We start from the raw sequence: 57,671 nt of genomic DNA, 5'->3' as shown, positions 1-57,671 counted from the left end.
TTACCTATTGATAATCTAAATATATAGTCGTTCCATGACCATTTGATTTGATTTAACGGCACATCAAGGTGTTTTGCCACGATAAGCATTGCGGCATCTGGGTGACTATTTATCCAGTTTATTGATTGTTCAAGTACATTGATAAGTGAGATTACTTGGTTGTTTTTAATGTTGTTATCAGGTGATAACCCAGATCTTTTAGCAATTAAATTGAAACTGAGTTGGTAAATTCCTTGAATACCTAAATTGGTAATCTTGCGACTGGCACTCATGTTTAGTTGATATCCATAAGGCTCCCAAATAGATATTGCATCCACTTGATTTAAAATTAAAGCATCAACCAGCTGTTTAGGTGAAAGATATACTTTATCGATATGTTTCACATTACCGCCTTGTGCTACCAGCAAAGTGTCGAAATAATATTCGCTAGCACTTCCTTTGACTATGCCTACTTTTTTAATATGTTTTTTGTCTGAGTTAGTTACCAAGTGAGTTATAGGAGAATTATTTTTAGGTTCGGTGATTGCTTCTTTGGTGGATTGGTTGCTGTTGAGCAATAGGTCTTCATTTAAAGTAAGCAGCTTTAAGTCATTAGTGGATTGGACAAAACTGGTTAACAAAGCGATATCATGGGTTTGATAGCTTTTGAACATGACCACAGACTCTGAGGTTGTTGCGTAGTCAACTTGATCAGCAATTAAAGCTTCACTACAGGCCACACCGCCAAAGCACTCGATGAGTTTCACATTAAGGTTAGCTTGTTCAAACATATCCAAATGTTTTGCAATGATAAAAGGTGCGGTAAGTGGGGTCTGAGAAACACCTATTTTAATCACTTCATTATGGGGTTGAGTAGCAACTCTATTGGAAAGAGTGAATACTAATATTATAAGTGAGACACAGCTGATAAAGGTTATGGCTAATCTAATAGAGGTAGTAGGGTGTAGTTTACCTTTGCGCTTACTTTTCAAAGTCCAATCCTTAGACAAATATTTTCTTATAATTAATATTAGAATAAGTATTAGTTTTTGTAGGGTTATTTAGATCTTTTTAATGATTTTTTTGTTTGAATATAGTTGTGGCACCTCAATCTGTTAATAGTTCTACTTCAAATGCACAAAAAAGCCACTTGATTAAGTGGCTTTTTGTGGTTACACCATAATAAAAAGTTATATGACGGTTACTTAAGTTTGTCTGCTACCACTGGGTAGAAATCCCACACAGCTTTGTCTGTCATAGAGCGAACTAACTTAACGTACTCGGCATGAGTCCAAGCTAATGGTGTCGCAGAGTTCGTACCTTGTCCCATTTCGTAGTTATAGCGCGTTGGGTTACCTACACCATCCCAAGCTTGCTCTGGCAACATCATTCCTTCATTGGCAAAGGTTTCCATCCCTTGGACATAGGTATTAATGAGTTGCTGATGAACTTCAGGTGTTAGCGTATCAGTCGATTTTGCTAGTGCTAATTCGTAATGGCCGCGCTCACCAGTAAAGAAAGGCCAAACGCGTCCGCGTTGATCTGCAGTATTGCCTTGTTCAGCGTAACTTAACCCAGTAGTGATATCTTCACCGTAACCGTCGTTACCGTAGCGGCGATAACCTGGCACTTTACTGCCATCTTTAGCGGTAAATTCATATTTAACCCGTAAGTTATGCTCAAGTTTGGTGTCATCTATTAACATGACACTGTTTTGAATGACGCTATCGCTGGCATCTTTAACCCCATAACGGACTAACTCTAAAAAACCACCATCTAAAATGGTGCGTTGGTCTAAACCTGGCTTACCATTATTATCAAGTAACTTGTCATTATTGTTCGGGTTGCCGTTAGGACTAATGCGGACATAATAAGGTTTATTATCTTTAGCTAGTTCGCCGTTATTTGTCACCATGGTCGTTTCTAAACTGGCTTCAAGCTGTTTGGCGATAGCTAAGTACTCGACGCCTTGTTCATCTTTTGCAAGTTTAGCTAAATCACTGGCTGCTACAAGACCTGCTATCACGGCGGCAGTGGTAGAAGGGGAGAAACCTGCTTGCTCTTCCCAGCGCTCTTGTTGAGTATTAGGTGGAGTGATTTCAGTCTCGTTCCAATCGAGTTTTACTTTGCCGCCAGTCACTAAGAAGTCAGCTGCAGGTTTCAGCATCTCTTGATACCACTGGGTAATTTCAGCGTCAGTTAATACGTTAGCTTGCCATAATTTCCAACCTAGCATGATTGGCATTGCTGTTTGATCTAACTGCACGCCAACCCATTCGATTTCACCATCAACATGAGTCTTTTGTAAGAACCAACCGGGCGTTCCCACATACTCAGGTGTTTGTTGACTGACTTGTACCTTTTTTAAATATTCAAAGGCAACTTTAGGGGTTTCAGTATCGCCCATAGCTAAAAATGCCATAGCGCATTGATAGAAGTCACGCGGCCAAACTGCTTTATAACCAGTACTACCTACTTTGGCTGAAACTGAATCGCCCCATGGGTTTGATAAAGATGCTATTAATGCACCTGCGTGGGTTTTGTCTTCTTGGGCTTTTAATACCAATGCGCTGGTATAAAGCAGTTGTCCATCATCAGTAGTATTAGCGCTCATACCGTTGATTGCTGGCAGAGATGCTAAATAATCTTTCCAACCTATGTGCTTATCATCACCTAAATAAGCACTTAATACTTTATCGTAGCCTGCAGTAAGCGTCGCTTCAGTATTCGCCATACTGCTTTGCTTATCAGCGCCAAAACCTATTGCCACATTCATTTCAAGTGTGTTGCTTCCTTGGGCTTTATTGAGTGTTGGGTATTGAGCGGTAAGGGCAACGTTACCTGCAGACTTGTTGTCAGTGTTAGAGGTAGTTTGATAGAGGTTATCCAGTTTGCCATTGTCTTTTAAATCGACTAAACCACCTGATGTACCCACAAATCCAACACTAGCTTGAGTGAAAGCCACATCTGATTTAATCGTCATCACTGAGGAATCAGCACTGCTGGTGTGAGCCACTAATGCTTGGTCTTCAATCGATGCAATATCATTGGCACCACTGTTATCAATATGCGGATTAGCATAAAGATGTGGGGTTACGCCGTCAGCAAAGGCAGTGAAAATAACTTTCATCATCATGCTGTCACGATTAGGATCGGTGAAAAAATGTTTCTCAATTTGATATTGACCATTTTTGGCTTTGTTGGTGACTTTATAAGCTAAAGAGAGTGGGCGGCCTTGTTCATCTTGGTGTAAATATTCAATAGTACTGATTGTGTCTTCTTTTTCAGTATCAACGAAACCTTCGCCAGTGATGATAAATTGCATTTCTTTAAGCTGGGCATTGTGGATCATGCCGTACATGGTTTCAGTTAACACCCCTTGGGCAAGGGAGAACCATACTTTACTGACAGGATTTTCAGCGCTGCTTTGGTATTGGCCGTCAACATAAGGCTCATAAGAAGTTCCAATGCCTGTTTTACCCGAAAAAGCCCATGTTGGCTCGATACCTGGAGCGCCAGGTGCTACGTTAACAGGTGCCACGTTAACAGGTGCAATGGCAACGGTTGCTGAATCAGTTTGGTTTTGAGCACTTTCTTCAGTAATAGAATTAGTATCTGAACAAGCAGTTAGGGTTAAAATTGATGCACTAATGATGATGGTATTAACAGCTTGTGCGATGACCGACTTTTTAAGATTGGTTTTATTATTTAACAAGGTTTTCATTACTGACGTTCCCCAAATTGAATTCTTTTTTATTAATTTTGTTTTTTGATGAGGCAAATGCCTCATCAATATAATTTTTGTAAAATTATGGTTGGTCCTATTATGATTAGTGCTTAGACATCATGAGTGGGTTGCTCAACAAATAGCACTGCGATACCTGCAATAATCATAAATACGCCACCTGTAATAAGTGCAAAAATCGGTTCACCGTCAAACAAGGTTTTTAAAATTACACCTAATACACTCGCCGCAAGTAGCTGAGGAATGACGATAAAGAAGTTAAAAATACCCATGAATACGCCCATTTTCTTTGGCGGTAAAATTCCCGATAACATGGCGTAAGGAACTGAAAGAATAGATGCCCAAGCGATACCGACACCAATCATAGGTATCCATAATAAGGCTGGGTCTGTGATGAAGAAGAAGCTGATTAACCCTAAGCCTCCTAACGACAGGTTAATGGTATGAGCAAAGCGAATACCGACAGCTTTAGCAAGAAAGGGAATGGCAATAGCAGCTAATGCAGCGAAGCCATTGTATGAAGCGAATAGCATCCCAACCCAGTCAGCGCCGTCATTGTAGGCTTTAGTTAATACATCTGACGTGCCGTAATGATATGAAGTGACCGCTGATGTGGTGTAAATCCACATTGCAAACAAGGCAAACCATGAAAAGAATTGGACGATAGCAAGTTGATGCATTGCTTTTGGCATATGAAATAGATCATCTACTACATTAAATACCATGCCCAAAGATTCATGTTCTGAAGTTTGATTGGACTTAACGGTTTTGAGTGCCATTGAGCAATACCATTGCAGTGGACCAAAAGCGAAAATGCCAATCGTTAAAATATACAGCTGTTTATCTAAATCAAAACCAAAAACAAGCCCTGTAGTGATAGCACCGACCGCCATCCATAACATAGCGGCGAACTGGTATTGACTCGCTGTGCGTGAACGTTGCTCGTCGTTTGATTCTTTGCCACTTTCAGCTTCATCTTGAGCTTGAAAAGCGCTGATTTCTTCTGGTGAATACTCTTTTGATGTAATGATTGTCCAACCAACGGCAAGAAACAATACAGCGCCACCAAAGTAAAAGGCATAGCGCACTGAGTCTGCTATTTGTCCTTCTGGTGCGGTATTAGCGACATCAAAGTAATTGGTTAATAAATAAGGTAGGGCTGATGCGACGACTGCGCCAACGCCAATGAAGAAGCTTTGCATTGCATAGCCTTGAGTACGTTGGCTCTTAGGCAGGTTGTCACCGACAAAAGCGCGAAATGGCTCCATGGCAATGTTGATCGATGCGTCCATAATCCACAGCATGCCAGCAGCGACCCAAAGTACAGGAGAGTGAGGCATGATGAACAAGGCGAGGGTAGTACAGATTGCACCAATTAAAAAATAAGGGCGACGACGTCCAAGACCATTCCAAGTGTTATCACTTAGATAACCAATAATGGGTTGAACAATCAGTCCAGTTAAAGGCGCAGCAATCCACAGGATTGGAATTTCATCTATTTCGGCACCTAAGGTTTGAAAAATACGACTGACGTTAGCATTTTGAAGCGCGAATCCGAATTGGATCCCCAAAAATCCAAAGCACATATTGAAAATTTGCCAAAAGTTTAATTCTGGTTGTTGACGACGCTGTACCGGAGCTGAAGCCTGAGGCTGGTTATTATTCTCGGCAGACATGTATCTTCCTTTAAGTTCCATTTTAAATGGTCGTTCAGCATCATGGCTGAATTCTTATTGTTACTGTTTTTTACTGATCTATCGTACTGGTTATTCTTGTTAGTTAACTTTGCCAGGTTCCCATTTCGACTTGGTTAAATCGAAAGTTAAAAAAATGGCGAATACTCATCTCCCTTAGACGGGTATTCGCCAAAGACCTCGTATTCTTAACTTCGGTTGATAATGAAGGTAAGAAAGGTACTCAAAACCTGACGCAATCCGATGAAGGTGATGCGTCAGTAACGACCTAGCCCATTCCATCCCCACAAGCAGAGGAAGAAATTTAGCAGGTTTTATATTAGCCTTGCGGCGGAATTTGGCACAACTAATTACATACGTATTCATCATTTTTGCACAACTAAATGCGATCAAATTTGTAACAGAGCTGTGGTTGGAGTATCGAATTTTGAAGGCTCACTTTAGGTTTTATTATTTTAGCTAAGTTAGGGCCTGTTGTTCTTTGCTGGTTAAATTTTGTTCGAGATAAAAGTGTTTTAATTGAGGCGGATGGATTGATGCCTAGTCATCTAAGCAAAATTCATCCAACAAAGAGTAAAACACTTTTAGTCGACCCCTTTGGGCAGCGTTTGTTGGCTATTTTTACTGCGTTATCGATTTTTTATGTAGAAAAAACTACACCACAAAGTCTCTGCCTTGTATAAATGGCCAACAATTCGCTGCAAAAACAACCTTGAAAGATCAACAGACCCTAATGTAAATGAAGAAAAACCTGAAGGCAATGAAGACATTGCACATCAGGCTTTTGGGGGGAGAACTGAGTTTTTAAATCTAGTTTGTTACTAGATTGCTTTAAAGCGGATAGCTGTACCACCACTGGTTGCTAGGGATAAACCTAGAGTGTCTTTCGCTGTGACTGTCTTAGTTTCAATGACATAGTCATAAGGATTCGTCTCCCAGTTAGCTTTGTCACCGTCACGATATATTTGTGCTTGGTATTGTTTATCTGCAGATAAGAAATCTAATTTAATATCTAGCTTACGAGCATTTTCATCAGTCAGAGCACCTAAATACCAATCTTCTGAAGTACGGTCTTTACGGGCAAAAGCAACAAAGTCTCCAATTTCACCAGCAACGGCGATACTCTCACTCCAATCAGTTGGAACATCTTGTATAAACTGAAATGCATCTAAACGCTGAACGTAATTTCGCGGTAAGTCTGCCGCCATTTGTATAGGGCTATATAGAACAACATACAATGCTAACTGTTTAGTGAGGGTGGTTTGCACTCGATTAACCTCATCTAACCCTTTAGGTGCAAGGTCAAAAATGCCCGGAGTGAAATCCATTGGACCTGATAACATACGGGTATAAGGCAAAATAGCGGTATGTTCTGGGTTATTTGGCGGAGTGCCCCAAGCGTTGAACTCTTGTCCTCGCGCACCTTCTCTTGCAATCCAGTTAGGGTAGGTACGACGTAAACCAGTATCTTTAATAGGTTCATGAGTATTGATACTTATGCCGCGTTTAGCAGCTTCAGTGATGCTATGAAGGTATTCATTGACCATGAATTGGCCGTCGTGCCATTCATGTCGTGTAATGCCATTTTCATCGACGTGTTTAATATCACCACCGTCAGCGACGTATCCAGTTTTAATTTGTGTCACGCCATGCTTTTTATATAAATCATAAGCATCACTCATTTGGTTGCGATAATTGGTTACAGAGCCAGAAGTTTCATGATGGCCGATTAAACGAACATTTTTACTGGCGCCATGTTGGCTCACTGCATCAATATCAAAATCATCGTAAGATTCAGTAAAGCTAAATACGTCACCATTATGGAACCAGCTGCCATCCCAACCTAAGTTCCAACCTTCAACTAATACGCCATCAAATCCATATTTGGCGGCAAAATCCATATAACGTTTGGTTTCACTGGTGGTTGCGCCATGTTTCTCTCCTGAGCCCCACGTGTTCTCATTTAAATGCATTCCCCACCAAATACCCACGTATTTGCCTGGTTGCACCCAAGACACATCACCCAGCTTATTTGGCTCATTTAAATTTAAGATCAAATCTGAATTTAACAGTCCTGTGGCTTTTTGAGCGATTTGAATAGTACGCCATGGCGTTGAAAAGCCAGGTTTAGTTTTTACTAGCGTGCCGTCTGACCATGGTGTTAAATCCGCTTTTAGTGTGCCATCTCGTCGTTGATCAAGCACCATAGCGGCGTAGTCAGTTAGAGCTGCTTCATGAATGCTTAAATGAAGGCCAGATTTAAGCTTATAGGTAAACGGGGTATGGGCTCGATCCACTTTATTTACGCTGGTGGTGTTATATAAGTATTCATAACGATTCCAGCCACGACCGGGGATCCACCAAGCAGTGGCATTATGTGAGTCAGGGACAGTAAATTCTGTTAATTCATTAGTGATATTTAATGAAGTTTCAGTGGCAAGAGACTGTTGAGTTGGGACTGTATATCGAAAACCGATACCATCATCAAAAGTTTTGAATTCGACTGTGAAGGTATATTTACCGTTAGAGAATGAAGTTGTTAGCTTGTTATGCTTATCATCTATCCATTCCCGTTCGCCCCAAGGCTGCTGCCAGCGAGACTCAGATGAATTAATCTTGGATGTTGTAATATCAAAACCACTGCCAAACTCCCCCAAAGTTTCAATTACCAAGCCTAAACGCGAGTTTAATACTGCATCTTGGCCATTAAAGCTCACCTTGTATTCAGGTCTATCTCCATCGTCAGTTAAGCTGACAATAATTTGCTTATCAGGAGAACTCACAGTGACCGTTTTTGCCACGACGCTGTTATGTGTAGCAAATAACGCGAAGGCAACCCCAATCGATAGTGTTGAGAGTGTCAATATTCCTAAGGGCGGTTTTGAGTAGCGGAAGGTATTTAACGCGAGTGACATTATAGCTCCATTTTTATTATTGGTTTTCCTTAACCCATAGTAGAGCTGTTAATAATTTAGCTGCAATTTGTTGCATACGTATTCAGCTAAATAACCACAATGTAATTTAGTTTATTCTATAAATTTTAAAAAATGCATATCTAGCAATACTGCAATACTGCAAAAATGAAAAAAACTAATAGTTGTATCAAGCGTATTTTGTTAGGCGAGTGAGAGTTAATGCCAGTGATATTACACCTGTTACGAAATCTAATTTAAGTGGTTATTTATGTGTTATTGCGGCAATGGCTAGAATCGTTTCTGACAAATGTGATTTGCAAAAGCAGCAATTGTGACAACGCTTAAGTTGTAGCTAAATGTATGACAGGATTAGATTTTATTGCTTAAATTTCTACATGGTAAAAGTTTGATTTGCTATGGTTTCTCTTAAATAACAAAAGGGAAAAATCCATGGTGATGAATAGACGTAGCTTTTTAAAAGGCAGCAGCGCATTTGCATTTTCTGCGAGTATTATGGGGTGTTCAAGTAGTGATGATGACAAGACTGAACCGCCAGTAACTGAACCACCAACACCTGAACCAGACGGTGTATTTCACACAACTTGTCCTCGAAACTGCGGTGATAGATGTAGCCTGTTAGTTTCAACAAAAGACGGCGTCGCCGTTTCTATAACAGGGGACCCGTCACACCCAGTTACTGCTGGTACTCCTTGTGTTAAAGGTCATGCATATTTAGAGTCAATATATAGTCCAGAACGTATTCAGCAGCCGATGAGACGTGTTGGTCCACGTGGCCCTGGGGCGACATTTGAGCCGATTACTTGGGAAGAAGCTAACAGTGAAATTGCTGCTAAGTTAAACGCAGTGATCGAGACTTACACTGGTAACGCAATCGTGCCTTATTTCTATTCAGGTTATAGCGGTATTAGTGCAAGCTCAGGTTCAAATCGTTTTTTCAATAAAATTGGCGGTCGTAACTTACAGCGTAATATTTGTGCCAGTGCTGGCTATTCAGGCATGAGTTCAATTTTAGGTGAGTTTTCAGGCCCAAGTCCTGAAGACTATGTAAATACTAAGTGTTTTGTTTCTTGGGGTACCAATGAACAAGCAACCAATATTCATCATCTTAAGTTTATTAATGAAGCCCGTGATAAAGGCGCTAAAATTTTAGTAGTTAACCCTGCTAGAACACCGCTAGCTTCTCAAGCTGATATTTGGCTACAACCAACACCAGGTACTGATGCCACCTTGGTAGTGGGGATTGCTAAAGTATTAATCGAAGAAGGCCTTCATGACACTTCATTTATTGACGCACATACCCAAGATTATGATGCGTTATTAGCACGTTTAGAAGAATTTACCCATGAGCAAATCGAAGTAGATACCGGTGTTTCTAAATCTGAATACCAGTCGTTTGCTAGAGCGTATGCTGAGGCTGAATGTGCGATGATCCGTATTGGCTATGGCCTACAACGTACGCTGAATGGCGGCCGAATGGTTAAAGCAATTCCAACTTTAGCGGCACTGACCGGTAACATAGGTAAAGTTGGTGCTGGTGTGGTTTATCTAAACACCCAAGCTGGTGGCATGTTTGACTGGAGTTACTGTAGTGGTAATCACTTAGCACCTGAAGGCGCTGTAAGAGATACAGTGAACATCAGTGAAATTGGTAAATCATTATTGCCAGAAGACTACCAACATGAAGATGGTCAAGTAGGGCCATTGGCTTATGATGAGCCGTGTGACCCAATCAAAGCGATGATTGTATATTCAAGTAACCCAATTGCGATTGCACCTGACGCTGACTTAATTGAAATCGGCTTAATGCGTGATGATTTATTCTTAGTCGGTATCGATTTATTCCAAACCGATACAATGGATTACGTTGATTACCTATTGCCAACTTCAAGCTACATTGAGCAAGCCAACATGATTGATAGTTATCATTGTTACTATGCTAAGCACAGTACTCAAGCTATTAGTCCGCTATATCAATCAAAGCCTGATACGATTATTTTCCAAGATTTGGCTAAAGCTATGGGTTACAGCGACCCTGAGTTTAACGAAAGTATTGATGATATTTTACGTGGCACTTGGAAAGGTAACATTAGTTACGATGAGTTATGTGTCCAGAATTGGGACAGCCCAGTGGTTGATTACCCATATCGGAAAAATTATGACTTCCCAACACCAAGCGGAAAAATTGAATTTAAAGATACTAGTGGAACATACTTTGATCCTGAAAAATTCAATCCAGTCATTGATACCGGCACACCTGAGTCAGATGAATTTGCAACTAAAGGCATGACAGACGAAGAGAAAGCGCGTGAATTCCGTTTACTTTCACCTGCTCATCCCAAATTGAGTAATTCGCAATGGGCGAACGTTAAATATATCGAAGGTACTTTCCCACAGCATACCGTTTACATACATCCAGATGATGCAATGCGTAAAGGGATCAGTGATGGCGACCAAGTTAAACTCGTTGCCAGTCGCTATGGCCAACGTGATGTGACGATTCAATATACTGCAAGAGTAGAGCCGATGACGCCAGCTGGCACTATCTTCGCTTGGAAAAATGCTTGGAAGAAGCTTAATGAAAATGGGAGTGGTACAGCGATTAATCAGCTGACTAACAGTGAGTTAACCGACATGAACCATGGTTCAACTTTCCACTCAACTCGTGTTGATATCGCATTGGCGTAACCCAATTCATTAAGGAATAAACAAATGACTGAACAAAAATGTTTTGTATTTCGTCAAGAAAACTGTGTAGGTTGTGAAGCATGTACCGTTGCCTGCCAAGCGGGTAAAGATTTAAATGAATTCATTACTTTACGCGATACTAGTCAAGGCGAAAAAACCAATAGCCAAGGCAGACAGGTAGCTGTATTTTTAAGCCAATCTTGTCATCATTGTGCTGATCCGGTTTGTGTTGAGAAGTGTCCTGAAGGGGCAATGGTGCAACGTGCAGATGGTATCGTATATATTGATGATACTATGTGCATTGGCTGTGGAGCATGTAAATTTGCTTGCCCTTACGGCGCGCCTAAAGTTGACCCTAACCGCGGTATTTTATCTAAGTGTGATATGTGTAAAGACCGACTAGCAGAGGGTGAAAAACCGTATTGTGTTCAAGGGTGTCCTGTTCAAGTGCTGGATGTAATGGATCAAAGTGAAGCTCTTGCTTTACCTGGAGCCAGCTTATCGGGCGACGGTCATCAGGATTTAGGTACAGGCCCTTCAACGGTATTCATTAAACTACGTAATTAATATTATAATTTCGATTCATAAAATATTAACTTACTAAAGTTATAATTCGTTAAATTTAAGCCTGAGGAATACTTCTTCAGGCTTTATTTTTTCTTTACATAAAAAAGCCAGCTTTTGCTGGCTATTTTTATTTGTTGATATATCTGTTATCTATATAACTGTTACCAATATAACACTTGTCTAAATTAAAGTTTCATAGTGTCATTTCTATATCTAATACTTTATTACTAGAATTACACTGTGAACCGCGTATTTCTACGTTGATTTAACTCTCTAATATGTTTATCCCAGTTATTACCAACTTGAATAACTGAACTTGCATGATCTAATAAATCTTGGTTATGTGATAAATCAATATCTAAAGCAAATCCTCTCGCTAATGCAATAATTGAATAATCTGTTTTAGTAATTGATTTTTGATTGATGCTGGCATTGATTATAACGCTGAATCCAGAGAAGAAAGCTGATAATAGCTCTGCTTCAGTTAAGCGTTTAGGCAGTGTTTCGACACGTCTAAAATCAGAAATAACAAGGCTTGATAGCTTCCTACATATTGCATCAATCGATTTGGCAGGGTTTGATGATTCAAGCCAAACTGATTCATTTTGTAGGCTTTTTTCAATGGCGCTAGCGAGTTCAGCAGCACGCCATCTCTCTTTGAAACTCATTACTAACATAAATCTACCTATCATGTTCAATAGCAATAATTTAATAATACGACTTATTTATTAATGGATTAATGATCTAAGTCACTGTCTTAAATAAATCGTAAAAATTGTTTTATATTAATTGGAATGTATCACAGACATTAATAATAACCTGAAATAGTATGAAGGTAATTAATTAATAAGGAAATGACATGACTAATGCTGACAACGTTAAATCTATGGCGTTAATGTTTAATCTTTTAGCTGAAATTTTTTATAGAAATCCCGATGAGGATTTAAAGAAAACGATCTCTGAACTGGATACATCATTATTCATAACAAATGGTACTAATTTGCAAGATCCAGTTTCAAAGTTGCTAAATGACATTAAAAGTCATGCCACAGAGCACTCTTTAGCTGAATTAAAACAAGATTTTAATATGTTATTTATTCGTCCTAAAGGAAAACTGGCTTATCCGTGGGGCTCAGTATATCTGAATAAACAAAACCGTTTGTTTGATTTAACCACGTTAGCGTTTATGGAATTCTGTAAAAAATATCAGCTCAATTTCACATTAAGTCAAAATGAGCCTGTTGATCATTTTAGCTTGATGCTGGTGGCATTAATTCATTGTATGGAGCTTGATGAAGCTGAAGAGAACTCTAGCATCAACGACTTTAATGAATCTTTATGTGAACATCCTGAAACCGATAGAGCGGCAACATTACTGCAAAGGCACTTATTGCCTTGGTGCGGGCGTTTTCTGACTTTAGTCAATGAACATAGCCAAACAGGCTTGTACAGTGCAGCTGCGCAATTAAGCGAGTTATTGCTCGCGCAGTTGCAACATGATTATCAGCTGACTATTAAGCCTGTTGAATTGTATAAATAGTCAGACAGTTAATCATTTGCAGGGCATAAAATTAAAGCCAGATAACATCAAGTTATCTGGCTTTTTCATTAGTGTTTAATAAGTTATCGTGATTATAAATCAATCGCCAATATCTGAGACTCTAATGGCTTTAGTGTTACTTTTATCTCTCCAAGTCCTTGTGCAACATTGAGTTGATGAGACTGTTGCTGTTGAGGTTGGAGTAAATTACTGACGTCATGCTGACCTTGAGTTAAATTGGCCGTGTTGACCAACTCAGACGGTAAAGTCAATGTGAATGAGGTGGTATCACTTTGGCTAAAATTACTGATAACAATCAAAAATTGTTTTTCATTGTAGCGGCTAAAAGCAAATGTTTTATCGTTATAGTTATTTAAGTCTGAATTAATATCAGTAGTAGCAGTAGCCTTATCGATAGTGTTATCAGCAGTACGATTACTCGTATCAAGCTCAAAGTACTGACCGCTCAGCGCTGGTGCTGTATGGCTTAAGTTCATTAAGGTTTGATAATAATGACGTAAGGACTTTTCTTGCTCACTAGACTGGCCGCCGTCAAATTTGCCGTTGTTCATCCAACGTTGATGAGCTGGTACGCCGACATAATCGAAGATACTGGTTCTAGTTGGCTGTCCAAAGCCTGCATTTTCAGCGCCTTGCTCACCGACATCTTGGCCAAAATACAGTAAGGTTGGTGATCGACTAATAGTAGTTGAAATCACCATCGCTGGTAGCGCGGCCTCTGGACTGCCTGCAAAATCTTGTGTGTTGATACGCTGTTCATCGTGGTTTTCAAGAAAGTGCAGCATATGCTCTTCAATATCCATCACTTTTGCTTGGTCTACTGCAATTTGAGCGGTGGACTCTTCACCATGAATAATATCTTTTAAAGTGTCGTATAAATCGACTTTATCGTAGAGGTAATCCATTTTTCCTAAGTGAATGTAATCACGATAAAGACTGGGGTTATATACCTCAGCTAATAAGAAAGCATTTGTGTTGTGATGTTTAATGTTGCTGTTGAGATAACTCCAAAACTCTACTGGCACCATTTCAGCCATATCATAACGAAATCCATCAACACCTTTGGCTAGCCAGAACTCGGTGATGTCTTTAAATTTTATCCAAGAATCTGGAATGTCGGTGGCATCTGTCGATTGCCAAAAAGCATAATGCTCAGCTGATGACTTTTCCGCATAATTAGCAGGTAGAGTAGGGAAGTCATGGCTGCCATCTGGCTTTACTCCATAATTTACTTTGACCGTTTCATACCAGTCATTTGCATCAGGTTTAGCTAACCGAGAACCATTTCCAGTCCATTTTGCTGGGATTTCAGTAAATTTCCCATCCGATAATGGATGTTGCTCGCCACCTAATGGTTGATAGTTATTGCTAGCATCTGGCACGCTGAAACTTTCACCAACAACATAATAAAAGTTATTATTTTTAGCGTATTCAACTTGGGTGTTATCCTGCTGGCCAAACTGACGATTGCTAGGGAGTTCACTCTGCTGCTCTAGTGAAACGTAATTGCGCGCCACGTGGTTTGGCACAATATCAATGATGACTTGCATTCCGTTTTGATGAGTTCGTGCAATTAATGCTTCAAATTCGGCTAAGCGCTGCTGTGGGTTATCGGCTAGATCTGGATTGACGTTGTAATAATCTTTAACGGCATAAGGTGAGCCCGCGCGGCCTTTAACTACATCTGGATCATCATTGCTAATTCCAATATTAGTATAGTCATTGATTAACGCATGGTGCGGGATCCCAGTGTACCAAAGGTGGGTTGTCCCTAATGATTTAATATCTTGCAGTGCAGTATCAGTAAAATCGCTAAACTTACCAACACCATTTTCATCTATTGTGCCCCAAGGTTTATTGGTGGTATTGGTATTTCCGTAAAGACGGGTGAATACTTGGTATACAACAGGTTTACCTTGTAATGGGGTTGCACTGCTTAACGTATTTGACGTGTCTTCTTTGACTATTTGGTCATTTTTAAGCGCCATCACGGTTGATGTATTGTTACTACTCTGTCCTGAACAGCCACTAAGGATGAGTGATAAGGAAAGTGTAAGACTCAATACTGGCAAACTTGAAATCGTTGTCGGTTTTAATTGCATATCTGTCTCTTTTGACTGATGTTAATTTTGTTTTTATATGCTGAATCGTATAAATAGCGTCACTACAGTTGGCTAAGTTCGATTAGTTTAAGCTTAAGATAATGACACCTTTTTCTTTTAAAGTGAGCGGCTTATCTAATGAATACGAATGTTGGTTAAAGATATTGGTACCGGTTTTGTTATCTTTAATCACAGCGTTAAAGCGAGATAGGTCTAACTCTATCGGGTTATCATTTTTGTTATATATGATCATGGCATTTTCTGATTGACCATCTTTTTGATAGCTTCTAGCTTGAACATATACCCCATCTTTTGGCACGTAGTGAGATAATTTACCTTGTTGTAGCGCAAGGGAGCTTTTACGGAAGTTCAGCAAGGTTTTGTTAAACGTTAAAGCATCGATTTGAGCGGGGCTTAAGTTTTGCTGAGTGAATACATTAACCTCATCGTTTTCCCATCCCCCAGGAAAGTCACTTCGGACAAGTCCATCGTTACGATCTTTAGTCGGGCTTTCCATTAACACTTCTGTACCATAAAACATTTGAGGTATGCGGTTACTGGTCATTACATATACCATGACCATTTTATAAAGAGCCATATCATCCTGCATCAAGCTGAATAGTCGGTTGGTATCATGGTTGCCTTCAAATAACACTAAATCCGTTGGTTTTGCATAGACCACATCGTTAGCAAGCATTTCGTACAAGTTTATAAGGCCGCTGCCCCAATCTTCATTTTCAGTTAGGCTTGAAATAATCACTTCATATAAAGGAAAGTCCATCATGCTTGGAGTATGTGATACATATCCGTCGGCATTTTGTTTACCAGCTTGCCAGTAACTGACGGTAATTGGGTTATCTGTCCACTCTTCACCAACGATATTAAAATTCGGATACTCATCCATAATGGCTTTAGACCAGCGAGTTAGAAACGTTTTATCGGCATAAGAATAGGTGTCTTCACGAATACCACTTATCCCCGCATACTCAACCCACCAAATACTATTCTGGATGAGATAGTTAGCCATGAACTCATCTTTTTGGTTCATGTCAGGCATGGTGTCAGTGAACCAGCCATTTTCAAATTCAGCTCTATCATTTTCCATCGCATAAGGGCCTTGCACTGTGGTTCTGCGATGACTGGTATACATGATGTCTTTTGGATTCTGCTGCCACTCTTTTTGACCATTTATCCAGCTTGAAGTAGGAAAATCTGCCATCCATCGATGACCAGATCCCATGTGATTAACAATCACATCTTTAATAACACCAATGCCAAATTGTTGCGCTTCTTCTACTAAGGATTTGTATTCTTCGTTACTACCAAATCGTGGATCAATTTTGTAAAAATCAGTGGTGGAATAACCATGATAGGAATACTTAGCTTGGTTATTTTCAAGCAGTGGGTTAATCCATAATTGAGTGATGCCCAGCTCTTGTAAATAAGGCAAGGCTTTACGGATCCCCATGATATCGCCGCCATGACGACCGTCTTTATCAGAACGATTAACCGTTTCTAACATGCTTGGATGATTGTCATTGTCTGCATTACCGTTTACAAATCGGTCAGGGGTAATGAGGTAAATAACATCTTTATTACTAAAACCTTGTCGCTCTCGAGAACCAGTGGCTCTTGCTTGGATGGGGTAATTAATACTTTGGACAAATTTATCATTGTCATAAAGTCCAAATTGCAGTGTTTGCGGCTCTGCATGTTTTAAATCTAGATCGATAAATAAATGGTTTTGACTGCTTGATTGATGAACTTGTGTAAGTTTTACGCCTTGAGATTGCTCAAGTTTAATTTGCAATTGACTGATATTTTCGCCATAAACCAACAATTGAAGTTGGCTATTTTCCATGTCTGCCCACCATGATTCAGGCTCAACAGTTAAATTAATAATTTGTGAAAATGCCGGTGCAGAAAACATCAAGCTAACAAGCAATGAGTAGGCAAATGTATGTGGCTGACGAGTCATGTTATAAACCTTTTCTTCAGTAAAGTTTGTTCTTAGTTTTTAGTTTTTATTTATATTTATAAGCGTTTGATGAATTCATCGTGACTAGGCATTTTATCAACAGCTCTAGCAATGATTTGTTCGACGTTAGACAAAAACTCGTTGAGATCAGGCTGACTTATACCATTGGCTAACGGGTTATAATCCAAAGGTGTAATACCTTGCCCTAACAAAACTTGTATCCATGCCGCCTCGGTAAATAACTCATCTTGATAGCGGGTGACAGTGCCTGTTGCACTGAATAAATCTATCTTCTGTTGTAATGATTCAGGAATAGGCATATCACGGCACTGCTGCCATAAATCAGCTGTGTTAGGTATGTTAGGTGAGTTAGTTCGTTGATTTACGTGATAGTGCAAAATAATAAAATCGCGGATTTGCTCAAACTCACGTTGTGACTGACGGTTATATTCATCAATATTCGTTTGTTGAATGCCATTGTGAGGAAAAAACTTTGTTAGTCGGATGATGGCTGATTGAACCAGATGTAAGCTAGTTGATTCAAGAGGCTCTAAAAATCCGCTAGATAAACCAATAGCCACACAGTTTTTATGCCACTGTTTTTCGCGGCGTCCGGTTTTAAATTTTATTTTTCGGGGTTCTGCTAACGGTTTGCCGTCTAAATTTTTAAGCAGCAGGGTTTTAGCTTCATCATCTGAGATATGTTTACTGCTATAAACTAAACCATTACCAGTACGATGTTGCAGTGGAATACGCCATTGCCAACCAGCATTGTGGGCAATAGAGCGAGTGAAGGGCACTAATGGTTCAGATCGTTCACATGGCACGGCATAAGCGCTATCGCAAGGTAGCCAGTGTTGCCAGTTTTCATAACCTACGTTAAGTTGTTTCTCGATCAATAATGCAGCAAAGCCTGAGCAATCTATGAATAAGTCGCCTTTAATCACTTGGCCGTCTTTAAGCAATACGGATTCAATATCACCTTGAGCAGTTAACTGAGCTGAAGTGATTAAGCCCTCTATCCGTTTTACTGATAAATTTTCGCTGTATTGCCTAAGCATTTGCGCATAAAGCGTGGCGTCAAAATGATACGCGTGAGTTATGCCAGCTAATGGAGAGCCTGCAACACTATTCATAATATCGAATTTATTGGTTTTAGCAGCCTGATAATTTAAAGAGTAGTTCCAAAAAGACATGGTATCCTGCGGGTTCGACTTTAACCAATAGTGATGAAATTGGGTGTATCCAATGTCTTTGCCGATATCTCCGAATGCATGCATGTAACTGTCATTTTGCTTGCCCCAATTTTCGAATTGAATTCCTAACTTGTAACTGGCTTGGGTTTGTTTGATAAAGTCAGCTTCTTTAATGCCAAGCACACTATTAAATATTTGCAGTGGAGGGATGGTAGCTTCACCGACGCCAATCGTGCCAATATCTTCTGATTCGATAAGAGTGATATTAAGTTGGTTTTTAAAAAGTCTTACTAGCATGGCTGCAGTCATCCAACCTGATGTACCACCGCCTACAATTACAATGTCTTTTATATTGTTGTTATTCATAGTAATCGCCTTTGTTTATTTTAAATCTATGAGTAAAAAAGCCCCTGTAACAGGTTACAGAGGCTTAATTTTCATTACGCGTTCTTAATCAGAGATTAGAACTTGTAGTTCGCTCCAAGCATGTAGTTACGACCATAATTTTGGTAGTCACGTACATGGCGAGCATCATCACCTGTGTAAGATGTGAATGGCTCATTGGTTAAGTTATTCACTTGGAACAATACTGATAAACCGTATAAGGCATCAATACCACTATCAGAGAAGTCATAACCTACTTGTGCATCAACAACCGTTTCAGCTTTAACGTTAACGTTTTGACGAGTCAAACTAATTGCTGTTACTTCACCTAAGAAGTCACTACGGTAGCGAGAGCTGACACGTGCTTCAAAGCCTGAGTTTTCGTAGTAAACCGTAGCGTTGAAGGTTTTTTCAGATAAACCAGGAAGGGTAGTTGGATCACTGTCTGGTGTTTCTTTAACTTCACTGTCGTTATACGAACCACTCATTACAGTACCAAAGCCAGATAGCACATCAGCAAATTGACCGAAGTCTAATGAGAATGATGCTTCAATACCTTGTACATAACCACCATCACCATTTTGTGGCTGGGTAACTAAACCAATAGGGTTATCACCTGGGTTTTGCGGCAAAATAGTACTGAAATCAAATGCTGACTGTTGGTCATATACATAGTTTTCTAGGTCTTTATAGAAAACTGCAACTGCAAAGTAACCTTGATCACTGAAGTAGTTTTCGTAGCTGATGTCATATTGACGCGCCATCCAAGGACGTAATTCAACATTACCCGCACTACCTGACCAGTTCACACCGTCATTAGGGTTTTCGTTGTAGCTAAAGTTAACGTTTGCGTTCATTTTATCCATACGTGCACGAGTTAACGTACGCGCTGCAGCAAAACGAAGCATTTGACCGTCAGCAATGGCTAAACCTAAGTTGATGCTTGGTAACCATTCAACATAATCATCACCAGCTGTTCGTGGAGTTAGAACAACTTCACCGTTTTCAACGGTTGCGACTGTACCATCTGAACTTTGATCACTATGTACTGCTTGTAAACCAACGTTACCCGTTAATGGTAAGTCAAATAATTCAGTTTCTAGATTTGCCATTACATAAGCAGTTGAGATTTCTTCGTAAACGCCCCAAGAGTTTGTTGCACGAGATAAGTCAACATTTGCTACGTCAGTTTCTGTGTAATTACCGTCGTTATAAAAAGCTAAAGAATCATAACTTAACACATCACCCATACCGAAGAAGTCCAGTGAAGTTGGGCTAAGTAGGTATTGATCCGGTACAGTCATGACGTAGTTTGGATCTGTTCCGTCATAGCCTTTAAGGGTTAAGTAATAACCTTTATCAAGCTTAGTTTTGTCACGGTCAGTGCGGTTAACACCAAACTCGATGCTACGCATTATGCCTTCGTCAAACACATATTCAGCGCTTAAACGGAAAGACTTCAATTCATCTTCAATTTCTGGCTTATTGATAAAACCATCTTGGGTGTTTGCGCCAAGAGGGCTACCCCAACCAAGTGGATCACCTAATTTAATAACGTTTGGATCTGAATAATCTAATCCGTGAGTAAAGTTGTAACCACCGTCGCCATTGTAAGCAAAACCTAAATCATCAACTGCGCCAACACCAGTTCCACGGCCTGTACCGCTGTAGCTTTCCATACCGATATCAGTACGTTCAGCTTTTGAAAGTGCGATATCAGCCTCAATGGACCAGCTGTCAGATAAGAAGAACTTGTTATTCCAACCAACAGATAAAGATTCTGCATCACGTTTGTTGACGTCATTACGAACAACAACTTCAGCACCTCGAATCACACCTTCAGTCACTAAACCATCTTCAGTATTAGTTGCTTCAATGCCGCCGTTTGCACCCCATTGAGCCGGAATCTCGATGCCTCGTAAACGTTGGTCATCGGTGAATTTTGAGTAATAAAGGTCTACTGTTGTGTGGTAAAAATCATTGGGTGCATACTCAAAAACAGCTAATACACCGTCGCGTTCAAGTTCAGATGAACGAACAAATGGTTTCGCACCACCAAGTACATCTGGGTTAGTATCGACATAATCTAATTTCGGGTAACCCCATGCTTGCCAGCGCTCTTCTTGGTTAGGTGACTGCATGCGGGCATAACCTAATGCGATACCAATAGTGTCATCCGCAAATTGGTCAATGTATGAAATGCTGCCACGATAACCCGTGTCTTCAGAACCACTGTTCAATGCGCCAAGGTCATTCATTTCGCCACGTAAGCCGATAGCAAAAGTTTGCTCACCGTGTGCTAGCGGGCTAATTGTTTGCATATCAACTGTACCACCAATGGCTTGCGCCATAACTGATGCATCAGGTGTTTTATATACAACAACTCGATTTAATAATTCAGAAGGGTATTGGTCAAATTCAACGCCGCGGTTGTCGTTAACAGAAGCCTGTTCACGTCCGTTTAGAGTAGCGGTTGTGAAATCTGGTCCCATACCACGGATAGAGATGACGTTTGCACGACCATCAAGACGCTGGGCTGATACACCTGGTAGACGTGCTAGTGATTCAGCAATACTGACATCAGGTAGTTTACCGATATCTTCAGCTGAGATAGCTTCAACGATTGATGATGAAGACATCTTCAATGATTGAGACTCTTGCAAGCTACGGCGAATACCGGTGACTTTTAGTACTTCAATTGATTCATCTGCAGAAACAGCATCTTCTGCTTCAGCTGCGAAACCGTACATACTTGTACTGGCAGCAACCATTGCTAACGTCAGTAAGCTTGGTTTAAATAGCGACATCCATCTTTCCCCTTCTGAATGGCCAATAGCTCTTAATGTGTAAGGTAGAGCTATTAGATTTCTATTATTTATAATTACAGTCTTTATAGTATTTCCTTCAGCTTGCTTAATTGACTGCATAAGCGCTGAGGTATATTTCCGTTTTGTTGCGGAACAGTGAAGATACTACTCCTAGCTTTCTTTCCCCGACAACGTTATGCATACGTATTCAAAGGATCTGCAGGCTAAAAATGACTGTTTTTTTACTTTTAGTTAACATTCAAAAGTCATATTTGAGACTCTTTAAGTGTATGAATTGTAGCACTTAAATGTGTTGTAAGTATTTTTTAAAACTGTATTAATTCTTTGCATACGTATGCAGCTCTATTGAACCTGATTTCCATAATCACGTATCCTCGAGTCAATTAAATAATAATGACGACCTGTTACTGGGTCGCAACAAAGGGTTAACTACGTCAAGTTTGTGTAGTAGTTGATTCGCTTATTACAGAGGGTGTGCAATGAGTCAGTTATCATGGTGGCGCGGCGGAGTGATATACCAGGTATATCCACGAAGTCTGATGGATTCCAACGGAGATGGAGTAGGTGATTTACAAGGAATTATTGCCAAACTTGATTACATTGCTAGTTTAAATGTCGATGCGATTTGGATATCGCCATTCTTTAAATCACCGATGAAAGACTTTGGTTATGACATTAGTGATTACCTTGATGTCGACCCTATGTTTGGTTCGATGAAAGACTTTGATGAATTGATTGCTAAAGCACATGAGTTAAATATCAAAGTTGTTATCGATCAAGTGCTAAGTCATACCTCTGATGAACATGCTTGGTTTAAGCAAAGTAAATTAAGCCGCGATAACGATAAAGCTGACTGGTATGTGTGGGCTGATCCACAAGAAGATGGCACTGCTCCAAATAACTGGTTAGCCATTTTTGGCGGATGTGCTTGGGAGTGGGAACCTCGTCGTCAACAGTACTATTTACACAACTTCCTAAAAAGTCAGCCTGATTTAAACTTCCATAACCCAGAAGTGAGACAAGCTGTTTTAGATAACGTCGAATTTTGGCTTAAAAAGGGCGTTGATGGATTCCGTTTAGATGCTATTACTTTTTGTTATCATGACGAACAGCTTCGAGATAATCCTGCAAAACCCAAAGAACAACGTCAAGGTCGCGGTTTTAGTGAAGATAATCCATATGCTTATCAGTACCACTATTACAATAACACTCGCCCACAAACCGTTGGCTTTATTGAAGACTTACGTTCGCTAATCAATCAATATCCTGGTGCAGTAACCTTAGGTGAAGTGTCTTCAGAAGACTCTCTTGCCACCATGGCTGAGTACACTCAAGGCGATGATCGCTTACACATGGCCTACAGTTTTGAGCTACTGACTAATGATTTTAGCGCGGCTTATATACGTCAAACGGTAGAAGAACTTGAAGCCAGTATTGGCGACGGTTGGCCTTGCTGGGCTATTGGTAATCACGATGTTCAGCGAGTCGCTACACGTTGGGGCAAAGGTGAAAGCAATCCTGACTTAGTTAAAATGCTAAATGGTTTACTGTGTTCATTGCGTGGCAGTGTATGTAGTTATCAAGGTGAAGAACTAGGTTTAACTGAAGCTCCTATTGAATTTGAACAGCTCCAAGATCCGTTTGGTATTGCTTTTTGGCCAATGTTTAAAGGTCGTGATGGCTGCAGAACGCCAATGCCTTGGGTTAAAGAGCATCAACAAGCTGGTTTTAGCGAAAATAACCAAGCTTGGTTACCTATTCCTGATGCCCATAAAGCATTATCAGTCGACTTGCAGGAGGCCAATCCTGATTCAAGTTTGCATGCATACCGTCACTTTTTGGCTTGGCGTAAGCAATATCCTGCGTTAGTTGCTGGTGATATTCAGTTTATCGATACCAATGAACCAGTATTAGCTTTCACTCGTCAATTTGAAACTCAAACTTTGTTAGTGGTATTTAACCTGGCAAATAGTGCTAACCAGTTTAATGTTTCGAGCTTCTCAATCAAGCAAGTTATCGACAATCATGGCTTAGCGTCTGGTGAACTCGTTGACGGAAAGACCTTAAAACTTGCAGCATTTAATAGCTTTTATGCCGTCATTGATTAAATGCTAAAACAGCAACCTTAGGTTGCTGTTTTACTTTACAGCTTGGACATTGAGCTTAGTTACCTATAAAGCTCAATCCTCAATATTTACACAATCAATATTTACAAAATCATTTTTTATACAATAACAAGAGTACCTTAATTATGGCCTCAACAATTACAAGCGGCGCTACAACCGTTAGCCATTCAGGCGATGGTAAATATCGTTTTGCATTGGTATCACTGACTTCATTGTTTTTTATGTGGGGTTTTATCACCTGCTTAAACGACATTTTAATCCCTCATTTAAAAGCGGTGTTTTCATTAAGCTATACCGAAGCCATGCTGATTCAGTTTTGTTTTTTTGGTGCTTATTTTTTAGTGTCTCTTCCGGCTGGTAAGTTAGTTAAAAAGTTGGGTTATCAACGTGGGATAGTGACGGGTCTTGTTATAGCAAGTTTTGGTTGCGCATTGTTTTATCCCGCAGCCGACTTTGCCGTTTATGGCTTATTTCTTGGCGCACTATTTGTACTTGCATCTGGAATTACCATTTTACAAGTAGCAGCCAATCCATACGTTAATGCATTGGGAAGTGAAGAAACGGCTTCAAGTCGTTTAAATCTAACTCAAGCGTTTAATGCGCTTGGAACGACTGTTGCTCCATATTTTGGTGCAATACTCATATTATCGGTAGCAACAGGTGCCGTTGGTGAGTTAAGTCATTCGCAAGCAGAAGCTGAAGTTGTAAAAATGCCTTATCTTTTCCTTGCTGCGACTTTAGCGGTATTGGCGGTAATTTTCGCCAAATTGAAACTACCAGTCATTGAAGCACACGTTGAACAAAACACGACGGGTGAAGTGACCTACAAAGGTAAAACTAGTGCACTGCAAAGTACTCATCTTGTTTTAGGTGCAGTAGGTATTTTTGTATATGTTGGCGCTGAAGTCTCAATTGGTAGTTTCTTAGTCAACTTTTTAGGCGAGGAGCACATTGTTGGGCTTCAAGAAGCAGATGCCGCAAAATACATTACGTATTATTGGGGCGGGGCGATGATTGGTCGCTTTATCGGCTCAGCAGTGATGCAAAAGATTTCAGCAGGCAAAGTATTAGCTTTTAATGGCTTAATGGCTGCCGTTTTAGTATTAGTTGCAATGTATACCAGTGGTGAAATTGCGATGTGGGCAATATTGGCTGTTGGTTTGTTCAATTCAATTATGTTCCCAACAATTTTTAGTTTAGCACTCAGAGATCTTGGTCCACATACTTCTCAAGGCAGTGGCTTCTTATGTCTAGCGATAGTAGGTGGTGCAATTATTCCTTTATTACAAGGGGTAATGGCTGACTCTATGGGCTTACAACCAGCATTCATTTTACCTGTTGTGTGTTATGCATTTATCGTGTTTTATGGCGCGAAAGGTTCTCAAATGTAATTCTGCAGAATGACATGTTTTATTTGTTAAACTTAAGCAGCCACTCGGCTGCTTTTTGTTTTTAGATAAATTGATCTCAATGCGTTAAATATCATAATCATTACTTGCGCTAAAGCGCGTTAGCTCCTATGATCCAAGCGCTTTTTCTGTATTAACTTCTTTTTCTTTACTCTGTGAGATCCCAATGCTGACTTTCCCACTTTCTGGCAGTTCTTCTGAACTGGTAATCGATGTGCTAACCATGGTGTTAACTGATGGTAAACCATTAGATAGAGCATACTCTCACAACTTTTCTGGCATGCAATACCCGCCGGCAGAGCTCGCCCGTATTACCACAGTTACCGGTGATATCCTTCGCCGTTTAAACCTTTACTGTTTTTTAGTAGACATGAAGTCAGACGATATTGAGCGCATGGGTTCAAAATTGATTAATGGTTGGCACTTATTCCATGAGCTTGAATTACCAAAAATGGAATATGCATTACAGGTAGACCCAGAAGATTTTGCAGTGCGCGTTGCACAAGCAAAAACACAGCCTGCTTTATGGGATGGCTGTCCTGAATGGTTAGATACATTGGGTGCAGAGCAATTAGGTGATAAATGGCCTGCAGAAAGAGCAGCCTTAGCAGCGGTTCCTAAGCGTTATATTCGTGCAAACTCACTTAAAGGCACGCGCGATGAATTAAAGCAGCGTTTAACCAAAGAATTAGTGGCAACGGTTGAAGTTGAAGGAGTCGATAGTGCTCTTGAAGTTCGTTCTGACTCTGCATTATTTAAAACTAGCGCTTTTAAAGAAGGTTTTTTTGAGCAACAAGATGCGGGCTCACAACTTGTAGCTGCCGCAGTAGGTGCGAAACCTGGTATGCGTGTAGTTGATGCTTGTGCTGGTGCTGGTGGTAAAACATTACACATTGCTGCACAAATGAAAGGTAAAGGTCGTTTATTGGCCATGGATGTTGAGCAATGGAAACTCGATAATCTAAAATCTCGCGCTCGAAGAGCAGGCGCGCATAACGTAGAAACTCGAATCATCGCTAGCAGTAAGACCATTAAGCGTTTGAAGTTAACCGCTGATCGCGTGTTATTGGATGTTCCTTGTTCTGGCTTAGGCGTACTTAAACGTAACCCTGATTCAAAGTGGCGCGACACTCCAGAGCGCTTACCTGTATTAATCGAATTACAAAAAGATATTTTACAAAGCTATAGCCGCATGGTTAAGGTGGGTGGCATGTTAGTCTATGCGACATGCTCTATCATGCCTGATGAAAACCGTAATCAAGTCGATGCTTTTATCGCTGCGAACCCTCATTTTAAACTCATTGATGATGAAGAGATTTTAGTTTCTGAACATGGTTTTGATGGTTTTTATCTTGCTCGCATGGAGCGAATTAGCGAAGTGTAAATTCATTTGTTTTAAAATAGAACAAGTCGTTTAAGCAGTATTGTTAGCAGACAATACTGCTTTTTCATTTTTAGCAGCATAAAAAATCAAAATAGTCTTTATAACTAGCTGAATGAAAGGTTAAAGCAGATAGTTAAGTAATACGTGTTAAATTGGTGTAACACTTTTATTGATTTCAGTTGCAAATGTGCATAATCTTCATAAAGACAGTTTGAGACATATTCCTGTCATAAACAGTGTTTGATTTGGTTTTAGGAGCTCTATGGATAGCGCGCAGTATATTAGTACTAATACTGAAAACTATGATGTGTTAACGCATAGGTCTTCTAGTATCGAGCGTTACAGTACCATTTTATCTATGGTTCTGGCAGGTTCTCCACTTCGCGAAATACTCCATTCATTAGTTCTTTCCATTGAAGCTCAAAAAATAGGTACCAAAGCATCAGTACTGTTAATCAGTAATGATAAAAAGCGCTTGCTTAACGGCGCTGCGCCAAGTTTACCTGAAGAATACAATCAAGCTATTCATGGGGTCGAAATCGGTCCTGAGGTTGGCTCTTGCGGCGCTGCTGCAGCAACAGGCAAACGAATAATCGTTGAAGATATTGAAACTCACCCCAATTGGGCAGCATTCAAAGAATTACCCCTTAAAGCTGGTTTAAAGGCTTGCTGGTCTGAACCTATTATCGATTCAAATGGTGAAGTACTCGGCACATTCGCCATGTATTACGATACCAAAAAATCACCATCTGATTTAGATTTGGAATTGATTCAAGAAGCCGCTAAATTAGGCAGTTTGTCGATAGAACGCAGCCAAGCTCTGCATTTGCAACGATTGACGAGCCGTATATTCAGTAAATTACCAATGGGTCTGGTTATCACCACAGATACTCACTCGTTGCTGCAAGTTAACCCTATGTTTAAAACCATCACTCGAGATTTTACTGCTGACAAAACGGTATTTGAGCCTGAGGTTTTTTTGGACAATCAGATCCCAAAGTTTTAGCCTCAATGCTTAAAAATTTGGGTAGGGGTAATACATGGCAAGGGGAACTAACAGGATATAAACGTAATGGTCAAACGTTCGATGCTGAAGTGACTGTGACCACTTTTAGAGACTACCACGGTGAACAGAATTGCTTTTCTTGGCTCATTACTGACATTAGCGAACATAAAGATGCTAATAAACTGATTCATTTTCAAGCCAATAATGACGCCTTAACCAGCCTTGCTAATCGACGATGCTTTTTAGATAAAATATATGATTATGTTTGGCAGTTAGAACGTACAAAGCAAACAGATATCGCATGTAGTGTTTTATTAATGGATATTGATAATTTTAAACTTATCAATGACAGTTTAGGCCACGAAAACGGTGATGCGTTACTTAAAAAAGTGGCTGACCGATTAACCTCTATCACGCCAAGAGACAGCTTGCTCGCTCGAATTGCAGGCGATGAGTTTGGGTTATTTATCCCTGGTAAAGTTTCCGACAATCAACTTATTTCATTAGCAAAACAAATTAATTCAGCCATTGCCGATGTAGTGGTTATCGAGCAACAACATATACACCCTTCAATGAGCATCGGGATCTCTCGCTATCCTGATGACTCCACCATTGTCGAGTCGTTAATTAATTTTGCTAGTCAAGCGATGTACGATGTTAAACTCAAAGGTCGAAATCACTATCAGTTCTTCAATGAAACGATGCAAAAAAATGCTGAGCGCACAGCTTACCTACAAATGGAATTAGGTAAAGCATTAAACAGTGAAGCATTTGACATGTATTTTCAGCCCATTGTGTCGGTAGATTCCACTAAAATTGAAAAAGCCGAAATATTACTACGTTGGCAATTAAACGGTGAATTCATTTCTCCTGAAGAATTTATACCTATTGCTGAGCAGTCGGGGTTAATAGTACCTATTGGTAAGTGGGTTAGGCAGCAAGCATTAGCAATTATTACTGAGCAATGGCAAAAAGGTTGTCCTATCTCTTTAGCGGTGAATGTTTCCACCTGTGAATTTTTAACTGATGAATTGCAAAAAGAGTTTATTTGCTTTTTTGAGGACTTTATTCGGAATCAGGCAATATCAGATTTCCCATTAGATTTACTAACTTTAGAAATTACCGAATCATTGATGATGAACCAGCACCAAAATATAGAATGCCTATTAAACCAATTACGCAGTTGGGGCATCAAAATTTCAGTGGATGATTTTGGAACTGGTTATTCATCTTTATCGTATTTAGCTAATTTCCCTGTTGATCAAATTAAGATTGATAAAGCCTTTATACAAAAAATCGAACAAGGTCCAAGGCATAAAGCATTAGTTGAAGCGATAGCAAGCATGAGTAACGCACTTGAACTAGCGGTTACAGCAGAAGGCGTGGAAACACAAACCCAATTAGATTTTGTCAAAAATAACCATGTTGATGCCATACAGGGCTACTTTTTTTACAAACCAATGCCACAAGATGCTTTCTTTGATTTATTAGATAAGCAAAAATAATTCAAAGACTAATTCCAGAGTCTAATTCCAGAAGCTAATTTCAAAAGCTAACTCCAGACCAATAGTCAGATTAAACTATTTTACTCATTTAAATCATTCGCCTTGAATCGTCACTAGTACTTTTCGGCTTCCACCGTGATTACGATGCTCACCTAAATAAATCCCTTGCCACATTCCTACCGCTAATTGCCCATGATTGATGGGAATTGAAAGCTCACAACCTAGTAAACTGGACTTTAAATGTGCTGGCATATCATCGCTTCCTTCATAGGTGTGCACGTAGTAAGGCTCATTTTCTGCAGCCGTGCGATTGAAGTAAGACTCAAAATCTTGTCGAACACTTGGATCGGCATTTTCATTAATAGTGATTGAAGCAGAAGTGTGTTGTAAAAACACATGCATCAATCCCACAGAGAAATTAGATAATTCAGGCATTTGCTGCAAAATTTCATCGGTAATTAGATGAAAACCTCGAGGCTTGGCTTTTAATTGGATCTGTTTTTGTAACCACATTTCAAAATCACTTTTTTGTGCAGAATTATGGCTAAATTGTAGAGATATTTACTCTTTACGCCAACAGTGCAAAACACTGGTTTAAAAAAAATCAGCAGGATATAACACTATTGAATGATTTTACTGCCTATTTGAGTTCAAAATTTTACTTGTTTTAGTCAGAAGCCTTGCCGTTAAAGGGCTGTATAAAACCTTATAATTAATATGTTTATTTTTCATGGATTTTGTTTAGTCAGTTATTCTGACTAATTATCGATGTGGTTTACCTGTACAGTTCGGCAGACGAGTGTAAGCTGGACGTAAAACGAACGATTGATACAAATTGTTTCATTTGGTTTGTATTTATTTTGACATAATTTGCTGGTTTTTTGGGCATAAAAAACCGCTCATAGAGCGGCTTTATGTAAATTACTGCAACAATTAAGGCATTTTAGCTATTAACCAAGCATGATTTTTGGTTCAGTGAACTCAAGCTCTAATGCTTCTGCTACTTCTTTACATACCAATTTACCATGGATAACGTTTAAGCCATTCAGTAGGTGTTGGTCAGCAAGTAATGCCTTCTTATAGCCTAAGTTAGCAAGCTTTAAGATGTAAGGGAGGGTAGCATTGTTAAGTGCGAACGTTGATGTACGTGCGACAGCACCTGGCATGTTAGCTACACAGTAGTGAACAACTTCATCGACAATGTAAGTTGGTTCTTGGTGAGTGGTTGCATAAGATGTTTCTACACAGCCGCCTTGGTCAATAGCAACGTCAACGATGGCACTGCCAGGCTTCATGCGCGAAATCATGTCACGAGTAACAAGTTTAGGCGCAGCAGCACCAGGAACCAGTACGCCACCAATCACTAAATCTGCATCAATAACATGACGTTCAATGGCATCTGCAGTTGAATAAATAGCTTTAACAGAAGAACCAAACTGTACGTTTAGACGACGTAATGCATCGATGCTACGATCAAGTACAACTACGTCTGCGCCCATACCTACAGCCATTTGCGCTGCATTAGTACCTACCATGCCGCCGCCAATTATTACGACCTTAGCAGGCTCAACACCCGGTACGCCACCAAGCAACATACCACGGCCACCTAATGACTTTTCAAGAGCGCGAGCGCCTGCTTGAATTGACATGCGACCAGCAACTTCTGACATAGGTGCAAGTAATGGAAGGCCACCGCGATCGTCGGTAACAGTTTCGTATGCGATACACACTGACTTACTTTTAATTAGGTCTTCAGTTTGCGGCATATCCGGTGCTAAATGCAGGTAAGTGAATAGAATTTGATCTTCACGAAGCATAGCGCGCTCAACGGCTTGAGGCTCTTTTACTTTAACAATCATGTCTGATTGTGCGAAAACTTCTGCGGCAGTTTCTAGAATAGAAGCACCAGCGTCAATATAATCTTGATTGGTAAAGCCGATGCCTGTACCAGCATCAGATTGAACGAATACATCATGGCCTTTAATCGTTAATTCGCGAACGCTTGAAGGAACCATACCTACACGGTACTCGTGGTTTTTGATTTCAGTAGGGATACCAATAATCATTTTGTGCCTCTATTTGATCAGTTGTCGTTGTTGACAATTCAATTGTTATTATAATCGCTCGCCTGAACGTGCTTATTTCAGGGAAGTCTAGTATAGTGCCCAAGACGCAGTTTATGCTGCTAAACTTTACACATTAAAAGATGAATATGTTGTTTTTGTGCTAAAGCAAGGTTAATAATATGGCAAATAATAAAAAAATTCTGTAAAAGATTTAGATCGGATTGACCGTAATATCCTCAATGAACTTCAAGTTGATGGTCGCATATCAAACGTGGAGTTATCGAAAAGAGTAGGGCTTAGTCCTACTCCTTGTTTAGAGCGAGTTAAGCGTCTCGAGAAACAAGGTTACATTAATGGCTACACTGCATTAGTTAACCCTCATTATCTTGGTGCATCTTTACTTGTATTTGTGGAAATCACGTTAACACGCGATACGCCTGATATTTTTGAGCGCTTCAACAAAGCCGTTCAGTTGCTGGATGATATTCAAGAATGTCATTTGGTCTCTGGTGACTTTGATTATTTATTGAAGACTCGAGTATCTGATATGTCGGCATATCGTCGTTTATTAGGTGAGACACTACTTAAGTTGCCATCAGTTTCTGATACTCGTACTTATGTGGTCATGGAAGAAGTCAAACAAACTAATAAAGTCGCATTAAATTTATTAGCGGATAGCTACTAAACTTTCTGACCATCAAAAATAAAGGGCATCGCCCTTTATTTTTTTATCTAAAATCAGTAAACCTTCAAAAAACACCTCCTTTTTGATGCAAAAACAATCAAATTTATCTTACTCAATTAAATTTTGGTTAAGCATCCATCTATCTGAAAACATTAGGTTGAGCTAGACTTATTCACGTTGCATAATCGCTGCAACATCAGTGATATTCTGTTATTGTTATCATTCTTTTTAATTCTTATTCGGGTGTTTTCGTTTGTCTCAGGGAAATAGTCTTCAAACACTTAGTGGCCTTCAACGTCTTCTCGAAGGTGGATTGATCATTTGTTGCATGACAGCAACTTACATTCTTCTTGCACTTAGCAGCTTTGATCCTAGTGATCCGGGCTGGAGTCAGTCACATTTCCAAGGTGAAATTAATAACCTTACTGGTGCAGTAGGGGCATGGACTGCTGATGTCCTGTTTTATTTTTTCGGTTTTATTGCTTACCTGATCCCTATCATTATTGCAGCCACAGGCTGGTTTATTTTTAAACGCACTCACAAATTATTTGAAATTGATTACTTCTCAGTGGGGCTAAGAATTATTGGCTTCATGTTAATGGTATTGGCATTAGCTGCACTTGCGAGCATGAATGCCGACGATATGTATGTGTTTTCAGCAGGTGGTGTTGCTGGTGACGTGATTGGTCAGGCTATGCTGCCTTACTTCAATAATCTAGGTACTACCCTACTTTTATTGTGTTTTATCGGCGCAGGATTCACTTTAACAACTGGAATTAGTTGGCTAACAGTCATTGAAGCGACTGGCTACGGCACTATTTGGTTGTTCAAAAAATTGATTAGTCTTCCAAGTTACTTGAACGGTTCAAATGAAACAGAAGATACCCGTGGATTTATGTCTGTGGTCGATAAGTTCAAACAAAGACGCGATAAGTCAGATGAATATGAAGCTATCGATGGCGAAGTAACGGAAACCACTGATACTCAATCTACAGAAAGAACTGATACTCAATCAACAGAAAGAACCTACGGCGGTAAGTTAGAACCGCAATTTGAAACTCATTCAGATGCAGTATCCGAATCAGAAGCTGATGATGACGAATATGAAGCTGAGCCAGTTAAGCAATCTGTCTTTGCGAGAATGAAATCCAAAATTATTCCAAGTCGAGATAATACCCCTGACGACTATCAAGATGATGAAGCTGATAATCAAAATCAAGTAGCGCCAGTCAATGGCCAGGGTAGAGTAGAGCCGCAAGTTAGTATTAATAATGAAAATGATGACTCGGCAGAACCTTGGGTGGCAACAGGCGATGCGCCAGCTGTTGATTTAACTCATACTAATCAAACTGCTCATGCTACCGAAGCCAATAATGATCAAGCTATAGAGTTCGGTGATGAGTTTGAGCGCACAACCTCTATTGGTGCGACTGTGATGGCTGCAGCGGTTAAAAACCAGCAAAGCAGTGAACAACACAATTCGGATGACAGTGCTAACGCAGCAAGTGTCGTAGCAAATAATGCAACAAATAACCCAGTTGCATCCCCAGCGCCTACTGACAAGCCTTATATTGCCGAAGGTGTGGTAATTATTCCTGGTCAAGAGCCACAAGTTGTTATGAGTCAGCCACGGGTTGCCATGCCACCTTTACCAAGCATTACACTGCTTGATGTACCTGATCGTAAAGAAAATCCAATTACTAAAGATGAGCTTGATATAGTTGCTCGCTTAGTTGAAACCAAATTAGCCGACTTTAATATTGTGGCTAATGTGGTTGGTGTATTCCCAGGCCCGGTCGTTACGCGTTTCGAGCTTGAGTTAGCACCAGGGGTGAAAGCATCGAAGATTACTAACCTTTCAAAAGATTTAGCCCGCTCATTATTAGCAGAAAGTGTCCGTGTGGTTGAAGTCATCCCTGGTAAGGCTTATGTGGGTTTAGAGTTACCTAATAAGTTTCGTGAAACCGTGTTCATGCGCGATGTTCTCGACAGTAAAACCTTTGAAGAAAGCCAATCAAACCTATCTATGGTGTTGGGTGAAGATATCGCAGGTGATCCTGTAGTGGTTGATTTAGGCAAAATGCCACATTTATTGGTTGCTGGTACTACAGGTTCGGGTAAATCTGTTGGTGTGAACGTGATGATCACCAGTATTTTGTATAAGTCTGGCCCTGAAGATGTCCGCTTCATCATGATTGACCCGAAAATGCTTGAACTGTCGGTATATGAAGGGATCCCGCATTTATTATGTGAAGTTGTCACCGATATGAAAGAAGCCGCCAATGCACTGCGTTGGTGTGTGGGTGAAATGGAACGTCGTTATAAATTAATGTCCGCATTAGGTGTACGTAATCTTAAAGGTTACAACACGAAAATAAAGTTAGCGAAAGAAGCGGGTACGCCAATTGTTGACCCGCTTTGGAAGTCATCAGAAAGCATGGATGAGCAAGCGCCAGAACTTGATAAGTTGCCTTCAATTGTTGTCGTCGTTGATGAATTTGCTGACATGATTATGATTGTGGGTAAAAAGGTTGAAGAGTTAATTGCTCGTATTGCGCAAAAAGCTCGTGCGGCTGGTATTCATTTAATCTTAGCGACACAACGTCCATCAGTTGATGTTATTACTGGTTTGATTAAAGCGAACGTGCCAACGCGTATTGCATTCCAAGTTTCATCTCGTATCGATTCTCGTACTATTCTAGATCAACAAGGTGCAGAAACCTTACTGGGTATGGGTGACATGCTTTATTTGCCGCCAGGTACAAGCGTTCCAATACGTGTTCATGGCGCTTTCATTGACGATCATGAAGTACATAAAGTGGTTGCTGATTGGCACGCACGTGGTAAACCACAATATGTTGAAGAAATCCTAAATGGCGTTAGTGATGGGGAGCAAGTACTGCTTCCTGGTGAAACCGCTGAAACCGATGACGATACCGATCAACTCTATGATGAAGCTGTAGCCTTTGTAACCGAAACCCGTAGAGGGTCGATTTCGAGTGTTCAACGTAAATTCAAAATTGGTTATAACCGCGCAGCACGGATCATTGAAATGATGGAATCACAGGGCATTGTGAGTAGCCAAGGCCATAATGGTAATCGAGAAGTATTAGCGCCACCGCCACCGCGCGGTTAGTTATCTAATTACGCTATTTGAATGCAGTAGGAAAGAATATGAAAAAATGTATGGGTTTATTATCAGTTATCGCCGTGATGTTTACTTCATCTGTTCAGGCTGATGACTCGGGTGTACTGCGAGAAAAACTGGAAACTCTGGCTTCATTAAAAGCAGATTTTAGCCAAACCGTTACAGATATTAATGACAAGGTCATTCAGTCTGGTGAAGGCGTATTTGCTTTAGCTTACCCAAACAAATTTTACTGGCACTTAACTCAGCCAGATGAATCACTTATCGTTGCAGATGGTAAAGATTTATGGATTTTTAATCCGTTTGCTGAAGAAGTCACCGTCATGGATTTTGCTGATGCAGTTGAAGCGTCGCCGATTGCATTATTAGTGCATCGTGATGAAAAAACATGGGCTCAATACCATGTTAGCCAAGTACAACCAGAATCAGGTAAAGCTTGCTACATGATCAAACCTAAATCATTAGAAAGCAGTGTTGTTACAGTTAATGTTTGCTTTGATGACACACAACTTACTGACTTTAACTTGCTCGATGAGCAAGGTAATCACAGCCAGTTTGTTTTAAGCAATCAAACAACTGTGGCTGAAGGTGAACAGTCATTATTTGAATTTGTTGTGCCAGCCAATGTTGATATCGACGATCAACGTGCCAATGCAGCTCAGTAGGTAATTGTGGCTAATTTAGGTTTTGATTTTGCGCCCGACTTTCGTCCTTTAGCCGCTAGAATGCGACCGAGGGAGATAAGTGAATACGTGGGGCAAAGTCATTTGCTTGGTGAAGGCCAACCGTTAAGGCAAGCATTAGAAGCTAATCGCGCTCATTCAATGCTGCTTTGGGGACCTCCTGGTACTGGCAAAACGACTCTCGCTGAATTAGTGGCTCATTACGCCAATGCTCATGTTGAACGCATCTCAGCTGTCACGTCCGGTGTAAAAGAAATCCGTGCTGCCATTGAGCAAGCAAAAGCTGTTGCTCAAAGCCGAGGCCAACGCACCTTATTGTTTGTCGACGAAGTCCATCGTTTTAATAAAAGCCAGCAAGATGCTTTTTTGCCGTTTATCGAAGATGGTACGGTGATTTTTGTTGGTGCTACCACTGAAAACCCATCGTTTGAGCTTAACAATGCATTATTGTCTCGGGCAAGAGTGTATTTGATTAACCGCCTCGACGCTGATGATATTGCTAACATTATCAATCAAGCATTAACTGACACAGAGCGCGGTTTTGGCAAGCGTAATTTTGTTATGCCAGATGATGTGATGCAGCAACTAGCCGCCACCTCTGATGGTGATGCACGTAAAGCGCTTAACTTATTAGAACTAATGAGTGACTTAGTCAGTGATAATGACAGTTTTACCCAAGAAATGCTCACTCAGGTCGCCGGCCATCAAATGGCAGCATATGATAAAAATGGCGATCAATTTTACGATTTAATTTCAGCTGTACATAAATCTGTGCGTGGTTCATCACCTGATGCCGCGCTGTATTGGTATTGCCGTATTTTAGAAGGCGGTGGCGATCCGCTATATGTCGCGAGACGATTACTGGCAATAGCTTCTGAAGACATCGGCAATGCTGACCCTACAGCAATGAATATTGCACTAAATGCATGGGACTGTTTCCATCGGGTTGGCCCAGCAGAAGGTGAGCGCGCTATAGCACAAGCCATTGTTTATTTAGCCAGTGCGCCCAAAAGTAATGCGGTATACACTGCATTTAAAGCTGCAAGAGTACTCGCCAGAGAAACAGGCCACGAGTCAGTGCCCGATCATTTACGTAATGCACCCACTCAATTAATGAAAAACATGGGACTGGGCGCTGAATACCGTTACGCCCATGATGAACCCGGCGCTTTTGCGCCTGGTGAAAATTACTTCCCAGAATCACTGCAACAAAGTCAGTTTTACTATCCAACAGAGCGCGGATTTGAAAAACGGATTAAGGATAAATTATCCCATTTAGCTGAACTCGATAGATCAAGTGAGGTAAAACGCTATGATTAGCATGACCAATATCATGTTTGTGGCACTTGGTGGCTCAATTGGTGCTGTTTTTCGCTATGTTATTTCAATTTTAATGCTTCAGCTATTTGGAAGCAGTTTCCCTTTTGGTACACTGTTGGTCAATATATTGGGATCTTTCTTGATGGGCGTTGTTTATGCCATCGGTCTTGAAACAAGTCACCTAAGTCCTGAAATTAAAGCCATGGTTGGCGTTGGGTTATTAGGCGCTTTAACGACTTTTTCGACTTTTTCCAATGAAACATTATTGCTGATGCAAGAAGGACTTTTTGTAAAAGCAATTCTCAACGTGTTGTTGAATGTCATCCTATGTATTTTCATGGTGTATGTCGGCCAGCAGCTAGTATTTTCTCGCATTTAACTATTAAGAATATAAAACATGTTAGATCCAAAATTTTTGCGTAACGAACTTGAAGTCACAGCTGAGCTGTTAGCTAGACGTGGCTTTATCCTTGATGTTAGCCGTCTTACCGCTTTAGAAGAAAAGCGTAAGTCGCTACAAGTGGAAACAGAAGAATTACAAGCGTCCCGTAATGCAATCTCTAAATCCATCGGTCAAGCTAAGTCTCGTGGTGAAGATGTTAGTGAAATCATGGCAAAAGTAGGGGACTTAGGTTCTCAACTAGATGCGAAGAAAACTGAACTGGCTGATTTGTTAGCTGAGTTAAACGGTATTGCCATGAGCATGCCAAACTTACCTGACGATGCAGTACCTGCAGGCGCTGATGAAAACGATAATGTTGAAGTTCGCACTTGGGGCGAGCCAACAAAATTTGATTTTGAAGTTAAAGATCATTTGGATCTTGGCGAAGGCTTAGACGGATTAGACTTCAAAAGCGCAGTAAAAATTACTGGTTCACGTTTCATCGTAATGAAAGGCCAAATTGCTCGCTTAACCCGTGCTGTTGGTCAATATATGCTAGATCTTCATACAGAAGAGCATGGTTACACTGAAATGTACGTGCCTTTGTTAGTGAACGAAGAAAGCTTATTAGGTACTGGTCAATTACCAAAGTTTGGTGAAGATTTATTCCACACCAAACCAGCAACTGAAGAAGGTCAAGGTCTAAGCCTTATTCCTACTGCAGAAGTGCCATTAACCAATATGGTTCGTGACACGATAGTTGAAGAAGCAAATTTACCACTTAAAATGACGGCATTAACCTCTTGTTTCCGTAGTGAAGCAGGTTCATACGGTCGTGATACTCGTGGTCTAATTCGTCAGCATCAGTTTGATAAAGTTGAACTTGTTCAAATCGTTAAGCCTGAAGATTCAATGGCAGCACTTGAAGAATTAACGGGTCATGCTGAAAAAGTATTACAAGGTTTAGGCCTTCCTTACCGTACAATGATCTTATGTACTGGCGATATGGGCTTTGGCGCATCTAAAACCTATGACTTAGAAGTATGGTTACCAGCGCAAAATACCTACCGTGAAATTTCTTCTTGTTCAAACATGAAGGATTTCCAAGCGCGCCGTATGCAAGCTCGCTACCGTGGTGTGAATGACAAAAAGCCAACGCTTTTACACACACTAAACGGTTCTGGTCTAGCAGTCGGTCGTACAGTGGTGGCGATTTTAGAAAACTACCAAAATGCTGACGGTTCAGTTACGGTTCCTGAAGCGCTACGTCCTTATATGCGTGGTCTTGAAAAAATTGGCTAATGCTTATTAACTGTTAAATTTTTTAGCTTAAAAAACCAAACTTCGTGTTTGGTTTTTTTATGCTTTAACTTCACTGTTATAATCGCTCATACAGCTTGAACTGGCTCACTTCACAGATGATAAAAGTTTTAAAAACATGCTAGAAATTGAATACGATATCGATGAATTAACCACCTTGATGTATGTCAAAGAAGAACATCATTTTTGTTTTGAAAATAAACACTGGATTACTGCCGTCGAGCTGAACATAGGTGACAAAATTTTAGCCCGCAGTGGCGCTGTGGCGTCAATTATAGCTGTAACAAAAGTCGATATACGTCATCCCGATGCATTATTAGTGAGCAAGCTTAAAGATGTGAAATTAAGCCATAACCATCATTTCTTTGTAACCAAAAATCCAAATTCGGCATTAGATGTGAGTTGTGAACAAGCACCTAACGATCCCCTTGAGTTGATCCCTTACGAGCTTGCCAATAAACCCTCTTACTTACCCAGTGGTGAGCCAACAGGTCATCATAGTGGTCCTTGGGTCGCTGCTGGTTACATCAATGAGTTAGGTGAACAAATTGTAGGATGGGGGCGAGCAGATGATGAAAAGTGCGCCGAAGATGCCGCCATTATTGATTTAAAATCTAAAGTTGAAGACGCTGCTAAGCTTAACCAAACTAACGTGACAATTTCCCATGCTTACATTAGAAAGTATTCTAAAAGAGGGCGTTTAATTAACAAGATGAGCCCTTGCACTCACTGCCGCGATAATTATGGCAATGCACTAAATGATAAAACAGTTGGTGACAGTAACTTGGTTAAAACGGGGCGAGATTTTCTAAAAACTAAATAGTGTGAAGAAATTAGCACTTGCTAGTAAACAAAAGCAGTTAACAATTTAAATGCATTCATCTAATTATGGAGCGAGTGACTTGTTCAAAGCAACTAGCTTAAGTTCACTGCTCCGAGTAACTAGATTAAATGCATTTTGCCGGCTTTGGTAATCCCGCAATTTTAGTCGCTTGTTTGGCAGGTCCAACAGGGAAGAGGGTGTAAAGGTATTTTGAGTTACCTTTATCGGCACCTAAAGACTGTCCGATCGCTTTAACTAATACTCTGATCGCTGGGCTAGTTTTGTACTCTAAATAAAAATCACGTACAAAGTTAATCACTTCCCAGTGTTGTTCTGTAAGCTCAATTTCTTCGGTTGCAGCAAGTACTGGTGCCATGTCTGGTTGCCAGTCAGTGTAATTTTTTAAATAGCCTTTTGCATCAACTTCAATTTGTTGGCCATTAAATTTGATTGAATCTACCAAGTGATCACCTTCGTGTGTTGCAATGTTGCCAGTACAAACTGGTCATAATCTATGATTGAAATATTAGCTGATTGAGGTAAGCGATGACTTAATCCTCTTGCTTCAATATCTTCAATGAGTACATATAACTTGTAGTTAGTTAAACGCTGTTGCCATTGAGTGTTCAGTAAGCAATTCAGCGCGTCGTCAGCTAGCAATATGCTGTCTTGGTCATCAATGTAACGTAAACAACAATTCAGTGCGTTATCGGTCGTGGCAGAGCTTTGGATATGGTGCAGTATCATATTAATAAACCACCACTTCGTTAGCTTGTTGGATCAAGGTTCGTATCTGATGAGTTGATGCCATTTCTGCTTCAAAATTAAAATCATTAGCACTTATGCCAAATTGTTTAGCTGATTGTTGGCACACTAAAACAGTTTCAATATCGTATAAACTTAATGCTTTGAAGGTCGAAAGGTAATCTTTACTGCCAACAAGTTCTGGTTGTTGCTCTGCTAATAAATGCATTACCGCTTCATCGGTAAACACAATAGAGACTTCTTGTTCAAAGCTTGCACTTAGCATTGCAAAGTCTAAGCCTTCACGGCTTGATGCATTGCCAATAGGACTGTGCCTAAATATGACGCAGATTTTTTTCATATAGTTAAACCCTTTAGCATCATATTAAAAGCACACTAATCGATCAGACTGTTCAATGGTAGTAACCAATTCACCTAATCCACCCATCTCAAACTGCTCACTGGCATTTGATGAGTCTTTACGGTTTTCTTTTGCATCTTGCTCTGACAGCACGCCACGTCTTAATGCAGCCGAAACACAGTTAACCAGCTTGAGCTCATGTTCAGCGGCAAGTTTGGTCCACGCAAGATGTAAGTCATGCTCGTCAGACGCAGGGGATATCAGCTTACTGCTATTAGTTACGCCATCTTGATAAAAGAAAACACTAGTCACTTGATGACCGAGGGATAATACGCTTTCGGTAAAGCGAAGGGCTCTAAAACTCGCGGTTGAGCCATAGACTGTGCCATTAACTTGGATAATAAATTTATTCATAACAATAAAAAATGGCTCCTGTAAGGGAGCCATTTTAGCGTAGATAGCTGTTTAATCACAAGGTCATAACCTGATGATTAATGCAGATACTCACAGATTAATCATCGTTACCCATGCCTAACAAGTGAAGTAGGGCCATGAATAAGTTAATGAAGTTTAAGAATAATGAAATCGTAGCGCGGATGTAGTTAGTTTCGCCACCGTTTACGATACGGCTTGTATCATAAAGGATTAAACCAACCATGATCATTGCAACAGCAGCTTGAAGCGCCATAAACATTGCACCGCTATTAACGAAGAACATGTTAATAAGTGAAAGGCCGATAACAACTAATAAGCCAGCAAATAAGAAGCCACCCATGAAGTTAAAATCTTTCTTTGTGGTGATTGCATATGCTGAAAGCGAAATAAAGATAACAGAAGTTAAACCAAACGCTTGCATGATTAGCTCTGGGCCATTTGCCATACCGACATAATGGTTAAGGATGTAACCTAGTGATGCGCCTTGCATACCAGTGAAAGCGAAAATCCATGCTAAACCAGATGCATTATCTGCTTTTTTCAACGTTACCATCATCACTACGATACTACCTAAAGATAGACCAATAGACATGAAAGGACCGATATTCATCGCCATTGCAACACCTGCCATTACAGCAGCGAATGCTAATGTCATCGACAATAACATGTATGTGTTTTTAATGAGTTTATTGGTTTCCATCGTCGTGGCTTGCTGGCCAGACAAAGTTTGTTGATTCATAACAGTCTCCAAGACGTTAAAGGGCATGTTCCTTAATGAAAAAGCACTGGAACATAGTGATAAATTACTAATTACTTAAGTTGATGATACCCCAGCTTTACTACAGCTTAAAGTTATCTTCACAAACGAATTGATTTAGCTCCAAAAATTGTAGGTTTTTGTCGGTATATCAACCCGCTTTATTAATTTTATTAATATCAAAGTCCATTGTTAAAAAACTAGCTTAACTGAACATTAAATATTGAATTCACTCATGGCTGTTAAATTCCATTGAGATTTCGTCATAAACTTAATATGAGGGCTAAAGCCGCTATTTCAAGTTTAGGCTAACCATTCACTGTGTAGTTTTTCAGTGTCACCTAGGTATTCAAGTACCCACTCAAGCGCTGGCGACATCTTTTCTTGGTTCCACGCCAAACAGCACGGGCTTGCATTTTTAGGGTTTTCTAAGGTTTTAGAGATAAGCGAACCAGATTGAATAAATGGTTTAGCCAGATTCAGTGGCATATAGCCAATACCTGAGCCGTCTCGGAAACAATTAATTGCTCTGATCCAATCGGGTACCACTAAGCGTCTTTGATTATCCAGCAGCCAAGTTGTACGTTTCGGGATTTCGCGAGATGTATCTTCAAGACAAATAGAAGGGTACTGACGCAACTCATCATCGGTGAGAGGTCGGTCTATTTCTGCCAGCGGGTGATTTTTACTAACTAAAAAAGCCCATTCAATATCGCGCATGTCTTTATATTGGAATACGCCACCAACAGGAATGGCTGTTGTTGCGCCAATAGCAATGTCGCTTCGACCTGTAGCTAATGCTTCCCACACACCATTAAACACTTCAATTCTGATGATTAACTCGACATCGCTAAAATGGCGGTAAAAATCGGCAATTAATACGCTGATGCGATCGGCACGGACAATATTGTCTAACGCTATCGATAAGGTAGGTTGCCAACCATTGGCAACACGTTGAGTGCTGCGCTTTAAGTCGTTCATTTCTGCAAGTAGTTCACGGGCATGTTGCACAAAATGTTTACCCGGTTCAGTTAAGCTAACACTTCGGTGATGCCTTTCAAACAAAATGACACCAAGTTCATCTTCTATTTGTTTAACGGCGTAACTGACGGCTGATGGAACTTTGTGCAATTGATTGGCTGCTGCGGTGAAACTACCTACACGAGCGACAATATCAATCATTTCCAATGCTTGTTCTGAAAGCATAGAGGGCTATCCTTTGCTGTGAAAAATTATGAATGCAGTCATCAAAAGTAAACGTTTCACAATCATTTTGCAAGTCATTAGACTGCACGCTGATTTCTAACAGTCCCAATTTGGAATACATTTTCACATGAACAATGCATCATCAATCACATCTAATTCTAAGCCTGCAAACTTGCAGTACTTTATTTTATTAGGTTACCTAGCGTTATTAAGCATGCTGGGCTTTATTGCCACAGATATGTACTTGCCCGCTTTTCAAAATATCGCTGACTCATTTTCAACAAGTTTGAATAATGTGGCATTTTCTTTAACGACATTCTTAGCAGGTCTTGCGTTAGGTCAATTGCTATATGGACCGTTAGTTGAAAAGGTAGGCAAACAAAAAGCATTGATTATTGGCCTTAGTCTATTTGCAGCGGCCAGTGGTGCGATTGTGATGAGCGAATCAATCTTGATGCTTAATATTGCACGTTTTTTCCAAGCATTAGGTGCATGTAGTGCAGGCGTTATTTGGCAAGCTATTGTTGTTGAGAAGTATGATGCTGAAAAAGCACAGAAGATATTTTCAAACATTATGCCGCTTGTGGCATTATCACCAGCGGTAGCACCGTTAATTGGCGCATCAATTGTGAGTAACTTTGGCTGGCGCGCAGTATTTATCACTTTAGTGATTGTCGCTTTATTACTGATTGTTCTAACTAAGTGGTTAGTCGCTGGAGAAAGCAAACAAGCTGAAGTGCAAGAGAGCATTAGTTATAAAAGCATATTAAAGAATACTCGCTACTTAGGTAACGTAGTCATCTTTGGTGCATGTTCTGCAGCGTTTTTCAGCTACTTAACAGTATGGCCAAGTGTGATGATTAAATATGGTTATGAAGCACAGGCAATTGGCTTAAGCTTTATTCCACAAACCATCATGTTTATCGTGGGTGGTTACATGAGCAAAATGCTCGTTAAAAATTGTGGCGGCGCTAAAGCACTTAACTACTTACTAGGCTTATTCTTCGTTTGTGTTGCAGCAATTGCATTAGTAACGTTAATCATTCCTGCGGAAACTATTTTTCCATTGCTTATTGTTTTCTCTGTTCTAGCGGCTGCTAATGGCGCGATTTATCCAATTGTCGTGAATAATGCTCTGCAACAGTTCAGCAAAAATGCGACCAAGGCCGCTGGCCTACAGAACTTTATTCAAATCGGCATGGCGTTTGGTGCGTCTAGTATTGTAGCTATGTTAGCCCAGTACGCAGAAATGACTATTGGTTTAGGCATTGTATTAAGTGCAATTGGTGTGTTTATTGGTTACCGTTTATCGAAGCATGATAGCTGGGATTCAGTTAAACAGGGTTTTGTTAAACCTGATCCTGCGCGAATAGCACTCCATGCTGATAAAAATTCAACAGATTGATGCTAAGTCAGGCAATCGATGAGCTTTTATTAGTTTAGTGCTTTACATAAAACGCTGAGGACATTATTATTCTCGGCGTTCGGAGAGATGGCAGAGTGGTCGAATGCACCGGTCTTGAAAACCGGCATGGGTTTGTAGCCCATCTAGGGTTCAAATCCCTATCTCTCCGCCATATTTATCGAAAGAGCCCGTTATTGAAAAATAACGGGCTTTTTTGTGTCTGAATTTTGAGTTCTTAATACAAATAGTTTGTAGCGTCTCAATGTAGGGTTAAACTCCTATCTCTCCGCCATATTAAGAAAAGCCCGCTATTTTATAGCGGGCTTTTTGCTTTGTGTATTCTGGAATATTGGCAATTAGTTTGTAGCGTAATCTATTTAGGTTACATAACTCGTTTCTGCCCCAAAGCTTGTTAGCCATTTTAGCAAGTCAAAGTCGTGGCGCTTCGCCCACACCAGACGAAAGGGAAACAACAGCATTTCCCTTTTCGATATCCCTTGCCGCTCCGACGAAGCGTTCTTCCTTATGCTACAGAACTAATTTACTACCGCCTCAGATTCGCCATCCCTGGCTCAATCTGAGACTATGTCGGCGTCCTGCCTCCATCACGTAAATTAGCTCAACGCATTCGGACACTTCTAACGGAGACTATTGAGCCCGCAAGTTTATTTTTAACTACAATTATTTCCTGAAATTATTCGTAGGTTTGAATGCTCAATTTGATTTGAGGTAAGTAAGCAAATAGCGCGTGTTTAGCCATGGCCTTTCTCGCACTTCCGTGTGCTTCAAGGCATTTAGTGCATCCTGCACTTAAGATTCTAGCTTTCGAGGGGAAGTGACGCTCCATCGTAAGCGTTAGTGATTTTTTGTAGCTTGTCGAAGTTGGTTACAAATAAAATATCTAGCTCATTTCTACCCAATTACCTGTTTGAAATTAAACTTCGTCGTATTTATTAAACTGCCTTCTAATAACAAATGACTAACTCAAAGAAGCATTAGCTGATTTATATACAGTTATAATGAGAATTTGTAGCTAAATGAATGAATACAATTAATACGTAAACTAAAGTTGTATGTATTAACTAATGCTGTTTACTCTAATATATTGATAAATGTGTTTTAAATAAATCCCATTTTTTGCAGCTACTTTTATCAGGCAAGCGGGTTTTATTTTAAGACATTAATAACTAATTAGTATTTACATCAATAAGATAGAAATTGTAGGGTTATATTAATCAATAACTTAAGCGGCAGACTTTAATCGGTGAGCCGTTCAATAAGCTGTTAGCTATCACAAGGAATCACGGTGAAACTTTTCCACTTTCTTTCTGAAGAATATGCGTTGAAAGCATTAAAAGACCAAAGGTTAAAGGTTTCTCGTTTCTCTGATTTCAACGACCCATTTGAACTGACTTCTATGACATTGGATGACAAGTTTAATAGGACTGTGATAAATGAAAACAAGAAAAAGATTGATAACTTATTTCGAGTTCTTTGTTGCAGCGCTAGTTGGAATAGCCCTCTATTATGGGGGCATTATGGCGATAAACATAAAGGCGTTGCGCTTGAGTTAGAAGTACCTAACAAAGCGGCTGAAGCTATTCGCTATCGAAAAAGTAGAGAAAATGTAGATTTAGAAAAGTTGTTTTCGCAAAAGGATAATGAGGCTAAACGTAAGTTCTTTGAATTATGCACTACAAAGTACATTGAATGGAGCTATGAAGACGAATATCGGGTTCATTTGATGGATGATGAGTTTTATCACGATAGCGGTCATGACTTTTTCGACCTTGAGGGGCAGATAGCAATTAAAGGGATAATTATTGGCGCAATGAATAAAACTTTAACTAAATCTAATATTCAACAAGCGTTGCCTTTGGGGCATGAAATTTCAGTTACTACTTCAAGTGTGGCATTTAAGTCTTTTAATATTGTTCAGAAAAAAGACAAACCTACCTATTTGGTAAAAGGTGAAAGCTAACAAGTTACTTAAAAGGACGCAAAGCGCTTGGCTTGTTCTCCTTCGTCGCTAATTTTAGCCAAGCATTTTGCGCTCATTAGTTAGGCGTTAAGCATCACGAATAGAGAACTCGATGAGTATTAAGCCAAACTGGAATGAAATTGCGCTAAGAATTGGTGAAGATTTAAGCCATGATGAGCTGCAATCAAAGTGGGCCATGGAATGTCATAAATGGTTAGAATCAGTAGCATCAGAATTTGGCGATGGTTACAGGGTTGAAGAGTCTATAAACTTTTCAATTATGTCAGATGAAAGCGACAGATATATCAAAGTATTCTCTAGTTTTTTGGAAAGAACATTAAAGAGGATTTTGACATCATTAAATGGCATAGCCTCCGATGAAGGGTTTGGAAAGCATGTCGCGATGATTTTTCAAGATATCGAACAGTATTACGAGTATGTAGAAGTTTTCCTGCCCGATGAAGGTGAGTTTGGCTTAAGTTCGGGTATGTATATTAATGACGGCTATGGGCATTTCGTATTTCCTTCTCAGGATATAGATATTGCAGAGCCAATTGCTGTTCATGAACTAACCCATGCTTGTTTGGCTCATCTACCAATCCCTACTTGGTTAAATGAAGGTTTAGCGGTTGTTATGGAAGATGTATTGACGGGGAATCATCTTTACTTAAATAAAGAAATTGTAGCGAAGCATGAAAAATATTGGAATCGAGAGACTATTCAGGAGTTTTGGAGTGGTGATAGTTTCCTCTCCACTGATGAAGGTCAAGCACTTAGCTATAACCTCGCACATATATTAGTTCGGAATATGTCGAAAGATTTTGAAGCATTTAAAGATTTTGTTAACAAAGCTTCTTTTGAGGACGGTGGAGAAAAATCTTGTATCGAGAATCTAGGTTTCTCCCTACAAAACTTTGTAGAAACATTTTTAGGTACAGGCAACTGGGCTCCTGCAAAAGAGCTTAACAAGTCAAAGTACGCAGACGGTGTAAACATTGCTGGTGTTTGAGGCGTTTATTTGCCTATGCCTTTCTGCCGTTTCAGCAAATGGAGACGAGTAAATTAAGATGGAATATATAAAGAAACACTTCTGGCTCTTTGGCCTTTTTTCAGGTTTAGTTGTATCTCTATCTGTAACTTTAGTCATTGTAATTTGGGAGGTACTAGAGAACCCTGGCGGTATATTTCGTGGGAGTAATGGAATAAATTGGAACTTTGTTTACGACACTGCAGAGAGCTGGTTTGTTCCTACTTTCATTTATGTTGCACTTATAGCTTCTGCCGCTCATCTGTTCATGACTCTTGTCAATTGGCTACGACAGGTTTGGAACAAAAGCCAAACTTAACAAGCTATTCAAGCGGTATAAATAACAGTTGGCTGTTTCGTTTCACAGTATAACCCTCAATGATATTCCGCTTACTGCGGTGTTACATGTATTAAGGTTCTGCAATGTATTCCAAAATGTGTGTAGTGATATTTGTTTGCTTTTCTGTCATTGGTTGTTCCAGTCGAGAGGTCCAGATCCTTGATGTCAATGGTAAAGAGATTGGCGAGTGTTCCGCTGGTTATTACCTACATTTTTATGGTTTAGAAGATTCTATAGACTATATGCTTTATCAATGTGCTAAAGATTATATTGATAAAGGCTATAAGATTTCCGGTGTTTTACCTTTAGATCGTGATTACACACTTCCTGAACCTCCGAAAGGAAAAGCGTGGAATAAGAAAATCGCTATGCGGCATTTTAAAGATTCTAAAATAACGGAACGAGAGTTGGGGTATATTCTTGCCGCCACTGAATATGAATACCACCTAAAAAAGCTTGATGCAGAGAAGCGCTTGGCTGACGGAACTATTGACGAAACTGAATTTAATCAAATAATTCAAAAGGCTGAATTTATTTGGCGTGGTGAATAATTGAGATAATAAGTCGATTAAGAGGTACAAAACAGGGCCTATTTTCGCAACTTAACATTCTAGCCCTTTTAATAGGGCATTATATTTCAAGGAGCACTTTTGGCAGTTACTAACAATAGATTAGCCGAGCATTACACTTGGGGAAATCAGTGTGATGGTTGGCATCTGGTAAAATCTAAAAACCTAAGTGTAATCCAAGAAAGAGTGCCTTCTGGTTGTTCTGAATCACGTCATTTCCACACCAAAGCAGAGCAATTCTTTTTTATCTTATCTGGTATTGCGACAATGGAACTTGAGGGGGAAATATTCAAAGTCAAACCAAGTGAGGGGATTTATATCCCAGCGGGTTCAAAGCATAAATTAAGCAACCTGCACGAAATGGATTTAGTGTTTACAGTAACATCTACACCACCAAGCCATGGTGATCGAATTGAAATTTAACAATAAATTCAACAAGGATAAAAAGCAGTTGGCTTTGCTGCTGCGCAGCTTATTATAACTAAAATATTACTTGCCTCTTAACGAGGTGGTAAATTGATTCGGAAATTACAGTGGAAATAAGCAGGGAAAAAATAAGTAGAGTCTTAATAAACTTTTTTGTTCACTTTACTCCCAAATGCCAATAATCGTTTTCAATTCCTGAGTTCTAACGCATCTATGTTCAAAAATGAGATCTAGCATTTAGCCCCAAGTAACTTGGTTTTCATATCGTAAATTCCATGTCACTTTCAATATAACAGAATTATACAATCAACTTTGTTACTGGATTCCTTATGCTTGTACTCAGTATTACTGGGAAGTTGCATTTTTAAAGAGGGTTGATTTGTTAATCTGCATTTCTTGTTGTGAAATGGGGCAACATCAAAGAATGCGCTCGTTATTATGGTAGAATCTCAAGCTTGGGATTTGCTTATAGCCTTGATTTTCCTTATTAAGGAGGTATCACAAGCGTTGTAGTGATACAGCTAGCTAATCAAACATTAAGCAAAATGGAGTGGTCTTTATATTCGGTAAACGGATATACGAACATCATAATTTATGAGTTTTAAATCAGACAAATACAGTATTGAATCTACAGATTATCAAATTGGACAAGATAACGTTAATAAATTGGGCATGGATGTCCACAACACCGTTTTTACCGCCTCAGTCGGCTTTTCTCTTCTCTTCATCGTCACTTTATTAATACTCTCACCAGCAGATGCCAAAGCTGCTATCGACTCAGTTAAAGGTGCCGTGCTTTCCAATTTTGACTTCCTGTTTATGTGGGGAGCAAATTTAATGTTGCTTTTTGCAATCGTTATTGCGTTTTCGCCTTTGGGTAAAATTCGTTTAGGCGGTGATAAAGCAGAGGCTGATTATTCCATGGTGTCATGGATAGCCATGCTATTTGCCGCAGGAATGGGGATTGGATTAATTTTTTGGGGCGTGGCAGAACCGACTGCCTTCTTTACAAACTGGTTTGGTACGCCATTGGGTGTTGATCCATATACCGCTGAAGGCCGTGAAGTATCCTTAGGGGCAACCGCTTTTCATTGGGGATTCCATGCGTGGGCAATTTATGGCATGACTGCGCTTTGTCTCGCTTATTTTGTTTATAACAAAGGGCTGCCTTTATCAATGCGCTCGGTGTTTTATCCATTACTAGGGGATAGGGTCTGGGGTAAAACAGGCGACGTTATTGATGTACTCACTGTATTGGTCACCTTATTTGGTTTGGCAACATCTCTTGGATTAGGCGGCACGCAAGCTGCCAGTGGCATCAGCCATGTGTTTGGCTTTGATAATAATATTTTCCTGCAGCAGAGTATTATTGCTCTCATCATGGGCTTAGCCATTTTCTCTGTTCTGCGTGGTATGAATGGGGGCATTAAGTTTTTAAGTAACCTGAATATGATTATCGCCTTTATATTCATCGCGTTTATTGCCGTACTTAATTTCACCACGGTACTTGATTCATTAGCCACTGCAGTTATTGGTTATGTAAAAAATATCATTCCGTTAAGTCAATCTGCTGGTCGTGAAGATACGACATGGTTACATGGTTGGACGGTATTCTATTGGGCTTGGTGGGTGGCATATGCGCCATTTTTTGGCATGTTTGTGGCTCGTATTTCTAAAGGCCGTACCATACGCCAGTTCCTGTTATGCGTATTAATCATTCCTACACTTGTTACAACCGCATGGATGTCGATTTTTGGTGGTGTCGCAATTCAACAGGTTATTGATAAGGTAGGGCAACTGGGGATCGATCAAGGTATAACAGACGTTTCGTTAAGTTTGTTCTATATGCTGGAGGCTTATCCGCTTGGTAATATTTTATCTCTCATTGCGATCGCACTGATTATTGTATTCTTTGTAACCACCTTGGATTCAGGTTCTATCGTTATTGACGGTATGACCGCAGGCGGTAAGCTACAAGTTCCAGATCGTCAAAAGGTTGTTTGGGTTGTTATCTCAGGCGCAATCGCTATGGTAATGCTATGGATTGGCGGAACACAGTCAATTCAAGCCTTACAGTCGATAACGATTATTGCCGCGTTGCCTTTTACTATTATTTTGCTTGTAGGCTGCTTTAGTTTGATAAGAGGTTTACTAACTGAAGTAGAACAAAAAGGTAGATTAGATAAAGCCGATGAAGTCGCTTAGACCAGTTATGAAAATTTGATTTAATTAATAAAGTATAGAAGAGCTTAAAGTTCTTTCTCTACGACATGATAAAAAGGCCGTTACTTCAATGTATCGGCTTTTTTTAATGAAAATTGTTCTTGGTTTATGAAAGAGTCACGAAATATATAATATATTATTTCAGTACTATTTCGTGACTGTAATTACAAATGGAATAGGTTGCATGATGCTAAAAAAACATCATGATGGCGCTATGTTGAGCAAACAATCCGTTTTTTTTAATTTATGCTTTACAGCGAACCTTGAGACCCTTATTATTCTCGGCGTTCGGAGAGATGGCAGAGTGGTCGAATGCACCGGTCTTGAAAACCGGCATGGGTTTGTAGCCCATCTAGGGTTCAAATCCCTATCTCTCCGCCATATTAAGAAAAGCCCGCTATTTTATAGCGGGCTTTTTGCTTTTTGCTTTTTGAAATTTGAGTTATTTGGAAAGATATTTAAAAGGTTTGTAGCGTCTCAATGTAGGGGGCAAATCCTTATCTATCCACCATATTGATCGAAAGAGCCCGTTATTAAAAAATAGCGGGCTTTTTTGTCTCTGGATATTGAGTTTTTAATACAAATAGTTTGTAGCGTCTCAATGTAGGGTTCAAATCCTTATCTATCCATCATATTTAACGAAAGAGCCCGTTATTGAAAATAGCGGGTTTTTGCTTTCTTAATTCTAGCTCTTCGCTAAATTAAGAAAGCCAACGGAATATTGAAAGCTATGAGCTATTTTCATAATCGGGCGAGTATGTCTTAAGTAAAAGATGAAATTAGCTTCATCAAACTTGTCGGATGTTCAGCATTAAAGTAACGTGAATCATCGCTATTAATTGCTCATACGTAGAGCAGGAGAGCATGGAATGGATCTCTCACAGCAACAACTCAACGATGCCGTTGAAGAAGACATATTGACGATACAGCAAGCTAATACTCTTTGGCAATATTTACAGAATCATCCAAATCAAAAGTCCAATACTGCGATGTCGGCGCGTTTTGATTTTACCCATGTGTTGTATTACTTCGGTGGCTTTATTGCTATTGGTGCGATGACCTTGTTTATGGAGCTAGGCTGGGAGGCTTTCGGTGGCATTGGCATTGTTTCATTATCCTGTTTTTATGGTCTCATAGGTTTAGGCTTAACTCATTACTTTAAGAATAGGGAGTTAGCCATACCTGCAGGCATTTGTGCCACATTTGTTGTAGCACTAACCCCTTTAACCATTTATGGCTTACAACAAGCACTAGGGATCTGGCCCGATGATGCAGTATACCGAGACTATCATCGTTACATAAAATGGCATTGGCTTTATATGGAACTAGGAACTTTGATAGTTGGGGGGATTATTGCTTGGAAGTATAAGTATCCGTTTTTAATGATGCCAATTGCTATTACGCTTTGGTATTTAACAATGGATTTAACAGCTATGCTAAATGGTGGCGACTACAGCTGGGAGCTTCGTAAAATAGTATCTTTATATACTGGTTTATTAATGATCGCATTAGCATTCTGGATTGATATTCGTTCTCGCTACAAAGCTGATTATGCTTTTTGGATATATTTATTTGGAATACTGGCCTTTTGGGGTGCTTTAACTTCAATGAACTCTGATTCAGAATGGAGTAAGTTTTTCTATTTTTGTATCAATATGGCCATGATTGTGAGCGGTGCGATGCTGGTCCGAAGAGTGTTTGTCGTTTTCGGCGCTATCGGTAGCTTTATTTACATTGAGCATCTTGCATCAAGTATATTTAAAGACAGTTGGTTATTTCCAATCAGTTTAACGATTATCGGCTTAGGCATAATATTCCTCGGTATTTTATGGCAAAAGCACGAACAGTCCATTAGTAGTAAAGCTCGTAAGATATTACCGCAATCATTAAAAGAATTACTGGAGTCTAGGGCGAGCAGAAGTTGCTAGATTAAAATGATCAAGAGCTAATAGCGAAATAATTTGGGGTGTAATTTAGCTAATTTTGTATTGAAAATTACCCCTAAGATATTAAACCAATAGCAACGAATAGTTTTATTTGCTCCTAAAGGCATGACTAATATCATCAAGGGTAAAATAGGATGATGTGTTAATAAACTATACTAGTATCGGACTCGATTGCGGTAAAACAAACTCAATTGCATTAGGTTTTACTTCAAAGCGAACTTGCTCACAATGATAAGGTTCACCATCAAGGTTTAGAGGCAAGGTTAATGGGAAGTCGATCTCTAACCAGCGAGTTTGAAAGTGAAAACAAAATTCGCCATCGGTGGTAGAGGAGCTAATTTCTTCAATGACTTTTGGTAAGTCTAAGGGAGTAAATCCTTTTAATAAGGTGACATCCATTAAGCCATCGTTAATTTTGGCATCAGGTGCAAGCACTTGTCCGCCACCAGCTTGGCGTCCATTGCACATTGCCCCTACGACAATATTACCACTGAAACTACCTTTATCGGTTTTAATGGTGCCTTCATAAGGTTTAAAGCCAATGGCTTTAGCTAAACCTGTAAGGGTATAAGCTCCACCGCCAAGAAAATCTTTTAATTCAACAGGTGTTTCAGCGGTCACTTGTGCACCAAAGCCAGCTGCTGCGACATTAATAAAGTGGCGATCGTTAGCGGCGATTAAATCGATCGCTGATGCTTCTCCTGTCATAGCAAAGGATAAAGCTTGAGTTATTCCAGTTGGGATTTGGGCTGAGGTTGCAAAGTCATTGGCTGTGCCAAGTGGTAACACGGCAACCTCTGGTAATATCAGCTGCGCTTCTTTATGTTTGGCTTGTAAGTGCATTAAGGCTGTTACTGCTTCGTTGAGTGAGCCATCGCCACCACCAATGATTATTCTATCAAAACCGGCATTTATCGATTCTTGAATCAAACGCTCCATATCAGCGCCTTCCCAAGTGACTTTTACAGCTAAGTCATAACCTTGCTCTCTCAATGAATAAACAGCTGTACGTATTTCAGGTATACCCGCTTTTTTACCATTAAGAATAAGACTGAATCGTTTTGCTGCCATTATGTTTTCCTTTTCAAACATTATAAAGATTTTGCTCATTTATTTAGTTAATAATTCAGTTGTACCAGTTTCGAGTTGTCACTAGATCAAGCACAACTAAAAGATGTCACAAAAGATGTCAAATATAGGAATTGAGCTGAAATTTATTTAAGTTCATGATTTACTTATGCCACAAAAAAGTTAACAACAAAATGCTAATCGGTTTATTAAAGCAAATTAGTTAAAAATAATAATAAAATTATCACATTGATTAAAGGAAGCCAGACAATGAAAAAAGCTGCAATCTCACTTGCTGTTGTACTTGGAATAGGTGCATTAGCAGGATGTAATAGTGCTACCACTCAAAGTGAAACCGTCACTGCCGCTGAGCAAGTTCAATTAAATTTTGCGGATTTTTCTGATGGGTTCATTAATGATTTATGGCAATGGTCACCAACTTGGGCACTATACAGTGGCAAGCATGTTAATGACGGCTATTTGGAAGTACCAAATGATGCTGCTCGTGCAAAAACATTAGCGTTTGTAAATACTCAGCAAACTAAGTTGTTAGCGTTTGATAAAAGCACATTAAGTACCAATGATTTGATTGATTATGAATTAATTTCAAACTTATTAGCCAGCATCAAATGGCAGCAAGAGCGCTTTAAAGCGTGGCAGTGGAATCCTTCACAATACAATGTAGCAGGCGGGTTTGCTCAGATCATTAACGAAGATTTTGCGCCTTTGGATGAAAGACTTAAGTCTGTGGTTGCGCGTTTAGAAAATGTACCTGCTTATTATCAAGCTGCCCAAGCAAATATAGACAACCCAACCATTGAACATACTCAACTAGCAATTATGCAAAACCAAGGTGCTTTTTCAGTACTGTCTGATGATCTTGCTCAAAAAGTTGCGGACTCTGGTTTAACTCAAGCTGACAAAGACCTATTTACCCATCGTTTTGAACTAGCCAAAACAGCAGTAACTGAGCACATTGAATGGTTAACTCAGCTTGAAGCTAAACTTGAAAAAGAAGGCGCGCGTAGCTTTAGAATTGGTGAAGAGTTGTATGAAGAAAAATTTGCCTTAGATATTCAAGCAGGCATGTCAGGCAAAGCACTATTTGAAAAAGCGACCGCTGATAAACATCGCGTTCAAGCGGAAATGGCAAAGATCACCAATGACATTTGGTCTAAGTACATTGATACCCCTAAACCACAAGATGACAATGTGGCCATTAAGCAACTCATTGATGTGTTATCAGTTAAACACGTAAAGCGCGAAGACTTTGTAGATGAAGTCAGAGCACAAATCCCTGAGTTAGTGAAATTCGTAAACGAGAAACAACTGATGACGCTAGATCCCTCAAAGCCATTAGTTGTACGTGAAACCCCAGAGTATATGCGTGGTTTTGCTGGTGCATCAATCAGTGCGCCTGGCCCGTATGAAAAGGATGCGAATACTTATTACAATGTGACACCTCTTGATGGTATGAGTGACGAATCAGCAGAGAGTTATTTGCGTGAATATAACCACTGGATTTTACAAGTGCTCAATATTCATGAAGCGATCCCTGGTCACTACACTCAACTAGTGTATTCAAATGAGTCACCAAGTTTAGTGAAAAGCCTATTCGGTAATGGTGCAATGGTTGAAGGCTGGGCAGTTTATACTGAGCGTATGATGCTTGAAGAAGGCTATGGTGATTTTGAACCTGAAATGTGGTTGATGTATTACAAGTGGAACTTACGCGTCATTGCCAACACCATTTTAGATTACAGCATTCAAGTGAATGGCATGACAGAAGAGCAGGCTATCGACTTAATGACCAACGAAGCATTCCAACAACAAGCTGAAGCAGAAGGTAAGTGGCGCCGTGCAACATTAAGCCAAGTACAACTAACTAGCTATTACTCTGGCTATCGTGAAATTTACGATTTACGAGAAGAGTTAAAACTAGCTCAAAAAGAAGACTTTGATTTAAAAGAATTCCATGAAAAGTTCTTAAGCTATGGTAGTGCACCTGTTAAGTACATTAAACAGTTGATGACCAATAAGTAACTTAGTTACGGGTTAGTTCACATCAAAAAGCCGACTGAATAAAGTCGGCTTTTTTGTGCCTATATTTTACCCATGTCAGTCACCTAAATACCTTGATGGGATTTGTGCTTGTGTTCGAGCCTGAGATTGGGTAAATATCTATCATTTAAGCTGATATTTGTTTGAAATGTATAAACTAAACAAAGATAAAATTGCAGCGCAGATTACCCAAAACAACACGGTAGCCATTATTACCGCAAATGACGTATCCATTACGCTAAATTCGCCATAAACGATATCAGGTTCAACTATAAGGTGGCCTAGACCTAACTGAAGCGGAATATTTGTCCAAAATGCTAATGACATAATCAGTAGCGCAGGTTCCAATCCAATGGGGATTAAAATATGTGCGATTATTGGCGGCGAATTTAGTAACAGCGCCAAAATAAGCAGTCTTTTGAAAAATAATGGGTAAGTCATCGTATTCAATTCCTTTTGAATAAATCGTAAAGCTGGATAATAGGTAATCAAAAATAAACAGTGCTTTATTCAGCGTCTCTATTCATAGATTGGTGCATCATAGTGATAACCTTCGTCTGAGTATGCCGTTACTTTGGCATCTTCTACTAAACCTGATTCTGCTTGAACTTGGGTTTCAAAGAAATGTTGAATTTGTTTTCTACGCCCATGTGCTGCCCAAGACTCGGCGTTGTCCCAAATTTCGTTGAATACAATTGGGTATTCGTTTCTGGTTGCACTTGGGTGATCGATTTGTCGAGTCAGCATATATTGAATGCATCCTTGTTCACGATATGAGTCAGGTTCAAGTGCTTTAAGAATGTCAAATAACTCAGCTTCTTTGCCTGCTTTAGGCTTAAATTGTGCTAATACGTATACGCGACTACTCATGATATTTGCCTTTTTTTTGTAAATAATACAAGATTAAAATGCTGTTAATTGAAACTCAATTACTACGCTGATTTTATGATGGTTTATTTAGCCAGTCTTGCCATGAAATCGTTCGCCCAGGAAATGCGACTTGAGTATAGTGCCATTCATCATTAAGCCAGTTTTTTATTGTTTGAAACAATATACACTCTTGTTCAATACTATCGTTTCGTATCCAAAAATGAACCACACATTGATATTGTGAAAAGTCACTTGGGTCGATGTAAATTGAGCCTAGGCACTGAGTTTTCGCCAAATTAAAAACTGAATAAGCAAAAGCTGTTCGTGCTTCGAATTCTTGTTTATGCACGTTAAGACTAATGATGTTTTGCTCTAGTGTCATGTCTTGTTCAGGCCAATTTGAATGAGGCCCGAAGATACCTTGCAAAGAGTCTAGGCTTGACATAACGGCTTCATAATCTAATTCAGCAATATCTTCATTTAGAGGGATAATATGGAAATGTTCTGTATTGTGTATTAACGGCACTATAAATGATGTAGACACTAATGATTTTGCCATTTCGCAACCTTTTTAATGAAAGACCTATTCAATACAGTAGGCTCGTAGAGTTTATCAACAAATTTATTAACTTACAGAGTTTATGATATTTTTAGACCGCTATTCGTTACTGTAAACATTGTTACAAACAAAGGTAAATAAAAAGCAAGCCATTAAAATAATGACTCGCTTTGCTAATTGA

At 39.7% G+C, this 57,671-nt stretch carries 42 protein-coding genes, 2 tRNA genes and 2 pseudogenes (1 of these 46 cut by a window edge); 25 read left to right on the top strand and 21 right to left on the bottom strand.

All coding sequences use genetic code 11. The features are described from left to right. The 3 genes from AC0L4E_RS09390 to AC0L4E_RS09380 form a co-directional block, all read right to left on the bottom strand. Positions 1–989, bottom strand: the 5' portion of a protein-coding gene (locus AC0L4E_RS09390) for an ABC transporter substrate-binding protein (protein WP_473678983.1). 142 nt of this gene lie to the left of the window's left edge; only the first 989 of its 1,131 coding nucleotides appear in the window; the start codon lies at positions 987–989; the stop codon falls past the left edge of the window. A gap of 191 nt (positions 990–1,180) precedes the next feature. Continuing rightward, a complete protein-coding gene (locus AC0L4E_RS09385; RefSeq protein WP_473678982.1) occupies positions 1,181–3,703 on the bottom strand; it encodes a glycoside hydrolase family 15 protein in 2,523 nt (840 codons plus the stop codon). A 113-nt stretch (positions 3,704–3,816) separates the two neighbouring features. Further along, positions 3,817–5,400 carry an MFS transporter gene (locus tag AC0L4E_RS09380; protein ID WP_473678981.1) on the bottom strand — a complete coding sequence of 528 codons (1,584 nt, stop codon included), beginning with the start codon at positions 5,398–5,400 and terminating at the stop codon, positions 3,817–3,819. Between the two features lie 554 nt (positions 5,401–5,954). Here AC0L4E_RS09380 and AC0L4E_RS09375 point away from each other — a divergent pair. Then, positions 5,955–6,153 (top strand): annotated as a pseudogene (locus AC0L4E_RS09375) (hypothetical protein); the annotation flags it as partial. Positions 6,154–6,239: 86 nt separating this feature from the next. Here AC0L4E_RS09375 and AC0L4E_RS09370 read toward each other — a convergent pair. Then, positions 6,240–8,333 carry a glycoside hydrolase family 97 protein gene (locus tag AC0L4E_RS09370; protein WP_473678980.1) on the bottom strand — a complete coding sequence of 698 codons (2,094 nt, stop codon included), beginning with the start codon at positions 8,331–8,333 and terminating at the stop codon, positions 6,240–6,242. 450 nt (positions 8,334–8,783) lie between these two features. On the opposite strand from AC0L4E_RS09370, the gene AC0L4E_RS09365 reads away from it, so the two are divergent. Together AC0L4E_RS09365 and AC0L4E_RS09360 are read left to right on the top strand one after the other, a co-directional pair. Then, positions 8,784–11,039, top strand: a complete 2,256-nt coding sequence (locus AC0L4E_RS09365; protein ID WP_473678979.1) for a molybdopterin-containing oxidoreductase family protein — start codon at positions 8,784–8,786, stop codon at positions 11,037–11,039. A gap of 24 nt (positions 11,040–11,063) precedes the next feature. Further along, positions 11,064–11,606 carry a 4Fe-4S dicluster domain-containing protein gene (locus tag AC0L4E_RS09360; RefSeq protein WP_473678978.1) on the top strand — a complete coding sequence of 181 codons (543 nt, stop codon included), beginning with the start codon at positions 11,064–11,066 and terminating at the stop codon, positions 11,604–11,606. 233 nt (positions 11,607–11,839) lie between these two features. On the opposite strand, the gene AC0L4E_RS09355 is transcribed toward AC0L4E_RS09360, so the two are convergent. Next, the gene (locus tag AC0L4E_RS09355; RefSeq protein ID WP_473678977.1) at positions 11,840–12,283 is read right to left on the bottom strand and encodes a hypothetical protein; all 444 of its coding nucleotides are present in this window, start codon (positions 12,281–12,283) and stop codon (positions 11,840–11,842) included. A 182-nt stretch (positions 12,284–12,465) separates the two neighbouring features. On the opposite strand from AC0L4E_RS09355, the gene AC0L4E_RS09350 reads away from it, so the two are divergent. Further along, positions 12,466–13,146 carry a TorD/DmsD family molecular chaperone gene (locus AC0L4E_RS09350; RefSeq protein WP_473678976.1) on the top strand — a complete coding sequence of 227 codons (681 nt, stop codon included), beginning with the start codon at positions 12,466–12,468 and terminating at the stop codon, positions 13,144–13,146. Between the two features lie 92 nt (positions 13,147–13,238). On the opposite strand, the gene AC0L4E_RS09345 is transcribed toward AC0L4E_RS09350, so the two are convergent. From AC0L4E_RS09345 to AC0L4E_RS09330, 4 genes are all read right to left on the bottom strand, one after another. Further along, the gene (locus AC0L4E_RS09345) at positions 13,239–15,269 is read right to left on the bottom strand and encodes an alpha-amylase family protein (protein WP_473678975.1); all 2,031 of its coding nucleotides are present in this window, start codon (positions 15,267–15,269) and stop codon (positions 13,239–13,241) included. A gap of 82 nt (positions 15,270–15,351) precedes the next feature. Further along, on the bottom strand, positions 15,352–17,247 hold the full coding sequence (locus AC0L4E_RS09340) for a glycoside hydrolase family 13 protein (protein WP_473678974.1): 1,896 nt from the start codon (positions 17,245–17,247) through the stop codon (positions 15,352–15,354). 56 nt (positions 17,248–17,303) lie between these two features. Beyond that, entirely contained in the window at positions 17,304–18,809 is a 1,506-nt protein-coding gene (locus tag AC0L4E_RS09335) for a tryptophan halogenase family protein (RefSeq protein ID WP_473678973.1), read from the bottom strand. A 95-nt stretch (positions 18,810–18,904) separates the two neighbouring features. Beyond that, positions 18,905–21,634: a TonB-dependent receptor gene (locus AC0L4E_RS09330; protein ID WP_473678972.1), complete on the bottom strand. Its 2,730-nt coding sequence runs from the start codon at positions 21,632–21,634 to the stop codon at positions 18,905–18,907. Between the two features lie 500 nt (positions 21,635–22,134). Between AC0L4E_RS09330 and AC0L4E_RS09325 the strand changes: the two genes are divergently transcribed. The 4 genes and pseudogenes from AC0L4E_RS09325 (at position 22,135) to AC0L4E_RS09310 (ending at position 29,085) form a co-directional block, all read left to right on the top strand. Next, complete coding sequence (locus AC0L4E_RS09325; protein ID WP_473678971.1) at positions 22,135–23,763, top strand: alpha-glucosidase family protein; 1,629 nt, start codon at positions 22,135–22,137, stop codon at positions 23,761–23,763. Between the two features lie 143 nt (positions 23,764–23,906). Continuing rightward, a complete protein-coding gene (locus AC0L4E_RS09320) occupies positions 23,907–25,172 on the top strand; it encodes a sugar MFS transporter (protein WP_473678970.1) in 1,266 nt (421 codons plus the stop codon). Positions 25,173–25,356: 184 nt separating this feature from the next. After that, positions 25,357–26,574 carry an RsmB/NOP family class I SAM-dependent RNA methyltransferase gene (locus AC0L4E_RS09315; RefSeq protein ID WP_473678969.1) on the top strand — a complete coding sequence of 406 codons (1,218 nt, stop codon included), beginning with the start codon at positions 25,357–25,359 and terminating at the stop codon, positions 26,572–26,574. A gap of 262 nt (positions 26,575–26,836) precedes the next feature. Beyond that, positions 26,837–29,085: pseudogene (locus AC0L4E_RS09310) on the top strand (sensor domain-containing phosphodiesterase). A 93-nt stretch (positions 29,086–29,178) separates the two neighbouring features. On the opposite strand, the gene AC0L4E_RS09305 reads toward AC0L4E_RS09310, so the two are convergent. Both AC0L4E_RS09305 and ald read right to left on the bottom strand, forming a co-directional pair. Next, positions 29,179–29,598, bottom strand: a complete 420-nt coding sequence (locus AC0L4E_RS09305) for a secondary thiamine-phosphate synthase enzyme YjbQ (protein WP_473678968.1) — start codon at positions 29,596–29,598, stop codon at positions 29,179–29,181. A 437-nt stretch (positions 29,599–30,035) separates the two neighbouring features. Further along, positions 30,036–31,151, bottom strand: coding sequence for an alanine dehydrogenase (ald, locus tag AC0L4E_RS09300; protein ID WP_285165071.1), 1,116 nt, complete (start codon positions 31,149–31,151; stop codon positions 30,036–30,038). 220 nt (positions 31,152–31,371) lie between these two features. Between ald and lrp the strand changes: the two genes are divergently transcribed. The 7 genes from lrp to AC0L4E_RS09265 all read left to right on the top strand — a co-directional run bounded on the left by lrp (position 31,372) and on the right by AC0L4E_RS09265 (position 39,512). Further along, complete coding sequence (gene lrp, locus AC0L4E_RS09295; RefSeq protein WP_394498421.1) at positions 31,372–31,836, top strand: leucine-responsive transcriptional regulator Lrp; 465 nt, start codon at positions 31,372–31,374, stop codon at positions 31,834–31,836. A gap of 253 nt (positions 31,837–32,089) precedes the next feature. Next, on the top strand, positions 32,090–34,972 hold the full coding sequence (locus AC0L4E_RS09290) for a DNA translocase FtsK (protein ID WP_473678967.1): 2,883 nt from the start codon (positions 32,090–32,092) through the stop codon (positions 34,970–34,972). A 38-nt stretch (positions 34,973–35,010) separates the two neighbouring features. Next, positions 35,011–35,649, top strand: a complete 639-nt coding sequence (lolA, locus tag AC0L4E_RS09285) for an outer membrane lipoprotein periplasmic chaperone LolA (protein ID WP_473678966.1) — start codon at positions 35,011–35,013, stop codon at positions 35,647–35,649. A gap of 60 nt (positions 35,650–35,709) precedes the next feature. Further along, positions 35,710–36,987, top strand: a complete 1,278-nt coding sequence (locus AC0L4E_RS09280) for a replication-associated recombination protein A (protein ID WP_473681582.1) — start codon at positions 35,710–35,712, stop codon at positions 36,985–36,987. A gap of 1 nt (position 36,988) precedes the next feature. Next, positions 36,989–37,366, top strand: coding sequence for a fluoride efflux transporter CrcB (gene crcB, locus AC0L4E_RS09275; protein ID WP_220754285.1), 378 nt, complete (start codon positions 36,989–36,991; stop codon positions 37,364–37,366). A gap of 18 nt (positions 37,367–37,384) precedes the next feature. Then, on the top strand, positions 37,385–38,671 hold the full coding sequence (serS, locus tag AC0L4E_RS09270) for a serine--tRNA ligase (RefSeq protein ID WP_473678965.1): 1,287 nt from the start codon (positions 37,385–37,387) through the stop codon (positions 38,669–38,671). A gap of 136 nt (positions 38,672–38,807) precedes the next feature. Further along, positions 38,808–39,512 carry a hypothetical protein gene (locus AC0L4E_RS09265; RefSeq protein ID WP_473678964.1) on the top strand — a complete coding sequence of 235 codons (705 nt, stop codon included), beginning with the start codon at positions 38,808–38,810 and terminating at the stop codon, positions 39,510–39,512. Positions 39,513–39,636: 124 nt separating this feature from the next. On the opposite strand, the gene AC0L4E_RS09260 is transcribed toward AC0L4E_RS09265, so the two are convergent. The 6 genes from AC0L4E_RS09260 to punR all read right to left on the bottom strand — a co-directional run bounded on the left by AC0L4E_RS09260 (position 39,637) and on the right by punR (position 43,015). Then, positions 39,637–39,975 carry a TusE/DsrC/DsvC family sulfur relay protein gene (locus tag AC0L4E_RS09260; RefSeq protein WP_473678963.1) on the bottom strand — a complete coding sequence of 113 codons (339 nt, stop codon included), beginning with the start codon at positions 39,973–39,975 and terminating at the stop codon, positions 39,637–39,639. Beyond that, entirely contained in the window at positions 39,969–40,259 is a 291-nt protein-coding gene (gene tusB / locus AC0L4E_RS09255) for a sulfurtransferase complex subunit TusB (protein ID WP_473678962.1), read from the bottom strand. The genes AC0L4E_RS09260 and tusB overlap by 7 nt, the downstream gene beginning before the upstream one ends. A gap of 1 nt (position 40,260) precedes the next feature. Then, entirely contained in the window at positions 40,261–40,617 is a 357-nt protein-coding gene (gene tusC, locus AC0L4E_RS09250; protein WP_473678961.1) for a sulfurtransferase complex subunit TusC, read from the bottom strand. A 24-nt stretch (positions 40,618–40,641) separates the two neighbouring features. Beyond that, on the bottom strand, positions 40,642–41,031 hold the full coding sequence (gene tusD / locus AC0L4E_RS09245) for a sulfurtransferase complex subunit TusD (protein ID WP_473678960.1): 390 nt from the start codon (positions 41,029–41,031) through the stop codon (positions 40,642–40,644). A 97-nt stretch (positions 41,032–41,128) separates the two neighbouring features. Further along, complete coding sequence (locus AC0L4E_RS09240; protein ID WP_153913230.1) at positions 41,129–41,791, bottom strand: Bax inhibitor-1 family protein; 663 nt, start codon at positions 41,789–41,791, stop codon at positions 41,129–41,131. 321 nt (positions 41,792–42,112) lie between these two features. Beyond that, the gene (gene punR / locus AC0L4E_RS09235; protein WP_473678959.1) at positions 42,113–43,015 is read right to left on the bottom strand and encodes a DNA-binding transcriptional activator PunR; all 903 of its coding nucleotides are present in this window, start codon (positions 43,013–43,015) and stop codon (positions 42,113–42,115) included. Positions 43,016–43,142: 127 nt separating this feature from the next. Here punR and punC point away from each other — a divergent pair, with 127 nt between their 5' ends. The 9 genes from punC (at position 43,143) to AC0L4E_RS09190 (ending at position 52,914) form a co-directional block, all read left to right on the top strand. Next, on the top strand, positions 43,143–44,420 hold the full coding sequence (gene punC / locus AC0L4E_RS09230) for a purine nucleoside transporter PunC (RefSeq protein WP_473678958.1): 1,278 nt from the start codon (positions 43,143–43,145) through the stop codon (positions 44,418–44,420). Positions 44,421–44,501: 81 nt separating this feature from the next. Further along, positions 44,502–44,592, top strand: a tRNA-Ser gene (locus tag AC0L4E_RS09225). A gap of 1,134 nt (positions 44,593–45,726) precedes the next feature. Beyond that, on the top strand, positions 45,727–46,401 hold the full coding sequence (locus tag AC0L4E_RS09220; RefSeq protein ID WP_473678957.1) for a DUF2971 domain-containing protein: 675 nt from the start codon (positions 45,727–45,729) through the stop codon (positions 46,399–46,401). 112 nt (positions 46,402–46,513) lie between these two features. Further along, a complete protein-coding gene (locus AC0L4E_RS09215; protein ID WP_473678956.1) occupies positions 46,514–47,410 on the top strand; it encodes a gluzincin family metallopeptidase in 897 nt (298 codons plus the stop codon). A 441-nt stretch (positions 47,411–47,851) separates the two neighbouring features. Then, a complete protein-coding gene (locus AC0L4E_RS09210; RefSeq protein ID WP_473678955.1) occupies positions 47,852–48,319 on the top strand; it encodes a hypothetical protein in 468 nt (155 codons plus the stop codon). A 99-nt stretch (positions 48,320–48,418) separates the two neighbouring features. Then, positions 48,419–48,760 (top strand): cupin domain-containing protein, encoded by a 342-nt coding sequence (locus AC0L4E_RS09205; RefSeq protein ID WP_473678954.1) that lies wholly within the window; start codon positions 48,419–48,421, stop codon positions 48,758–48,760. Between the two features lie 597 nt (positions 48,761–49,357). Continuing rightward, entirely contained in the window at positions 49,358–50,968 is a 1,611-nt protein-coding gene (locus tag AC0L4E_RS09200; protein ID WP_473678953.1) for a BCCT family transporter, read from the top strand. Positions 50,969–51,276: 308 nt separating this feature from the next. Continuing rightward, a tRNA-Ser gene (locus tag AC0L4E_RS09195) sits at positions 51,277–51,367 on the top strand. Between the two features lie 488 nt (positions 51,368–51,855). Continuing rightward, positions 51,856–52,914 carry a DUF2157 domain-containing protein gene (locus AC0L4E_RS09190; RefSeq protein WP_473678952.1) on the top strand — a complete coding sequence of 353 codons (1,059 nt, stop codon included), beginning with the start codon at positions 51,856–51,858 and terminating at the stop codon, positions 52,912–52,914. A 168-nt stretch (positions 52,915–53,082) separates the two neighbouring features. Here the strand turns inward: AC0L4E_RS09190 and yegS are convergent, their stop codons facing one another. Further along, positions 53,083–54,003: a lipid kinase YegS gene (yegS, locus tag AC0L4E_RS09185; RefSeq protein ID WP_473678951.1), complete on the bottom strand. Its 921-nt coding sequence runs from the start codon at positions 54,001–54,003 to the stop codon at positions 53,083–53,085. Positions 54,004–54,270: 267 nt separating this feature from the next. On the opposite strand from yegS, the gene AC0L4E_RS09180 reads away from it, so the two are divergent. Further along, positions 54,271–56,043, top strand: coding sequence for a DUF885 domain-containing protein (locus tag AC0L4E_RS09180; protein ID WP_473678950.1), 1,773 nt, complete (start codon positions 54,271–54,273; stop codon positions 56,041–56,043). Between the two features lie 141 nt (positions 56,044–56,184). On the opposite strand, the gene AC0L4E_RS09175 is transcribed toward AC0L4E_RS09180, so the two are convergent. The 3 genes from AC0L4E_RS09175 to AC0L4E_RS09165 all read right to left on the bottom strand — a co-directional run bounded on the left by AC0L4E_RS09175 (position 56,185) and on the right by AC0L4E_RS09165 (position 57,490). Beyond that, a complete protein-coding gene (locus AC0L4E_RS09175) occupies positions 56,185–56,502 on the bottom strand; it encodes a hypothetical protein (RefSeq protein WP_473678949.1) in 318 nt (105 codons plus the stop codon). Between the two features lie 78 nt (positions 56,503–56,580). Next, complete coding sequence (locus AC0L4E_RS09170; RefSeq protein ID WP_473678948.1) at positions 56,581–56,931, bottom strand: putative quinol monooxygenase; 351 nt, start codon at positions 56,929–56,931, stop codon at positions 56,581–56,583. Positions 56,932–57,004: 73 nt separating this feature from the next. Continuing rightward, positions 57,005–57,490 carry a hypothetical protein gene (locus AC0L4E_RS09165; RefSeq protein WP_473678947.1) on the bottom strand — a complete coding sequence of 162 codons (486 nt, stop codon included), beginning with the start codon at positions 57,488–57,490 and terminating at the stop codon, positions 57,005–57,007. Between the last annotated feature and the right edge of the window lie 181 nt (positions 57,491–57,671).

Source organism: Shewanella sp. GJ50-10 (assembly GCF_055808815.1).
Note: the sequence above shows the minus strand (reverse complement) of the source record. Positions and strands in the feature narration are given on the sequence as shown.

Coding starts and splice junctions, on each gene's coding strand:
- AC0L4E_RS09385 (WP_473678982.1), bottom strand. CDS start 3,703: ATGAAAACCTTGTTAAATAATAAAACCAATCTTAAAAAGTCGGTCATC.
- AC0L4E_RS09180 (WP_473678950.1), top strand. CDS start 54,271: ATGAAAAAAGCTGCAATCTCACTTGCTGTTGTACTTGGAATAGGTGCA.
- AC0L4E_RS09360 (WP_473678978.1), top strand. CDS start 11,064: ATGACTGAACAAAAATGTTTTGTATTTCGTCAAGAAAACTGTGTAGGT.
- tusB (WP_473678962.1), bottom strand. CDS start 40,259: ATGATACTGCACCATATCCAAAGCTCTGCCACGACCGATAACGCACTG.
- AC0L4E_RS09215 (WP_473678956.1), top strand. CDS start 46,514: ATGAGTATTAAGCCAAACTGGAATGAAATTGCGCTAAGAATTGGTGAA.
- AC0L4E_RS09340 (WP_473678974.1), bottom strand. CDS start 17,247: ATGACTCGTCAGCCACATACATTTGCCTACTCATTGCTTGTTAGCTTG.
- AC0L4E_RS09365 (WP_473678979.1), top strand. CDS start 8,784: ATGGTGATGAATAGACGTAGCTTTTTAAAAGGCAGCAGCGCATTTGCA.
- punR (WP_473678959.1), bottom strand. CDS start 43,015: ATGCTTTCAGAACAAGCATTGGAAATGATTGATATTGTCGCTCGTGTA.
- AC0L4E_RS09265 (WP_473678964.1), top strand. CDS start 38,808: ATGCTAGAAATTGAATACGATATCGATGAATTAACCACCTTGATGTAT.
- AC0L4E_RS09330 (WP_473678972.1), bottom strand. CDS start 21,634: ATGTCGCTATTTAAACCAAGCTTACTGACGTTAGCAATGGTTGCTGCC.
- AC0L4E_RS09170 (WP_473678948.1), bottom strand. CDS start 56,931: ATGAGTAGTCGCGTATACGTATTAGCACAATTTAAGCCTAAAGCAGGC.
- tusC (WP_473678961.1), bottom strand. CDS start 40,617: ATGAAAAAAATCTGCGTCATATTTAGGCACAGTCCTATTGGCAATGCA.
- AC0L4E_RS09305 (WP_473678968.1), bottom strand. CDS start 29,598: ATGTGGTTACAAAAACAGATCCAATTAAAAGCCAAGCCTCGAGGTTTT.
- serS (WP_473678965.1), top strand. CDS start 37,385: ATGTTAGATCCAAAATTTTTGCGTAACGAACTTGAAGTCACAGCTGAG.
- AC0L4E_RS09190 (WP_473678952.1), top strand. CDS start 51,856: ATGGATCTCTCACAGCAACAACTCAACGATGCCGTTGAAGAAGACATA.
- AC0L4E_RS09280 (WP_473681582.1), top strand. CDS start 35,710: ATGCGACCGAGGGAGATAAGTGAATACGTGGGGCAAAGTCATTTGCTT.
- AC0L4E_RS09210 (WP_473678955.1), top strand. CDS start 47,852: ATGTATTCCAAAATGTGTGTAGTGATATTTGTTTGCTTTTCTGTCATT.
- AC0L4E_RS09325 (WP_473678971.1), top strand. CDS start 22,135: ATGAGTCAGTTATCATGGTGGCGCGGCGGAGTGATATACCAGGTATAT.
- crcB (WP_220754285.1), top strand. CDS start 36,989: ATGACCAATATCATGTTTGTGGCACTTGGTGGCTCAATTGGTGCTGTT.
- AC0L4E_RS09350 (WP_473678976.1), top strand. CDS start 12,466: ATGACTAATGCTGACAACGTTAAATCTATGGCGTTAATGTTTAATCTT.
- lolA (WP_473678966.1), top strand. CDS start 35,011: ATGAAAAAATGTATGGGTTTATTATCAGTTATCGCCGTGATGTTTACT.
- AC0L4E_RS09315 (WP_473678969.1), top strand. CDS start 25,357: ATGCTGACTTTCCCACTTTCTGGCAGTTCTTCTGAACTGGTAATCGAT.
- AC0L4E_RS09345 (WP_473678975.1), bottom strand. CDS start 15,269: ATGCAATTAAAACCGACAACGATTTCAAGTTTGCCAGTATTGAGTCTT.
- punC (WP_473678958.1), top strand. CDS start 43,143: ATGAACAATGCATCATCAATCACATCTAATTCTAAGCCTGCAAACTTG.
- AC0L4E_RS09355 (WP_473678977.1), bottom strand. CDS start 12,283: ATGTTAGTAATGAGTTTCAAAGAGAGATGGCGTGCTGCTGAACTCGCT.
- tusD (WP_473678960.1), bottom strand. CDS start 41,031: ATGAATAAATTTATTATCCAAGTTAATGGCACAGTCTATGGCTCAACC.
- ald (WP_285165071.1), bottom strand. CDS start 31,151: ATGATTATTGGTATCCCTACTGAAATCAAAAACCACGAGTACCGTGTA.
- AC0L4E_RS09175 (WP_473678949.1), bottom strand. CDS start 56,502: ATGACTTACCCATTATTTTTCAAAAGACTGCTTATTTTGGCGCTGTTA.
- AC0L4E_RS09320 (WP_473678970.1), top strand. CDS start 23,907: ATGGCCTCAACAATTACAAGCGGCGCTACAACCGTTAGCCATTCAGGC.
- AC0L4E_RS09200 (WP_473678953.1), top strand. CDS start 49,358: ATGAGTTTTAAATCAGACAAATACAGTATTGAATCTACAGATTATCAA.
- AC0L4E_RS09370 (WP_473678980.1), bottom strand. CDS start 8,333: ATGTCACTCGCGTTAAATACCTTCCGCTACTCAAAACCGCCCTTAGGA.
- AC0L4E_RS09165 (WP_473678947.1), bottom strand. CDS start 57,490: ATGGCAAAATCATTAGTGTCTACATCATTTATAGTGCCGTTAATACAC.
- AC0L4E_RS09240 (WP_153913230.1), bottom strand. CDS start 41,791: ATGAATCAACAAACTTTGTCTGGCCAGCAAGCCACGACGATGGAAACC.
- yegS (WP_473678951.1), bottom strand. CDS start 54,003: ATGGCAGCAAAACGATTCAGTCTTATTCTTAATGGTAAAAAAGCGGGT.
- AC0L4E_RS09380 (WP_473678981.1), bottom strand. CDS start 5,400: ATGTCTGCCGAGAATAATAACCAGCCTCAGGCTTCAGCTCCGGTACAG.
- AC0L4E_RS09335 (WP_473678973.1), bottom strand. CDS start 18,809: ATGAATAACAACAATATAAAAGACATTGTAATTGTAGGCGGTGGTACA.